Source organism: Haloplanus aerogenes (assembly GCF_003856835.1).
In the GTDB taxonomy this organism is placed as follows: Archaea; Halobacteriota; Halobacteria; order Halobacteriales; family Haloferacaceae; genus Haloplanus; species Haloplanus aerogenes.
Window position 1 is genome coordinate 1056022 of the sequence record NZ_CP034145.1, and the last position, 57671, is coordinate 1113692.

The following is a 57671-nucleotide window of genomic DNA, read 5'->3' on the forward strand; positions in this document are numbered from 1 at the left end:
TCGAGGCGCAGTATCTGGACGATGTCGAGATCACGGCCGACGAGAGCGCGACCGGACAGGGGCCGACCGGGCAGGCGATACGGACCCGCGCCCCCGTCGTCGTCGAGAACATCTCGGACGACGCGGACTACGATCCGTGGCGCGACGACGCGCTCGACCGGGGGTATCGCGCCAGTGCCGCCATCCCGCTGATCGACGAGGACCGACTGTACGGCGTCCTGAACGTCTACGCGAACCGAACGGGTACCTTCGACGACCGGGAGCGGGACGTGCTGGCAGAACTCGGTACCGACATCGCCCACGCCATCGGCCGCGTCGATCGTCTCGTCCGCGAGAAGCGCTACGAACGCATCGTCGAGAACCTCCCCATGGGCGTGTATCGGGTCGCCGCCGACGGCGACATCGTCGACGCCAACGCCGCTCTCGCCGACATCTACGGCGCCGACTCCGCCGACGCCCTGCGCGATCACACGGCCCGCGAGTTCTACCTCGACGAGGCCGATCGAACTGTGCTTCGCGAGCGACTGGAGTCCGACGGCCTCGTCCAGGACGTGGAACTTCAACAGCGGACGCTCGATGGCAATCGGATCTGGGTGTCGATCACTGCGATCCGCACGGAGACGGACGACGGCATGTACTTCGACGGCATCCTTCAGGATATCACCGCCCGGAAACGGCGCGAGCGACAGCGCCGGCAGTTCCAGAGTGCGGTCGAACACGCCGGCCACGTCGTGTTGATCACCGACACGGACGGCACGATCACCTACGTCAACGACGCCTTCGAGGAGGTCACTGGCTACGCGGCGAGCGAGGCGATCGGCCGGCGGCCGTCGATGCTCCAGTCCGGACAGCACGGTGATCCGTTCTATCGCAACCTGTGGGAGACGATTTCGTCCGGCGAGGTCTGGGAAGGAGAGATCGTCAACCAACGCAAGGACGGTGAGCAGTACATCATCGATCAGACCATCGCGCCGATCACCGACGACGAGGGTGAGATCACGGGCTTCGTCGCGATCAATCGAAACGTCACGGAGCGCAAGGAGCGCGAACTGAACCTCGCCTTCCTCAAGCAGGCGATCGATCAGGCTGGTATCGGCATCGGCACCTACGCCGCCGACGGCTACGCCACGTACGTCAACGAACGTCTCGCGGAACTGTTCGGCACCGACCGCGACGACCTCCGAACACGGCACATGGCCGACCTCGATCCAGACCTCGACCGCGGACGCTTCTCGAGGTACTGGGCGTCGTTCGACGCCGGCGAGCGCCGGATCTACGATACGCGCATCGAACGCGTCGACTCCGGCGAGGTGATACCCGCGGAAATCGTCACTTCGCGCGTCGAGATCGACGGCGAGCCCTATCAGGTGAACACCGTCCGCGACGCGACCAACCGCAAGCGTCAGAAACGGGAACTCGAACGGTACCGGAGCGCGGTCGAACACGCCGGCCACAGCGTCCTCATCACCGACACCGACGGCATAATCGAGTATGTCAACGACGCCTTCGAAGCGATGAGCGGCTACTCCGCTGCCGAGGCGATCGGCCGGACACCGGCGATGCTCCGCTCCGGCGAACACGACGACGCGTTCTACCGCAACCTGTGGGAGACGATTCTCGCCGGCGACGTCTGGCAGGGCGAAGTGATCAACGAGCGCAAGGACGGCACGCGGTACGTCGTCGATCAGACCATCGCACCGATCACCGACGAGGGGTCGATCACGGGCTTCGTCGCGATCAATCGCGACGTGAGCGCGCTCAAAGAGTACGAACGGGAGCTAGAGGCCCAGAACGACCGACTCAAGCAGTACGGGCAGACGGTTGCCCACGACCTGCGGAACCCGCTTGCCCTCCTCGACGCCGAACTCAAGCAGTTCGAGGCGCGTCTCGATCCCGAAGACGAGACGGTCGGCACCGAGTCAGTCCGTCGATTCTGTACCGACATCGGCACGACCGTCGACCGGATGCAGGCGTTGATCGACGATTTGCTGGCGATGGCCGAACACGGACAGCGCGTGCTCGCGGCCGAACCGACCTCGATCGAAGCGGTCGCAACCGACGCGTGGGAACAGATCGACGCGCCGGCCGCGACGCTCAGCGTCGAGGACATCGAGATCGACGCCGATCCCGACCGCCTGCGGGAGTTGCTCGCCAACCTGTTTCGCAACAGCGTGGAGCACGGCTCCACGGGCAGCCGGACAGAGGCCGGCGATGCAGTCGAACACGCTGGCGACGACGTCCACGTTCGGGTACAGCCGCTCGATTTCACGGCAGGCTTCGCCGTCGAGGACGACGGTCCCGGAATTCCGGAAGACGAACGCGAGGACGTGTTCGAACACGGCTTCACGACCGCCGAGGAAGGGACCGGCTTCGGCCTCGCCATCGTCGAACAGATCGCCGAGGCACACGGCTGGTCCGTGTCGGTGACGGACGGCCGTGACGGCGGGGCACGGTTCGAGTTCCGGGTGGACGAGAACGTGTGACGGGTAGTGCCGGTCAGCGGTCGTCCGGCGACACGAGGAGCCGCGTGATCGTTTCTCGCGTCGCCTCGAACGGTTGTGACACGGGAGTTCGACGCGAACGGTCGTCGTCGGGTCGGCTACCGGGCGTCGTACTCTCGGCGCGAACGTTTATTCGCGCGCCGACGCATCAGTCGGCTATGGTCGTTACGCCCGTCCGTGGTGGAGGCTGAACGTGGCCGGAGTCCTGTTCTGGGCGCTCGTCGTGCTGGCGACGCTCACCAGTTTCGGCACGGCGTGGGCGCTCGGTGCCAACAGCAACTCGCCACCCTTCGCGCCGGCGATCGGTGCCAACGCCATCTCGACGATGCGGGCCGCCTTCCTCATCGGTATCCTCGCCGCGCTCGGTGCCCTGACACAGGGTGGGTCCATCTCCGAGACGGTCGGCTCCGGCCTCGTCGGCGGCGTCCAGATCACGTCGCTGGCGGCGACGGCCGGCCTCCTGACCGCCACCGGCTTCATGGCTCTCGGCGTCTACACCGGCTACCCCATCCCCGCCGCTTTCGCGACGACGGGCGCGATGGTCGGCGTCGGCCTCTCGCTCGGCGGCGATCCGGTGGTCGACACCTACCGCCGCATCGCCACCTTCTGGGCGCTCGTCCCGCCAGTCTCGGGCGGGCTGGCCTACCTCACCGCGACGATCCTCCGCCGCGACGACATCCCCGAGACCGTCGGCGTCCCGATACTGGCGGCCGTCGTCGGCGGCATCGTCGCCAACGTGCAACTGGCGATCATCCCCTCGCCACCCGACGCCACGCAGAGTTCCGTCGCTGGCTTCGTCGCTCGACGGGTCGGTGCGCCGACCGTCGGCACGGTCGATCCCGTGGTCGTCCTCGTGACCATCGTCGCCGCGGCGGTGAGTTTCCAGTTCATCCGCCGGCGGACGCAGGAATCGGTCGACGACGGCATCCGAACCTTCCTCGTCGTCCTCGGGAGCGTCGTCGCCTTCTCCAGCGGCGGCAGTCAGGTTGGCCTCGCCACTGGCCCCCTCGAAAACCTCTACGGCACCGAACTCGGCCTGCCGGGCATCGTCCTCCTGGCCCTCGGCGCGACCGGCATCCTCGCTGGCGCGTGGATGGGTGCGCCGCGACTCCTGCAAGCGACCTCCCGCGAGTACGCCCAACTGGGGATCAGACGCTCCATCGCCGCGCTCGTCCCCGGCTTCATCATCGCGCAACTCGCCATCGCGCTCGGCATCCCCATCTCCTTCAACAACATCATCATCTCCGGCGTCATCGGCGGCGGCCTCGCCGGTGGCTCCGCGGGCGTCTCCCGCCGGAAAATCGGGGTGACGCTCGTCTTCTGGGTCATCACGCTCGTCAGTTCCATCGCCGTCGGCTTCGGCCTCTACCGGGTCTTCGCAGCCGTCCTCGGCTAAGAGTGATTATCGTGACTGTCCAGAGATTCTCGCTGGACCGTCACGGCGAGAATCGCTGATGACTTTCCCTCAACGGACGACCGTCACCGTCACGGGCGCCTCGCCGACCACTGTCGTCGCCACCGTCCCGAGCAACCGCCGCGCGACGGCGTTGCGCTCGCCACCGTGGCCGCCCATCACGATCCGGTCGATCGCGTGGTCGTCGACGTATTCGAGGATCGTGTCGGCCGGATCGCCCGTTCGGACGGCGGTGTCGACCGTGCGGTCGGCGTCGGCGGCCCGCGTGCGCGCTCGATCGACGAGCCGTTCAGCCCGGTCGTGGGCACTCTCGCGGCGGTCCTCGCCGGCATCGAGGACGCCGCCCTCGCTCATCCCCGAATCGAGCGGAGTCACGACGTTCAGAACCGTAATGTGGCAGTCGAAGAGGGCGAGCGCCTCCGCGAGCGCCTCGTCCGCGAGCGGGGAGCCGTCGAGGGGGACGAGGACGTGAGATGGGGGCATGGGTTGGCTTGGAGGGTGGCGCACATAGTGGCGGCGGTCGGTGAACAGTAGTCGAACGGCGTCCACTCCCGACTCATCGAACGACCGACTGGGGGGAGGAATTGATACGATGGCGCCACAGGTGAGCGTATGGACAGCGCGACTCTCGGCAGACTCGCCGAGCAGTATCCCTGGTCCAGCTGGGTCGTGTGGGACGATTCGTTCCCCGACGACGACTGCGTCGAGGAGTGCCCGGAGCGGTTGTTCGAGTTCGTCCAGAACCACGCCGAGATGCTGACGGGAGAGACCGTATTCGTGGGCTTGAACCGCTCCGACGACCTTCCGGCCCCCTTTTCGAACTTCCACGCACCGACCCGGACGCACTACGATTACCGGCTCAAGGAGTTCGTACAGGATGGTGGGCTGCGTCGACTCCACGGCGCGTACATGACCGATCTCGTTGACGAAGTCGATGCCGACAGTCACAACGTCGACGCGACGGACGAAGACGTCGCAGTGCTGCTGGAGCAGTTACAGTTACTCGGCGCCGACGAATATCATCTCATCTGCTTCGGGAACGACCCGTTCGATGCGCTGGTCGAGTATTTCGACGTCGACGTGTCCGCACACCCGCCCGAACTCAGGTGTGCGACGGTCGCTCTCGACGGGCTGATGCTCCACCTGTATCGGGTCTGGTTCTACGGCCTCTACGGCGCCAATCAGGACAAGGTGGCCGTGCTGGAACGGCAACTACAGACGCTGAACGAGCAGGTCGTCTGAGTGCGGCGACTGGACGCCTCGTCGAGCGTCAGGTCGACGTTCGGACGATGGCGAGCATCGGCGGGTGGTCCGCCGACTCCGCAATCGAGCCGTCTCTCGCGGAGCCGACGGAGGGGAGGCAATGCGACCGTAGATTCAATCACTGCGGTCCCCCGCCGTAGACGAAATATAAAGTGTACCGGTTCAGTCTACCAACGTATGATCCTCGTATCTGACGGCGGTGGTTCTCCACTCCCGTCGCTGTCTCGCCAGCTCTCGCCGGGAGACGTGAATATGGATCTAACTATGTGTGGGCTGCTCGTCGAGCGAGCCGAGGAACTCGCTCGACTCTACGCCGAGCATGGAAACTGGAACGATGTCCAGGACATATGGTTCGACGAACGCCTATCGAACCGGAGTACGAGAGGAAGTTCGCAAAAGATCTACCGTGTCCTGACGTCGCGGTTCAAAAACGCTCCCACCGCGCTCCCGAATCCGAGCATTCTGCCGGCGATATTCGACGAGTGCCAGACGACTCGCGACAAAGCGCAGATCCTCTACCTCTACCTCGTTTCGGACGATTCGCTCGTTCGGTACGTCGTCCACGAATACGTCGCTCGTGTCGCGCAAGGGAAGCAGGAACCGCTCGACTTCTCGAACGAGACGCTCATCCAGATCCTCGATCGGCTCGAGTACTCTAACGGGGGTGGTTTCGACTATGCGGAGTCGACCACCGAACGGTGGTGTGAGGGATTCCGATCGGTGATGCGTGAAATCGGTGTCCTCGACGGGCAGCAGACGATCGTTGGCGACCCCCCGTCGATAGGCGATGTCCCGCTACTCGTCTCGATGGGCTACTCATACGGAGTCGACGGCGACGAGTGGCTCACTGAGCCACGCGGGCTGTTCTATCTCTTCCAACCGGAGGATCGCTGGGAGGAGTTCTTCGACCGGGTCGCTAGCACTGATGCGTGGGAGTACCTCGAGCTTCATGGCGAGCTCGACCTCCGTCCCACAGACGGGCCGTACTCGTGGGTACAAGATGGAGGTGCTGTCTGATGGTCGACAGAGACTGGTTCGACGATCTCTCCGACGACTTCGAGGAGTCCGTTCGTATCGATCGAAACGAGCGCGATCACCGTGAACGGGCGATTCAGTCGTACCATATGACAGCCGACTCTCGGCGGTTCATCCAGGATTTTGTCGACCGGATGCTCGACCGAGCAGACGATATGCGGACTGGCTCTAACTACTGGCTATACGGCTACTACGGGAGTGGGAAGAGCCACCTGCTGACGGTCCTCGACGGGCTACTAGATACAGATTGGCTTGAGGGAAAGCAGGATACGGTCTGGTCCGACCTAGCTGGGGATACTCGTGACGAGACGTTGGACCAGTTGCGTGACCACTGGCGGGAGATCCACGAGGAATACTACGTCATCCCGATCTCGGTCAATCTGCTAAAGTACCAAGGGCAGAAGCAACGGAGCTTCAGCGAGATCGTCCTCAGACACGCACATCGGGATCCCGACCTGACCGGCGTCAGCGATGACATCTCGAGAGGGTTGTCTTCACAGCTCGATGTCGCCTACTTTGAGAAATGGTTCCGTACGACCGAGGCATGGCCCGAACGTCAGGACCGTGCCGAAGCAGTGCTCGAGGGGACGACAGGCTCGTCCCGTGGATACGATTGGGAGACGGATGGGCTTTGGAAGGATATCCAGCAGTACGGCGCACTGGCAGATGTCGTTCTCCCTCGGCTCTTCGAGGACGTCAATGGGACGATCGATGGCTATGCTGACTTGAAGCCGTCGGCTATCGACGCCGAGGAGACGGTGAGTAGGCTCGAAAAGCTCCGGGCTGAGAGAGAAAAGGAGCATAACCAACCAGTGAAACTCGTATTGCTGCTCGACGAAGTGAGCCTATTCATTGGGACTGACTACGGACGTTTGACTGAACTCCAGTCCCTCGCCGAAAAGGTCGACGAGATTGCGGACGATGATATCCAGTTGGTTGTAACCGCCCAAGCAAACATCGAAGACACGCAACCGGGGTTTGCCGCACACGGGGCAGACTTCTCCATTCTCAAGGACCGCTTCCCACACCGATACCAGCTTCCGAGCAAACACGTCGGTGATATCGCAAAGCGCCGTCTCTTCGAGAAATCCGAATCCGGGGAGAGGGCAGTTCGTGATATACTCGAGGAGGCGTCGGTGAAACCGGCCGAATCACTAGTCTACAACGACATCAAACAGAACACGAAACCGCCACTCGACAGCATCGACGAAGCGACACTCGTCGAGTTCTACCCGTTCTTACCCTATCACGCACCGATCTTCCTCGAGATTTTGTTCAACCTCCGGCAGGAGGCGAGTGACCCGGCGAAGTCTATCTTCTCTGGAACCGCTCGTGCGATACTCGCACTGATGCACAACCTTCTGCAGTCGTGGATCGAGGAAGACGAACCGGATCACGTCATCTCTCTCGTCGATCTCTACGAGCAGATCGAGCCGGAACTCCGAGAGATACTCACGCAGGATATGCGGGTCATCGAGGGCACTCGGAGTGGGGGGGACGACGACGAGGTTCTTGTAGAGAACGAGGCTGTCGACGAACTCGATGCGAGCCGCGGAATCGCTGATGAGGTTCGAGACGGTGAGTTGGAACCGTTCGATCTCAAGGTGGCGAAGGCCGTGTTACTGCTGCAGCACGTCCACGACATCGTTCCACTCGACGAGGGGAACATCGCTGTCTCCGTGATGTCGGACCTCAATGGACGTTCCTGGATCAGTACGCAAAACCGAGTCGAGGAGTCGCTCGACCGACTCCAGAAGTTCATCCGGCCAAACGAAGACGAGAGCGGTGCGCGTTACCGGTTCGCCACCCAGGAAGAGCGTCTCATCTACGACGAGGCGGAAGACAACGAGCGCAACCCCGACTGGGATGCCGTACTGGACACGCTGGACGAGCATCTCTGGGGCCGCATCACCCAGGATCTCTCGCTCCCGGATTCGGTACCATACGGTGATTCCGGCGAGGAATACCCCGTCACGTATGGGTTCGGTATCGACGGAACCGAGTTCGAGACGACTGTCGATGCGGAGGGAGGGCTCGACGTATCTATCGAGATTCGAGGAGTTCGCCCAGATGCAACCGCGGACAATGGTGATGGAGAGACGCTGTACTGGTCGATCGATACTGATGGGCTGGACGATCTTCGAAAACACCTGGTGCGGTGGTGGGCGCTCCGGGACGCGATCTCGACCCACACGACGCCACCTGCCGTCGAACGAGACCTCTCCCGACGAGCCAGCACCGTTCGGAGCAAGCTCGTAAGCGCGATGGGGGGTGGCTCGTACACGGTGAAGGACCGAACGGACATCGGCGGACTCTCGAAAGCGGTACAGACCGCCGTCGATCTCGGTTATCCCGACGACTTCCACCCGATGATGCTGCAGGTGACAGACGACCGCCTGCAGGAGTTAGCAGAACTCTCGCCCGACGACCCACTCCCGGCGTGGGCGCACACGATACAGGTGCCGTCGTCGGACCCGTCTGCCAGTCAGGGCAAGAAGACGATCCAGAGCAACGTGATGGCGCTGACGGGCAGGCAGCTGAAAGATCGCGACGACGGGCTCAACCTGAACACGGTACTTGACGGAATCGTCTCGAAGAAGCCGTTCTACGACGAGACGCGACCGGCGCTCTGTGCGATCATCTGGGGGTTCTGCCGAGAAGGACGCCTGGTTCCCGTCGACGAAGACGGGAACACGCTTGAGAATGAAGCCGTCCTCGACCAGGACACCCTCTCGACGACGAGGCTCAAGCTACTCCCACGCGAGCCGATCGGGAACCTCCTCGAAGATGGTGGCTTCAAAGAAACGACGGAAACGGTAGCAGACGGACTCATCAACCTCCAGGAAGCGAACCAACGGTTACGGTCGTCACTCACCGGGTTGCGAGAGGACGTTCAGTTGGTCGTCGCTACCGACGTTCACTCAGATGCCGTCTCCGGGTTACTCGACTCGTTTATCGAAGCCCTGTCCGACCGTATCGACGCCACGTCCGACCGATTAACCGTGGTTCGGTCACAGGGCGATGGACTCGGAGCGGCAATCGAGCAGACAAACGAAGCGCAGGAGTGGTTCGACGAAGTTAGGGACGTCTGGAATCGGCGACTCGAGTCACTCTACCGGTTCGATGCACAGCTTACCGCGGCGGATGCTCGATTCGAATGGATCGACGAGGATGTACAGTCGTCCGCCGCCTCTCAGCGCGAAGCTCTCGAGTCCTTCCAGGGTGACTGGTGGACGACTGACGGCTGGAAAGCACTCGTAGGAACGACGACGACCGGACTCGACGAGGGGATTCAGGAGCTGTGGGATATCTACGTCGCTGCACAGGGCATTCCCGACCTCGTCGGACGTGTCGCAGAGCATCCGTGGGTGATTCCCGCCACAGAATTGCCCGCAGGAGTGCAGAGAGCGTTCGAGCGGACGTACATCACGCCGTACCGAGAGCTTCGACAGTGGTACGAAACGATCGACGAGGCGATGTCGTCGCTCTCGGCAGATGACGAGGACACCCTCGTTTCAGCGGCGGACAACTTCGCTGGTGCGGAACCACTTGCTGAGGCAATAGATCACGACGTGGAAGAACTCGACTCTCGACTCGACCGACTTACCGAAATCGTTGATGACCGGACGCCTGACGACGTCGACCAGATCGGTATGCTCCCTGACGACCGTCAGACGATACAGAAACGACTCGAACGGCTCGTCGAAGAACGAGACTTGGACATCGAAACTACGGACTCGGGGGTGATCGTCCGATGACGACCTCCCCGTATCGAGCGTTCAAAGAGAAACTCTGCACGTTCGCAAAAGGTCAGGCGGGTATCCGTAATCCGTTCGTTATTGCGGCTGTCGACCCCGCGATCGAACATCGAACTGCGAACCGACTCGATGCATGGGCGATCGGGACTGACGAGTTCCCAATCATCGATGAGGGCGTCTCCGTCCAACCGATCTGGCTCGACGAGCTGCTCCCACAGACCAAAGTGTACAATCTGTGCGTCGCGCTCGGAAGCGAGACGAGCCCGGAACGAATCGAGGGGACGATGCAGGACCGCCTCGCCGAAGAACTCGTTCAGGAGATGAGGCAGAACGAGATCGACGGGGAACAGCTGGAGCAGCAAAGCCACGTCGTCTTGCTCCTCAATCTTGGTAGCCTCTACCCGTTTACACGTGCTTCCGAGCTCCTCGACGAACTCGATCGTTGGAACGTCAGATCGACCATCGGTATTCCGTTCCCGGGAGACGTCGTCGGTGGGAAGCTGAGCTTCTTCGGCGGCGATTCACGACACTACTATCCAGCGCACCAGATCGACGGGCAGATTCGGGAGGTGCATCTCCAACAATGAGTCTCAAAGGGCTATTCCGCAGCGATCCAACCCGCCAACTCGAGGAGGTCCAGAAGGTCAACGCTCGCGAGCGAGCGGAGACCGACGTTGCAGAGTTCCACGAAACGGAGAGTGCCAAGCGTGTACTCACCGAACTCGGAGACATCATCGAAACGCATCCCGGAGAGGCTGCTCGGTTCCTCTACCTCCACGCGACGTTCGGATCGGGGAAGACTCACCTGCTGAAACTGATCGGCCTCGTCGCCGACAGTGAGTCCGAGTTCGCGCATCTGGGGGACACGTTGGCGGAGCAGTGGCCCGGATTCGACAACCTGGCGCACTCGATCGACGCGTCACACGTCGACCGGCTCAAGCCGGTGTTCCTGAACCTCCTCGATCGCGACGCCTCGAAGGAGCCGCCGCTCCCGTTCCTCATCTTCGAGGCAATCGGTCGCGAGCTCGGCTATCCGACCGACCCGAACTGGCTGTTGGAGTGGGCCTGGACCGTCGATATGGAGTACGACGGAGTCTGGGAGACCATCACGTCGGGCGAGCGGGGCCAAGAGTTCGACGACGTGCTCGAAGAGCGTGCATCCCTGCGAAAGTGGCTCTACGAGACGCTCCCATCGATGTCGGAGACGACGGGAACGGACCTCGACAGTCGGGACGGCGTGAAAGCGTCCATCGAACGAGCGGAGGACGAAGTGGAGCCCGAGTCGTTCGACCCAGCGGAACTGGTCGACCGAGTCGAGACGATTACTGACTCACTGAACGAGGACGGACCACACAGCGAGCTCTTACTGGGCCTCGACGAGGTGGCGCTGTTCGTCGGCGACAGTCGGCATCGCTATCGTGAGTTCGAGGAGACGATGGAAGCGCTCCAGCACGGGCCGAATCCGGTCGTCGTCACGACTGGACAGTACTCGCTGCCTGCGACACGGGAAAGTCTCATCGGCGAACCCCTCGAAGACCACTGGACACATCAGCAGGTGCCGCTCGAAGGTGCTGATACGGAGATCATCGTCCGAAAGCGGTGGCTGCAGAAAGACGGGGCTGGCACCGAACGTGTCTCGTCGCTCATCTCATCGATGCCAGATCTCTCGCTGGAGACGTATGCACCAGTCGGGAGTGCCGATCCCGACGCGGTCGAGTCCTATCCCTTCCGCGAGTACGACCTGACCCTGCTGCGAAAGGTGATGCAGGAGCTGATCACACAGGGCCGGGCCACGGATCGCGATTACATTCAGGGTCGTGCACTCCTGGTGCTGGTGCGATCGCTGTTCACCAAGTTCGGCTGGGCGGATGCCGAGGAGGGCGAGCTGGTCACGTGGGACGAGCTGTTCGACCTCCTCGTCGAGGAGACGACCTACGTCCCACTGTGGGTCCAGGAGATGCTCGAGAACACGCTGATTCCGACGTTCGATGGGAACGAAGGCGCGTGGGAAGTTCGTGTGTCGAAGGCACTGTACCTCCTGAACCAGACGCCCGCTGTCCCAGCGACGCCGGAGAATCTGGGGCGACTGATGCTCGCTGACGTCGACGCGTCGGTCGATAGCGCAGTCGAGGAGACACAGTCTGCGCTGAACACGCTCGTCGACAAGCGCAAGGTGCTCACGGAGACCAACGACAAGGGCGACGAGGTGTACACGCTAGTCTCCGAGGAACAGGAGAGTGTCCTCAGCCGAGCGCAGACGAAGGCCGAGCAGATCTCGCCACACCAGCTCTCCGCCTGGCTCGAGACCCGACTTCGAGAGACCGACGACTTCTTCCGGAGTGACGGCACGCTTCACGACGCCGATATCGGGGACGAGCGCCTCGTCCCGCTTCGGTACGAGTACTCTATCCTCGATCCGGTCGACCGAGCACCAAAGACCGAGTACGACGCGGTTCGAGTTCGTGTCCTTGCAGACGACCCAGAGACCGTTACGGAGCAGGTCGAGACCTGGCAGGACGTGAACGACGGCCGAGACGGTGGTGAACACATCCTCATCTCGATCGACGTCCCGGAATCGACGCTGGACCGAATTCGGAACGTCATCGGGATGAGTCAGGTGCTCGAGGAGGAAACGGAGAGTCACGAGGAACTAGAGCGCGAGCACCGGACGGACAAGCGACGGCTGGAATCGTCCGTCAGCGACCTGCTGGAGAACGCGTCAGTCTACACGGTTCACGACTACGAGGGAGAACGACCTACCGTCCTCGGCGAGGTCGTCGAAGCGCAGGTACAGGCGGTCTTCGGTTCGACCCGAAAAGTGCTCTCGCGCCCGCTCGTCGAGGTCGACGACGCGAAGGAGCTGGCGCAATTCTTCCGGGGCAGCGGTAGCTGGCCGCTCGCCGACGCCGACGCCGTGATGCTGGGTGTGGATACCTCGACCGCATCGATCGCGGATACCGGCTGGTGTCGGGCGTTCATCGACGAGTACGAGTCGAAGACCGCTGTGGACGTCGAGACGTTGCTCCAGCAGACACGGACGGCGAACGGCGACTACCGGGGGACGCCACAGGAGTCGATTGCGGCGTTGCTCATCACACTGGCCACCTCGAACGAGACGGTCGCACTCAAGCAGGACACGGACTACGTGACCGATCCTGCGGCGATCGGTCGGCAGGTCCGGACGAAGGGTGGGCTCACCTCGCTCCAGGTGCGGTTTGGCGTCGACACGGTCGATCCCAAAGCGATTCGCAACGTGGTGTCGACGGTCCTCGGTGACGACCCCGAGGGCAACGACCCCGACGCGTGGGTGGCCGAACTCGGATCGTGGGTCGCCGACAACAGTATGCTCGTCAGGCGGACGTTCAAGGGTGTTTCACGGGAGTTCGACGTGTCTCTGGATGCCCTCGAAAGTGTGCTGTCACCAGCGTACAGTGGTGACGATATCACCACGGCAGAGCTGGTCACGGACGGCGTTCAGTCGGAGGCGGAGACGTTCGCGGATGCACGCGAACTCTTCGCCGCAGGAGACGGCGGGGAAACACTCTGGGACCAGTTCACCGCCGAGACCGAACTGCTGGAGGAGTGGTATCCCGGCGCGACGATCACCAGCCGAATGCAGACGACTGCGGAGAGCGGCTCTGTTCCGACGAAGACGACCGTGGCCTCGCGACTCGCGGATGCAACCGGTCATCGGGTCGACGAACTCTCGACGCAGTACCGTCGGGTGACTGGCGAGTCCGCCGACTCGACAGACCCGGACGAGATCTGTACGGAGCTGACCGAGTGGCTTCGCGAGAACGAGTCGACGGTCGACACGCTGCTCGACGATGCCACGGCTACGTTCGGTGGTGTGTCCTTCGAGGAGCTGGAGTCGGTTTTCGAAGTCGCATGGACCGATCGGCTGATCGGAGAGCCCGAACTCGTCGACCCGGTGGTCACACAGCAGGCCACGGCGTACGAGCAGGCCCGAGAGATACTTCGGGGCGACCCGAGCCCGTGGGCGCAGTTAGAAGCCAGAGCGGAGACGCTCCGTGCCGACCATCCAGAATCGCCGACGACGAAGGCCATCGACTCGACGCTGGGTGCAGCACGGCCGGTCTCACTCGAGGAAGTTCGACGACTCCTCGCCATGCCGGTTATCGGTGGGGACGACATCTGGACGGAACTCCAACGTGTCGCCGAAGAGCTCCGGCAGGAGCTTCCGAACGCCGACGTCACTGACGACGTGACGGGGGTAGTCGACGCGGACGACCGGCCGACCGACGAACGAGCGACGGAACTTCTGGACGAGTCCGAGAAACTGCTGGCCCGAATCCGCGAGGTCAGAGCGGCACTGGACGACGTCGACGACGGCGATATCGTATTGATCGAAGAGTAGCTATCAGGAGACGAAACCCGTCGGCAACATTAAAGACGCTCCTGTCAGTCGGTGTTAGCATACTGGATTACGTTCGATGGCAGGCGATTCACTCTCTCGACGGAAGGCACAACTGGACAAGGCCGAACGTGAACATCTCGAAGATGTCGTCGAAGCTCTCCGCGAGCGCGTCGAGGACAACGTCCGATATCAACTGACACAGAAGGGACTGGACGACGAGCCGGAGAATCCGGACGAGTTGGACGACGATATCCAGCACCTCGTCGAGGCGATCGACCTCGAAGCCGTCGACGGTCACACGTGGGACGAGGCGGTCGAGCAGTACGTCACGGGTGTCGGGTACACCATCGTCAACCGTCTCGCCGCGCTGCGCTGTATGGAGGTGCGTGACTTCGTCGACGAGGAGGTCACCGTCTTCAAAGAGAACGGCCTGACGCCTGCCGCCGAGACGCTCGTCCACGAGAAGTTCTTGCTGGAGGACGAGGCGATTCTGGAAGCGTACCACAACGCCTGTGAGAGACTGGCCGACGAGATCGAGATCCTGTTCGACCCAGAGTCGGCGTACAGCCAACTCGATCCCGACGACGACACGTTCGAAGCACTCTGTCGGATGCTCGACGAGGTGCCTGACGAAGTATGGCGTGCAGACGACGTGCTGGGGTGGGTCTACGAGTACTACAACACCAAACTACTCGACGACCTTCGACGGAAGGGTGACAGAGTTGGCCTCGATCCCGAGGACGTTCCACCGGCGAACCAGTTCTACACGCCGCACTGGGTCGTGCGGATGCTCACCGACAACTCGCTCGGGAAGCTCTACCTCGAACACACCGGCGAGTTGCAGGACGTCGTCGAAGCGCAGGAAGCGTTCTCCCCGGACGAGCGCAAGAACCGACCACTCTCTCCCGACGAGTCACCCGATATCGCCGATTTCTGCACCTATCTCGTTCCCTCCGAGGAGGAGGGCGAACCGACCGACTTCGACCACCCCGACGAACTGCGCGTCATCGACCCCGCCTGTGGGAGTGGCCACTTCCTGCTGTATGCCTTCGACGTGCTGGAGCGCATCTGGCGGGCCGAGACGGACCGCCCCGAGGCGGAGATTCCGCGGCAGATTCTCCAGCACAATCTCTACGGCGTCGACCTGGATATGCGGGCCTGCCAGCTCGCGGCCTTCAATCTGTATCTGAAGGGCCGGACCCGAGCCGAGGCGGAGGGTGCGGACGGGTTCGACATGCCCGAGGTCGGCATCGTCTGTGCGGACGCGAAGGTGGCCGAGATCGACGGCGTCGAGGCAGTGTTCGACGAGGTGGCTGGCGACGATCCGCAGGTCGAGAACGCGCTCCGGCGGATTCTCGACGCGTTCGAGGAGGTTCACGGTCTCGGGAGTCTGCTCGACGTGCGCGGGACGCTCGGTGATCTGTTCGAGGACGACAGCGATGTCGGGGGCACGCAACTCACGCTGGGCGACGACCCGCGGGAGAGCCACACGCTGGGGCAGGTGCTGCACAGTCTGCGCGAGGCCGTGGACGAACACCGGGAGTCGGATTCGTTTCTGGCGCAGGATCTGCGGAGCTTCGTGCGATTGCTGGATATTCTGGCCCAGGACTACGACGTGGCGTTGATGAATCCGCCGTATGGCTCAAATCTCAGAATGCCTGAACAGGTTCAAGAATACACAAAATCCAAATTTGACTACCCGTCGGAATTTTATATCAATTTTTTTGAAGTCTGTGATCAGGTTGCCAAACCTAGTGGTCGAATCGGAATGCTCGTTCCTCGATCGTTCATGTTCAAGTCGAGTTTCAGGCAATTCCGAGAGGACTTCATAGGGGAATACGGAGAATTCGACTTCCTAGCGGAGTTCGGAATTGGAATACTAGATAATGCAACGGTACGAACCGTTGGAACGGTCGTAAGATCGTCCGAGAAGGGCGCTAGTAAAGGTCGATTCATCCGACTACACGATATCGATGCCGGTAAGAAGGAAGGTATCTATTCGAAAGTCCTTAGTGAAGAGACAGACGGTGTGAAGCGGTTCTACGAAGTGCATCTGGCCGAGTTCAAGCGAATCCCCGGATCTCCACTAAGCTACTACATCCCTCATGAGATCCGTCAGTATCATCAGTCAGATGTGAAGATAGATTCATCTCATGGAGAACTTGATGCTGATTCGCTCGCTTATGCAAGGCAGGGATTGACTACTGCGAATGATGACCGATTTCTTCGCGATCACTGGGAAGTGACTGATTCTTTGTTCCACCCGATTGCGACAGGAGGATCTAACGCTTGGATTCTTCCGAGTGTGACAGAGAAGGTCGCTTGGGGCGAGAAAGGAGAGCAAATAAAACGGTCTCCCGGTTCATTCCGAACCCGAAACGAGGATCATTACGGAAAGCCGGGACTCACTTGGACATACATAAAGTCCACTGGACGTAGATTCGGATACTTCCCTAAGAACGGAGTATATAGTAATACCGGGTTCATGCTGGTCCCGAGAGAGAATAAGTCTCTGTGGAAGATTTTGGCAGTTCTTAATTCAGACTTCTATCATGAGATTTTCCTATCTCTCAGTACTGAACGAAACTGGGACGCGGGAATCGTAGGGAGCGCACCATGGATTGACGCTACATACTCCATCGACTTGCTTGAGGAACTGGTACAAGAACAGTATGAGTGCGTAGTATCTCTCCGAAGCAGGGACCCAAAGAGTCCTTACTACATGAGCCCCAGCCTCATTTCTGGTGAGTGTGATTCCAGTTTCTACTACGATCACGATCATATCAATCTCCTCCCTGATTGGGTAGATGTCCGCTTAGATTCGGGAATTAAAACAGCATCTATTGCAACGACTGCTCGACAAGAAGAAGTTAGAAAGAGAAAACTACAGCAGCGGTTGGAAGAAATATCTGAAAGAATAGACAGCCTTCTGTACGATGAGCTGGATATATCCGAAAATGTTCAGGAGCAAATACGTCAAGAGATCTTCCTCCGAACTGCCGAAAACCCTGACGACCGGAAGGTACCTGATCCCGAATCGGTTCCCAAAGTTCCAGACAATATCGGTGAGCAAGTCAGAGACCTCGTTCATCATTTCGCGATGGAAGCTGTCCGCAAGGAGGCCGACGGCATCATCCCTCTCCACAGCACCAACAGCCAACTCGATATGCTCAACCGCATCATTGCGCAGTTCGAGAATGTCTACGGCGAGTACGCCGAGGACCGCCTCGTCGAGGTCGACGAAATCCTCGGCGCCCAGTCCGCCGCCGAGGAGGCCTACCCCAACCTCCGGTCGTTCGTCGAGAACGACCTGTTCGACTACCACGTGAGCCGGATGGAGAACACACCGATCCTCTGGAAGCTCACCACAGAGCGCCTCGTCTCCGACTCGGCGGGCGAGGGCTTCGCCTGCTTCGTCGACTACCACAGCCTCGATTCGGGGCTCCTGGACCGACTCGCCAATCAGTACCTCGAACCGCGGAAGGCCGAACTTCGGGAACGCCGGTCGGCGGCGAACCGCCGCCGGAGCGACGAATCCCTCTCGACGAGTGAGCAGGCCGAAGCCGCCGAGCAGTACGAGCGCTGTGCGAGCGGACTCAACCAGATCAGCGTCTTCGAGGACGTGCTTCAGGACCTGGGTCGCACCGACGCGCGCGACTTCGACGACGAGGATCGACAACTCGTCGAGGAACTCGCTCCGAAGGTCGCCACCTTCCGCGAGGAGACCCGCGAGCGCGTGGAGACGCTGGCGGAACTGCGGGAGCGCAACAGCGAGGAGTGGTTTCAGGACACCTTCTCGGACAACTTCTGGAACGCCGTCGACGAGTGGCGCGAGGAGTGGCTCGACGCCCTCGACGAACTCGAACGCGCGTGCGAGGCGTACGCCAAGCCCGCCGACGAGTCCGTCGAAGCACATCTGGCCGATCTGTTCGACTACTTCAACTGGCGGCTCAAGGGGTCCGACCACTACTCCAGCACCGGTATCCTGTTCATGACCTACTACTTCGAGCGCGAAGGGGCCGACCTCCTCGACGACGACGGGCAACCGTTCGAGACGCTGACCGACGACGAACGCCTGCTTGCCTCGCTCGCGACCGGTCTCGACGACCCCTCGATTGTCGACGCGGAGTTCCTCGAAGCGATGGCCGACGACGAGCGCGTCGAGCAAGTCGACGATCTCCCGCCACTGGAGGAGTTCAAGGCGTTGGCTGCGGAGATCGACGACCGCTGCCAGACCATCGACGAGCGCATTCCCTCGGATTGGACTGACCGCGCCCTCTCCGAGATAACGACCGAAGGGTACCAGCCGAACCACAAGCACGGTGTCGAAATCAATATCACACCGCTCGCACGGGCAGAAATCGTCCCGAAGACGGTGGAAGACGACGTTCTCTGATCATGCCAGCAACCAAGACTCTCCCACAGTGCGCCCACGACGCCATCGAGAGCGCAATCGACGACGCGGCCGACGAGGACCCCGTCATCCTCTGGTGGGACGACGGCGGCTTCCTCCGAGACATCGTCGAAGGCGCGAGTACCGAACTCGGCTGTGCGTTCCGTGCGGCCGAGCAGACCCCGTTAGAACTCCGTGGGGACGCCCCACGCGACCGAACCGTCTGGTACGTCTCCCAGCCCAGCAGCGACGACGTGGACTGGTTCAAGGACGTCGAACACACCGGTGGGGTGGTCGAGCAGCATATCGGCAAGCTCGCTGCACGCTGCTTCGAGAACGACCCACTCCAGGCGGCGACGATCCGCACCGCCTACGAGGACGCCGAGGACCGTGAAAAGGTCGCCCAGACGCTCTACGAGGAACTCGACGGCGAGGGTGGACTCCCATCGCTCCAGGGCCTCCAGACGAAGATCGTCCTCGATGGTCACGACGATCCCGTGCAGTTCGTCCTCGAACACGGCACGCGGAACCTCCCGGAGGGTGACGATCTGCTACAGATCCGTGACCTGCTGGTCGACGAGGGCGTCATGGCCGTCGAGGGCGAGTCCGACGCTCGCACCATCGTCGAACACACACGCCGCTGGGCGGTCGCCGAGTGGCTCGTCGACGAAGGACTCGACACGTCCCTGCTCCCGCAGGCGTACCAGCCCGACCCGAACGCTGGATTCGGAATCTCCAGACCCGAACTCCGGTCGGTGTTGAGCAAGACCGAACGGAAAGCGGCGCTGGCGAACGTCTATCTCGACCCGAATCAGCGCTTCTGGCACGACGTCCTCCGCACCTACGAGGATCCGTGGGAACTCGTCGACTGCCCCGTCGACGCGTCGCTCGAACACCGGCTCTGGGACGAGTGGACCCAGTCGTTCGACGGCGGCGACTACGAGACGTGCGTCACCAACGCGAAGCAGCGTCACGAACGGCTCGAATCGACGTACGGTGACGTCCCGTGGACGCACGTCTGGGAGCAGGCGATCGACGTGGCGACGCTCGCGAACGAGCTCCAGACCTGGGAAGAGCGCGGCGACACGAACGACGTCGTCGACCTCTACGGCGACGTCGACGACGGGACCTGGCAGATCGACAACGCGGTGTTCAACCTCGTCGTCTCGGGCGCCCCCGAGAAGCAACTCCCCGAAGAGCATCCAGCGACGGTCACGCTCGATGACCTCCGGACCTCGCTGGTGGAGTCGAAGTACCTCGAGTATCTCACCGATCTCGGCGACCTCGTCGTCGACCAGATCGACGCCGGATCGCCGTTCGTCGGCGAGAACCACGCCCACCAGTTCTTCGCCGAGGAGCAGGAACACCTCCAGAGCGGCCAGAGCGTCGCGCTGTTCATCGTCGACGCGTTGCGGTTCGACCTCGCACACGAACTCGCGGAGTCAATCCGGCGCGAGATTCCTCGGCTCGAAGTCGAGGAGAGCACCTGGGTGGGCACGCTCCCGTCCGACACCGAGTTCGGGAAGGCTGCGCTCACGCCCGGCAGCAAGTTCAGCTTCAACATCGACTTCGAGGACGGAGAGTTGATCCCCGAACGCAATGGAAAGAAGATCACCAACTACCGTCGGCAGACGCTCCTCGAGAACGACGGCTGGAGCTACATTATGAAAGACGAAGACGACGAGGTGGGCTGGAGCAACACCCGCGTCGCCTACTACTGGAACGATATCGACGAGACCGGCGAGAAGGAGCTGACGAATTTCGAGGAGCTGTTCAGCGACCGGATCGACGCCATCTCTCGCATCATCTGTGAGAAGCTGCGGAAGGGCGAGTGGGACCGTGCGTACATCCTCTCCGACCACGGCTTCGTCTCGCTCCCGAGGCACGTCGACATCGACGACCTCCACCCGCCGGACGGAGCGCAGAAAGTGACCCGTCGATGGGTCGCAGGGAAGGATCTCGACGACGATGCACCAGGGGTCTTACTCGACGAGGACACCCATCTGGGTTACCTCGACGACGATGCCAGGGTCAGTATCCTCGCCGATCCGATCCAGCGATTCCGCAATCAGGGCCTTCCTGACGCACGGTTCTACCACGGTGGCGTCCTCCCGCAGGAGTTCGTGCTGAACTTCGTCACGATCACGCAGGAGTAACCACCTATGAACGACCTCGCCCCCGGAGCCACGATTCTCCTCAACGACAACCCCGCCGAGGTCATCAAGACGTACTCCGTCGGCAACCTCGAGTACCTGCGGGCCTACGTCGAGGACGTCGGCGTCAAGACCGTCTGTATCGACGACGTGGAGATAGAGCGGAAGCAGGACCAACTCGGTGCGCTCGAACCGACGACAGCAACCCAGCTGCATCCTGACCACGAGTCCGTCTCTGCAGAGTGGTTCGATCTCCGGTCACAGGCACTCCAGCTCCAGATCGCCCACGAGCAGGGACAACTGCTCTCCATCTCGAATTCACTGGTCCGCCTCGAACCGTACCAACTCGCCTGCGTCAACTGGGTGATGCAGAAGCTCCGACAGCGAGCGCTCATCGCCGACGACGTCGGGCTGGGCAAAACCATCGAGGCAGGGCTCGTTCTCAAAGAACTCACCGCACGCAACCGAGCCGATCGCGTCCTGTTCGTCGTGCCCGCACACCTCCAGAAGAAGTGGATTCGCGACATGGACCGCTTCTTCGACATCGACCTCACTCCCGCTGATCGGCAATGGGTGGAGGGCGAACGCCGCCGTCTCGGCGAGGAAGCCAACATCTGGGATCAGGACCACCAGCAGCTGGTCACGAGCATGGCGTTCCTTCGACAGGAAGAGTTCCGCGAGGAACTCGACGACGCGTTCTGGGACGTTGTGGTCGTCGACGAGGCACACAAGGCGGCCAAGCGTGGCGAGTCTCCGAGCAAGACGTCGAAGATGGTCGAGCGCGTCGCCGACAACTCCGACTCGCTCCTCCTGCTGAGTGCGACGCCACACGACGGCAAGGGCGAGGCGTTCCGCTCGCTCGTCGAGTACATCGACCCCTTCCTCGTCGCCGAGGATCAGGACCTCTCGAAGGAGGCGGTCGACCGGGTGATGATGCGCCGTGGGAAACAGACCATCTACGACGACGACGGCGAGCGGATCTTCCCGAATCGGGAGGTCGGGACCATCCCGGTCGAGATGACCCACGAAGAGCGCCAGTTCTACCGTGCGGTCACGGACTACGTCAAGCACGTCTACAACCGCTCTGAACAGCTCAACGAGCCTGCCGTGGGCTTCGCGATGGCGCTGATGCAGAAGCGTCTCGTCAGCAGTATCGGAGCGATCAAGGCGACGCTCAGCCGCCGACTCGCGAATCTCGTCGATCAACAGTCTTCGTCGACGTCTCTCTCCGAGGAGGCCTCGGCCTATCTCGAGGGAGAGGACCTCGACGAGCAGGATCAGCAGAAGGCCGAGGAAGAGCTCGCAGGGCTCACGATCACCGAGAGCGACGCCCAACTCGAAGAGGAGATCGAGACGCTCAGGGACCTCGTCTCGCTCGCAGAGGGCATCCCTGTCGATTCGAAGGCCCAGAAGGTCCGACGGTACATCCAGCAATTGCTCGAAGAACAGCCCAACGAAAAGGTGCTGCTGTTCACGGAGTACCGCGATACGCTCGACTACATCCTCGAACTCGTGAAGGACGAGCCGTGGGCCGACGAGATCCTCGTCATCCACGGCGGGGTCGACAAGGAAGACCGCGCTCGCATCGAGGACGAGTTCAACCACGGGCAGTCCCGTCTGCTCTTCGCGACCGACGCAGCCAGCGAGGGGATCGACCTCCAGCACAGCTGCCACATCATGGTCAACTACGAACTGCCGTGGAACCCGAACCGCCTCGAACAGCGCATCGGTCGCCTCCACCGCTACGGCCAGGAGAAGGAGGTCAAAGTGTGGAACTTCTCGTTCGAGGACACCCGCGAGAGCGAGGTGTTCGAGCTGCTCCAGGAGAAGGTCGAGACCATCCGCGGCCAACTGGGGAACACTGCCGACGTGCTGGGGATGCTCGACGACATCAACGTCGATTCGCTCATCATGGAGTCCATCCGGAACGACGAGCCAGCGAGTGCAACCAAGGAGGAACTCGAAGAGCTAATCGACGAGCGACAGCAGACGCTCGCGGAGTGGTACGAACGGAGTCTCATCGACACCAGCACGTTCGACGAGGAGAGCCGCCGGAAGATTCAGGAGGTGATGGATCAGTCCGCGGACGTCTATGGGAGTGAAGCCGACATCCGGCAGTTCTTCGAGCTGGGTATCTCCGCGCTCGGTGGGGACGTCGAAAAGGTCGGAAACAACCTCTTCCGCGCTGAGTTGCCCGAGTCGCTTCGACGCTCGCGGGACGGTGAGCTATACGGACCGTTCACCTTCAACCGCGAGTTCGCGATGGACCACGACGGTATCGAGTATATCTCCCCCGATGCAGACCTAGTCCAAGAACTGATGCAGCGGGTACTCGATAGCGAGCAGGGTGCGGTGGGTCTCAAGCTGCTCCCGTTCGTCGACGAGCCGGGAATCACCTACAACTACCGCATCAGATTCGAGGACGGGACAGGGGAAGTCATTCGAGAGGAGATACTCCCCGTATTCGTCGATGCGGCGCATCGTGACCCTCAGCAGCGCCTCGGCCAACGAATCATCGAGGGAGACACGATCAAAGGCTCTCCGGATGGGGACCGTGTACGTACGCTCCTCGAACACCGGGGCGAGATGCGTTCGTCAGCCGACCGATACGTGAGTCAGCGTGTCGAATCACGACGCGACAAACTCCGAGAGCGTCGTAGAGAGGAGACGCAACAAGAACTCGACGATCTCGAGACCTACGCGGAAGCCGAACGCGAACGGATCGAGACGTTCATCGCGGATTACGAGCGGAAAGCAGATGCAGGGTCCGACATGGATATCGCGATCCGGCGACAGCGGGATCGGCTCTCGAAGCTGGAGGAGCGGATCAAGAAACGTCGACGGGAACTACAGCGAAAAGCGCAGGTCATCTCGTTGGCACCCGAAGTCGAGAACATCTGTCTCACGATCCCAATCTAAAAGATCGAGCGAGTATTTGCGTCGTTATCGACTGTTCCGCTCGCGGTATCGTCTCACCGACACCCCCTCCACTCGTGTGGCGCGGTGTCGACGTAGACCGTCACACCTCCCACCACCAGCGATGGAGGCGCGGTGCACCCGTCGGACCAGTAAACAGCGTGTCGTCGACAGGGCCCGCGCTCTCCCGAATCGCTGGCGGCCCAGATTGGGCTGATTCACGTGGGACTATACGAGATTCGTGAGTAGTCCCGGGCGGATTCGAACCGCGGTCGTTCCGCGTTGCTCCACTCCCTGCTTCGAATCCGCGAGGACTATCCGCTCCTCACGTTCGTTCGTCGCAGGATAGTCCCGGGCGGATTCGAACCGCCGTCCTGGGCTCCAAAGGCCCAGATGATTGGCCGCTACACCACGGGACTTCACTCCCGTTTCGGCGGCCGTCCCGTATAAATCCAGCCGTCTTAATCGGCCGGCTTCTCGCACTCCACTTCGAGTTCCCGACAGGCGTCGGTTTCGGCGTCGAAGCAGTCCGGGCAGTTCGGATTCCGGTTGATGATCGTGTCGAGGCGTTCGGCCACCGTGTCGTCGATGACGGCTTCCAGTTCCCGCGCCTCGCCCCGGAAGTCCTCCACGTCGAGGACGTTCGCGAGGAAGCGCTCGATGATGCAGTACGTCTGGAGCGCATCGCGGGCACGGCGGATGCCCTCGTCGGTGAGGCGGACCCCCTTGTACTTCTCGTGGTCCGCGAGGTCGCGGGCCTCGAGTTTGCCGATCATCTCGTTGGCGCTCGCCGGGCTCACGTCGAGCATGTCCGCGAGCGCGCCAGTCGACGCCGGGCCGTCCTCCATCTCCTGAATCAGATAAATCGCTTTGAGGTACTGGTCTGCCGTGTTCATTCCCGTGTCTCCATAACCTTCGTCACTTCTTCGACGCCCTCGGCTTCCTCCTCGCGGATCGACCGCAACTCGTCGAGCAGTCGCTCACGGTCGATCGAGAACCGCGCGTCGCTGGCCTCGATGGCCGACACGAGGTCGTCGTAGAACTTGTACGCCGTCTCCTCGTTGCAGAGCTGATCGTAGAGCACGCCGTCGAAGTCCTCGGGTTTCGTCTTCGCGTACTGCGCTTCGACGAGCGTCTCGATGTCCTCGAACGGGATCGACTCCGCGTCGAGGTCGGCGATCAGCGCCTCCAGTCGCTCCCGGTGGGTGGCCGACTCCTCCGCGGCGTCGGCCAACAGTGCTTCGATCTCCGGATCGAGGTCACTGGCATCGAGCGACTGGTAGTGATGGTGGGCCCGCGCCTCGACGACCTCCTCCAGCACGATACCGATCTGGAGGAGTCGCGCGAGCTGGTGGTCGGAGCCGACCCGATGGCTGACGCTCATGGTGACGGGCACCTCCGGTCGATGCGTGTGGCCGGGACGAGCATACGCGTAATCGGGGTGAGGGGAACTTAAGGCGTTCCCTCGGCGGGTTACTCCCGCAACCGGGCCGAAATCCGCGCTTCGAGATCCTCGCGCAGTTCGTCGACCTCGATCTCTTCGAGGACGGGCACGAAGAAGCCCTCCACGAGCATGTTCCGGGCGTCCTGCTCGGGGATCGTCCGCGAGGTGAGGTAGAACAGATCCTCGCGGTCGACCTGGCCGACCGTCGCGGAGTGGGAGGCCTCGGTGTCGTGGTTGTTGATGATGAGCTTCGGCGAGGCGTCGGCCTCGCTGTCGTCGCTCAGCATGAGCGTGTTCTCGCGCTGGTAGGAACTGGTGTCCCACGCCTCGCGACCCACGTCCTGCACGCCCTCGTAGACGGAGCGTGCCGTGTCGTCGAGGACGCCACGAGTGACGAGGTCGGCCGTCGTGTGCTCGGCTTGGTGCCAGACCCGCGCGTTCACGTCGAAGTGCTGGTCGTTGTGGCCGAAGAAGGCGCCGACGATCTGCGTCTCGGAGCTGTCGCCGTTGAGCTCCGTCTCGATGTCAGAGCGGGTGAGCCGCGAACCGATGTTGCCCTCGATCCAGTTGACCGTCGAGTAAACACTGGCGTCACCGCGCTTCATCGTCACGTTGTACGTGTCCTCGTCCAGCGTCTGGAGCGCGCCGTACTGGACGTAGCTGTCCTCGCCGGCGTCGACTTCGACGAGGTTGCTGTAGTAGCGCTCGCCCTCGACCTCGGTCTCACCCGAGTCGATCCGTTCGAGGATCGTCACCGACGACGAGTCCTCGGTGACGACGAGCGTGTGACTGAACAGGGAGCGGGAGTTCATCTCGGTCCGGATCTTCACGTCCTCGGCGTCGACGCCCTCGGGGACGTAGATGAACGTGCCCGTCGTGAACAGCGCCACCGACAGGGCGGTGAGGTAGTTCATCTCGGGATCGATGACGGAGCCGAATTTGGCCTCCATCAGTTTGGGGTGCTCGTCCACCGCTTCGGTGAACGAGAGCATCTCGACGCCCTCGTCCGTGACGCGCTCGGTCACGTCTTCCTGATTCAGCGGATCGGCCAGCTCGTCGAAATCGAGCTGGTCGAGGTTCGTCCACCGGCGCCCCGGCGTCTGGATGACGTCGGGCATCGCCAGATCGTCCATCGCCTTGAGTGCCTTGAGCCGCGTCTCGCGGAGCCAGTCCGGCTCGTCGCGGCGGTTGGCGATCTCGTGGACGGTCGCTTCCGAAATGTCGGCTGGTACCTGCGTGCTCATGATTATCCGAGACTCCCCTCCATCTCGAGTTCGACGAGACGGTTGAGTTCGACCGCGTACTCGATGGGCAGTTCCTCCGTGATCGGCTCGATGAAGCCGGAGACGATCATCTGCTTGGCGTCGTCGTCGTCGAGGCCACGGCTCTGGAGGTAGAACACGTCCTCGTCGCCGATTTTACCCACCGTTGCCTCGTGAGCCACGTCGACCGTCGACTCGTTGATCTCCATGTACGGCATCGTGTCCGACGTGGACTCGTTGTCGAACATCAGCGCGTCACACTCGACAGAGGTCGAGGAGTTGGCCGCGCCGTCAGCGATGTGGACGAGGCCGCGGTAGTTGGTGCGGCCGCCGTCTTTCGAGATACTCTTGGACTCGATGGTCGACTTCGTGTTCGGGGCGTTGTGGTAGACCTTCGCCCCGGTGTCGATGTTCTGCCCCTCGCCCGCGAAGGCGATGGTGATGTGGTTGTCGGAGGCGCCGCGACCCTTGAGGATCGAGGCCGGGTAGAGCATCGTCGCCTTCGATCCCATGGAGCCGGAAATCCACTCCATGCGCCCGTCGGCCTCGACGAGCGCCCGCTTCGTGTTCAGGTTGTAGGTGTTTTTCGACCAGTTCTGCACGGTGGAGTACTGGACGTGGGCACCTTCGCCGACGAACACCTCGACGCCGCCGGAGTGGAGGTTGAACGCGGAGTATTTGGGCGCACTGCAGCCCTCGATGTAGTGGACTTCGGAGTTCTCCTCGGCGATGATGAGCGTGTGCTCGAACTGGCCCATCCCCTCGGAGTTCATGCGGAAGTACGCCTGCACGGGCATCTCGACGACGGTGTCCTCGGGGACGTAGACGAAGGACCCGCCGGACCAGATGGCGCCGTGGAGCGCCGCGAACTTGTTGTCGCTCGGCGGCACGCACTTCGTCATGAAGTGCTCGCGGACCAGGTCCTCGTGTTCCCGGACCGCCTCGTCCATGTTACAGAAGATGACGCCTTTCTCCTCCCACTGCTCCTGCATGTTCTGGTAGACGACTTCGGACTCGTACTGGGCGCCGACGCCCGAGAGGGCGTTCTTCTCGGCTTCCGGAATCCCCAGTTTGTCGAAGGTGTCCTTGATGTCGTCGGGCAGGTCCGTCCAGTCGTCGACGCTCTCCCGTGTCTCCACGTCGGGTCGGATGTACGGGATGATTTCGTTGACGTCGACCTCGGAGAGGTCGGGCTGGCCGGGCCAGTCCGTCGGCATCGGCATCTTCTGGAACTGTTCGAGCGCGCGGAGGCGTCGCTTCAGCATCCACTCGGGTTCGCCCTTGTCTTCCGAGATGACGCGAATCGTCTCCTCGGTGAGGCCCTTCTCGGCCTGGAAGGAGGACCGTTCCTCCTTCTTGAACTCGAAGCGGGCTTCGGTGTCGGTCTCTTTGAGGTGATCTTGATCTGAGCTCATGAGTTGGTGTTGTGGCTGCAGCCGTATTACGCTGTCTCGTAGACCTGCTCGCGGACCCAGTCGTAGCCCTCGTCCTCGAGCTTCTTCGCCAGGTCGGCACCGCCGCTCTGTGCGATTTCGCCGTCGATCATGACGTGAACGTGGTCCGGCTCGACGTAGTCGAGGATGCGCTGGTAGTGTGTGATCTGGAGGACGCCCGTACCCTGCTCGTCGCGGAGGGCGTTGATCCCCTCGGAGACGTCTTGCAGGCGGTCGATGTCCAGCCCGGAGTCGATCTCGTCGAGCACCGCGATGGCGGGCTCGAGGATGGCGGCCTGAAGGACTTCGTTCTGCTTTTTCTCGCCGCCGGAGAAGCCGGCGTTGAGGTAGCGCTGGGCGAACTTCTCGTCCATGTCCAGCAGTTCCATCTTCTCTTTCAGCAGCTGCTGGAACTCGGCGACGCCGATCTCGCCGTCGTCGACGTTACCTTCCATCGGGGAAGTGTCGTAGCCGGAGTCCTCCTCCTCTTCGGCTTCGGCTTCGTCCTCGTCCTCGAACAGTTCCTCTCGTTCCTCCGCCTTGGCGTTGAGCGCCTGCCGGAGGAAGTTCGTCATGGTGACACCCTCGATCTCCGCCGGATACTGGAACCCGAGGAAGATACCGAGCGCCGCGCGCTCGTTGGGTTCGAGATCGAGCAGATCCCACTCGCGTTTCTCCGGGGGTACGTCCTCGTCGATGTCCGCCACGTCCTCGTCGTCGAGGACGAGCGTGATCTCCCCGTCGGTGACCTCGTAGGCCGGATGGCCGGCGATCACCTTCGCGGTCGTGGACTTACCGGAGCCGTTCGGTCCCATCAGGGCGTGAATCTCGCCCGACTTGACCTCCAGGTCGACGCCGCGAAGGATGGTTTCGCCGCCCTCTTCTGCGACTTTCGCGTGAAGATTATTAATCTGTAGTGTTGCCATAACCCTACCGTGAAGCTGGGGTGTAAGACGCATAATGCTTACGCATTCTCCCCCTTCGAGTTCTCTGTTCGGGAACTATTATTTCTGGAAGGAGAAATCGAGTTTCAGAACTGACCGAGTCCGGTCTGGCGCTGGCCGCTTTTCACTTCGTCCCACGAGAGGCCAAGCGCCTCGATGATCCGCTCGATGGGGCCTTTGAGTGTCTTCTCCAGCATCTTGTCCCAGTCGATCTCGAACGCGTCCGGCACCTGATCCGCGTACTCGAAACAGATCACGTCCGGGTCGCGCTTGAACGCGGCGTAGAGGGAATCGGCCTGTGGATCGAACCCTTCCTCGTCTTCCAGCCGCCGGAAGAACTCGGGATGGACCTTCTTCAGATACAGTCGCTTGGGCTTGCTCCCGCGCTGGAAGTTGGTACCGAGGAGATGGTTGGCGTACTTCGCCCCCCGGACCTGCGCCGTGTCCGTGTCGTACGCGCCGAGGCGCTTACCGATGCCGCCCGGAATCCCGACGTCGTCGAGGTCGACGTTCCCCGCCTCGAAGTCCTCGATCACGTCGTGGACGTACTCCTCGATGTCGTCCACGTCGTCGCCGGTGACGATCATCTCGATCACCTGACGCTGGACTTCCTTCGTGATCGGCGCGATGTCCGAACGCTTGTACTCGAAGCCTGTGATGTCGATGTCGTCGACGTGTTTGCCCTCCTTCCAGACGATGTGGCCCGCGTAGCGCTTCTTCTTGCCCGCCTGGAAGAACCGACGGTAGAGCTTCTCGAACTCGATCTGGAAGCGGTGGTGGTGGGCGTTGAGTTCTTCGAGGGCGAACTCGTCGTAGGAGTCGTTGATGTGTTCCTCGATGTCCAAGGACTGTTCGATGGCGTCCTCGGTGTCGATGTCTGGTCCGAGTTCGAGCATCACCGAGTCGGTGTTGTGAAGGACGATACCACCGACTGCGTCGACAAAGTTCTGGTTCTTCGCGACGCTGAGGTCGTACACGTAGCCGTCGTGTGACGTTTCATTGACCACCGGGTCGCGTCCGGATCGATAGAAGTCACACGTCCGGATAGTGTAGCTTCCTTTGCTGTCTCGATATTTGAGCGAGTGTTTCCGGTCTCGCTGCGTGAGCAGCATGGACAACCCGGCGGAGAGTTCTCGACTCGTCGTCTCGTAGTCGAAGTTCCGTTCAGCGTACTCTTCGGAATATCGCGGGAACTCGCGAGAGCCGTCACCCTCGACGAGAATCTCGACGAAGCTCGCCTGTAGCTCGTCGGGCAAGTGGAAGACGAACCACGGAATGCGTTTTCCACGTGAGATCTGCCCAGCGAACTCTCGGAAGAACACTGCCGAGAGTTCGTTCATCATCTGGAGTTTCAGCGTCCGATCGTCGTAATTAATCTCGGTGTCACCGTCTCTGATCGTACGCTCGTCGTTACTGTCGGAGGCAGTGATGCTGACCGTCGCGTCCTCGAAGAGTCGTTCGTAGTCCGATTTGAGTCCGGCGAGCCAGTCACGGCGTGATTCGGCAATGCTCGCGCCGAACTTTCCGGAAGCCGTTTCGGCAGTGGACGCACTCCCTTCGGTCACGTATGCTGCGAGCAGCCGAACGAGTGCTGCTCCGTCCTCGGAATCGAAGTCGATGTGGCGCTGTACTTTGATCGTCGAATCCAGCGCGCCGTGGTGTTCGTGTCCGAACCAGACGTACTCATCGTTTGCGTGGACTCGCTTCACTTTCCGTTCGGCGTTCTCACTGCCGACGCTTCGTCCATCCTCGTATTCACGAGTGTAACCCTGCAACACCTCGTACACGTCGATAGAGTCGATGGTGTCGAGCGACGGAACACCGGGGATACGGAGCGGTTCGTCCAACGCCTCCGGCGAAGCTTCGACGAACTCCCCGTCGTCCTCAACGATGAAGGAATGGTCGCGTGTCGTCGTCGATTCCCCGAACTTGTGCTGGACGTTGACGACAGGCTTGTCCGTCTTGTGACGAATTACCTGAGTGATGGGTTGCCACTCTGGCTCGCCATCGGCGTTCAACGAGAGAGCGTCCCAACCGTCGAGTTGGCGTCTGTCTTTCCCCGCGGACGTAGATGCGGCGGAGCCGCCGTCAGTGGTGATCAACACCACCGATCCCGCGCTCGACTTCGCGTATTCGAAGAGCGCTTCGATGGAAGCGATCCGCATCCGCCCATCGGGGTCACGAGCGACGACAGGCCGGTCGCCAGTGACGCTATCGCCGTAGACGACTTCGTGGCCAATCTCGTCAGCCGCCGACTCCGTATACTCGATCACATCACGCCCCGTCGCCGTGACGGCCGCCCCCATCTCCCGGTCGTAGAGGCGGAAGCGGTCCCATCCCAGTACACCATAAAGCGATTGCCCGACGAACTGGAATTTTCCGTTGCGGCCCGCGAGGAGCGTGTTGTTGTCGTCGACGGTGACGCAGTACGCGCCGTCGTTGGCGGTGCTTCGGCCGCCGGAGCGGTGCATCCGGAAACTGTTCTTGGCGTCTTCGGTGCAGTAGATGCGCCACGAGCCACTATCCTGATTGTAGCTGGCCGTCAGGCCGAGGTGGGCACAGAGCCGGAGTACGTCGTCACGCAATCGGTCGCTCGACGTGGAGTAGCGCCAACTGTTCACCTGCCGGTCGCCGTTGCCCGCGATCAGCGTGTCGAGGAAGCGCTCCTTCTGGGCGCGGCTGGCCTCGAAGACGAGTTCGGGAATCCGTTTCTCGAAGCTGTTCTCGCCACAGATATCTTCGAGCCAGCGTCCGAGCAGTTGCGAGGTGAACTGATAGCATCGGTCGTCGACGTAGTAGTCGACGCCCAGTCGATCCAGCAAGTCACCGATGGCGGCGTGGTCGTCGCCCTCGCCGCCGTCGGCAATCGCTTCCTGTGCGAGTTGGATCGTCGTGGCCGAGCCACGGAACTTCTCGCCGTACTGCTCGTCTTCGGACGTGTACACCGACCCTTCGGTGATGTACCACGCCAGTAGATCGAGGAAGTCGTCGCCATCGTAGAAGCGCGGAATCCACTTCCGGCCCCGTTCGGCGTGGACGTAGAACTCGGAGCAGTGGTCGTCGAGGTACTCGCGATGCTCCTCGAACTCGGCGGCCGAGAAGACGTAGCCCGTCTCGCCGATATCGTTTTTCACCACCTTATCCGGGTAGTAGCCGACTTCGGCGGCCAGCGTGTGCCCGTGGACGTCGTTGTTTGCCCACACCTCGTACTCGCCGTCGAGGAGGTCCGTCAGATCGACCGCCTCCAGTCGCTCACCGTCAGGCCCGTCCCAGCCGTGCGGCAGTTCGTAGTGTGACGACTCGTTCAGGTCTCCGGCCTCGACGAACTCGAACTCGTCCCACGACTCGCCGTTCGTGTCGTCCTTCCGGACGAGCATCCGGTGGTTCGGCGTGACGCTGAAGTCGACCTTGCTCGTCTCGATGTCGACGAGTTCGCCCCGGTAGTCCGGATACGCGTGCGTCTCGGTCACCGGCTTGACCTCCATCCGCAGCGTCTCGGGGTCGAGCGAGTACACCTCGTCGCCGACAGCGAGGTCACGGATGTTCCGGACGCCGTCCGGCGTGAGCACGTCGGTATCCGGCGTGAAGCAGTTCATGATGACCTTCACCGCCTGCTGTTCCCGGTCGTACTGCTCGTAACCCTCACTCCCCGGGTCGTGGTCGTTTCGCTCCGCCTTCTTCTCCTCCCGTTCCTCCAGCAACTCGTCGACCATCTCCCGGATGACGCCGTCCGGTTCCTTCCGGAAGTGGGTGCCGTTGGGGGCGTGATACGTGTCGCCGTCGTAGTCGGTGGGGTCGACTTTCGTCTCCGGCGACGCGTTGATCGTCACCATGCACATGGGGTAGAGGGACTGGCCGACCCACTGATAGTTGCCGTTGCGGCCGGCCAAGATGACGTGGTTGTCCGCAGCCGTCACACAGTACACGTCGCCATCGTGCTCCTCGACCGTCGCGTTCGTCGACTTCTTGAACGAGCCACGCTTCCCTGCCGACACGTACCACGTGCCGTCGGACTGCTTCGACACGGTCGGCTTGTGACCACAGCGGATGGCGATGTCCACGAAGCCGTCCTTGAGGTCGTCACTTTTCGTCCAGAACTTGCCCAGCCCGGACTCGGTACGGCTCCCGTCGCCGCGGATCATCGTGTCGAGGAGAATTTCCAGGAGCTCGCCATCGAGGCCGAACACCCAGTCGGGGAGGCGCTTGTCGGCGTAGCCGTCGCCACAGTTGTCGACGAGCCACGTCCGGAGATATCGGTTCGAGATATTGACGCCGCGGTCGTCCGCGTTGTAGTTGATACCCATTCGGTCGAGCAGGCTCCGGATGGCCTCCCGCTCTTTCTCTCCGTCCTGATGGATCGTGATCCGGTTCCCGGCGCGGTCGACACTTCCCTCGGTGACGAACCAGCCGAGGAAGGCCAGCCAGTCGGTCATCTCGAAAGATAGCGGCGTCTCACGGTGCTGGGTTCCGTACTTGAGGAACACCTCGTCCGCGTACTCGTCGATAACGGCGCGGTGGGTTCGATACACCTCGACCGGGATCAGATACTTGCCTACGGCTCGCTGGAGACCCATCGCGGCCGACGATCCGTGGACGAGGTCTAACGCATCCGTGACCGCGTCTGGCATCGACGCTTGGAACGACCGGAGATCGTCGTCGAAGTAGACGACGACGTTCCCGTCATCCACCTCGTCGATCAGGTCGAACGTCTCTGGCGACCGACCGGACATCGGCTGGTGTTGCGGAAACGCGAACCGCTCGTACTCCGGGATGGACCGGTACTCGTCGAACTGGAAATCCGCGGGCGTCTGATCGTCCCATCCCCGCTCTTTCGAGTAGAGGAGCCGGTGATTCTCCGTGATCTTCAGGTCGTGCGTGTTGCCCGAGAGGTGGTGAAGTTCACCGAACCGGTTCTCGTACTGATGAGTCTCCTCGACTGGCTTGATCTCGCACTCGAACGTGTCCGGATTCAGCGTATAGACCGGATCGCCCACCTCCAACTCGGTTATATTCTTCTCGCCTTCCGGCGTCACCACGTCCGTATCTCCGCTGAAACACTTCAGGTCGAGGACGCTCACGTTCTCTTTGATTCCCGTGATCGGATCGAACACCGCCCCACCCTCGTAGTCCTCGGCGTCGGCACGGCCCTTCGAAGGGAGCGCGAACTCCCCGTGGACCTTGTGGAGGACGTACACGTCGACGGCGTCGCCGGGCGTCGGGGCGTCCTCTAACTTACAGCCGACGAACGTCCGCACCTCGTCCCAGAAGGAGATGATGTCGCGCTTGCGGTCGAGTTCGACACAGAGTTCCACGTCGCGGAGATTGTACTCCAGCAGGCGTTCGGGGTCCTGCTCCCACAGGTCGCCGATGTCGCCGGTGTAGCGTTCCTTCCCCGCGCCGAGTTCCTGTTCGCCGACCGCGTCGAGGCGGTAGGACTCCAGTTCCGTGAACTGCGTGCGCTTGTACGCGTAGAGCAGATCGAAGACGACCCGGCCCTTGATCGTCGGGCCGCCCCAGTCGCTCCGCCACACCTCGCCGACGCGCGAGAGACGGTCGGGGTTCAGGTTCCGGTCCACGTCCGGACGCTTCCCGAGGACTTCGAGACGGTCGATGAAGTACGGCGCGTCGAAGTCCTCGAAGTTCCACCCCGTGAGTACGTCGGGGTCGGTCCGCTCGATGTACGTCAGGAAGGCGTCGAGCATCGCGGCCTCGGAGTCGAACGCACGCACGTCCGCGTCCACCTCGTCGAGACCCTCGTAGTCGTCGAGGCCGTCGGGCGTCGTCCCGTCACCCTCGGGCGCCTCGTACAGCCACACGACGTACTCGTCGCGGCGGGAGTCGTGACTGGTGAGACAGATGATGGGCTCCTCGCCCTCCTCGGGGAAGCCCGAGCGGTCGTCGACCTCGATGTCGAAGGTGTTGACGCGGAGGTCGGTCGGCACCTCGACGGCTTCAATCTCGCTGTGAGGGATCTGAATCGACCCGCTCTCCAGTCGCCGCACGGGGACGCGCACGCCGCTGCCGATGTCCTTGTCGATCAGCAGGCGGTTGGGAAAGAGGATGTCCGCCTCGAAGTGGTCGAACTCGTCGCGAATCTGTCCCACGTCGCGGGGCGTCTGCGTGCAAATCTTCGTTAGCTCTTCACCACGGATGCTCTCGTAGCCCGGTTCCGTTCGCGTGATCACGTCGCGGTCGAGGTCGTCGTCGTCGAGACTCGCCGTCGGCGCGTAGAAGTACGGCTCGAAACCCAGTACGCGGACGTGTTCGGCCGTGCCGTCGGGCGTCCGGCCGAAGAGGTGAACGACGGGGTACTCGTCGCTTCCCTGCCCTTCGACGGTGTAGTCGACCTGCGTGACCGCGAGGTCGACGGTGCCGTCGGGGTCGGGGAACTTCAGTTCCGCCGCGTCGATCACCTCGCTGACGGACTGTGCGGCGTCGCCCGCGACGGCGACCGCCTCAGCGTCGGGTCTCTCGGAGTCTTCCGTATCCCAAGACCCGGTGAGTTCGGTCTGAGTCATGCCGCTCCCTTCGGCACTCCCCGGTAAAAACCCAGCCACTCGACCCGCCGACCGACTCGGCGTGACTCGCACCGTGTCTCCGAAACACTGTCACGACAACAAGACATATACCATGTCATTTCATACCACAGGGCGTGACGATGTCCGACCACGTCGATGCAGGCCGGTGGGACAGTGCGGACGCTCGGCGTCCGGATCACGACGGTATCGACACCGTCGAAGCGTACGAAGTCGAAGACGGGACCGTACTCTATGACGCGGAGAACCCGCTCGCGTGGGTGGAATCCTCGGCTGCGGTGCCGATTCGCGAACTCGCGTAAGCTGCCAACCGAACCCTTTTCTCGCTTCGTTCGCTCTCCCCGAGCGTGTTCGACCCGTGGCCGGACGAACCCGAGGAGCCGAACCCGGAGTCGCGCTGGGACGATCCCGAGCGTGACCTGCCACGTGATCTGACGCCCGATATCGACGAGGAAGACGTCGATCCCGAGATTCTGGAGACGTTCTGGCGGAGCGTCGTCCTCGCCAACATCGCCCTCTTCGGTCTCTCACTCGGTCCGATGCTCGTTTACTTCCGCGGCCAGTGGCTGTGGGGCGGCGCCGCCATCGCCCTCGGCGCCGTCGCTGGCCTCCGGGTGTACCACCACTACCGCGCGTTTCAGGACCGGCACGTGGACGGCGAAGACGACGACGCGACCGACACCGCCGAACGGAACGCCTGATACTGTCAGCCGTACGCCGACACAGCCACAGCCGACAGTTTAACCCCTCCGCACACCTCCCCTCGACCATGCGAACCGTTCGGGACGACGAGGGCGAACGCTACCTGCTCGTGAAGCGGTCGGCGGAGTCGAGTCTCGTCCGCGACCCCGACACTGGGAGCGAACAGTACCTGGCGAACGCCGACCTCACCGTCGACGACGAGGCGGCGGCGCTGTCGACGGCCGCCGGCGCCGTGCCCGCGTCGGTCCGGCGGGTCCTCACCGCGACGCCCAACGACCGAGCCCTCGGCCTCCTCGTGGAACTCGTGGATCGTGGCCCCGTCGGCGTGCGGACGCTCCTCGACGCCTACGACCTCTGCGAGAGCGACCTCCACGGCCTGCTGGCGGAGTTCCGGGCGGCCGGCCTGATCGACGAGACGCGCGTGGCCGGCGAGCGTGGGTACGAGGCGACCGAGACGACGCAGGACGCCATCGCACGCCTGCGGTCGGCGTAACTAGTCGGATTCGCCGGCGCCGGCCCCCGCGTCGGCCGCCGCCTCGATCCCCGTGACGGCCGACGGCTCCGACCGCGACACCGTCGAGCGATTCGTCCGCGGGTTCTTCTCGACGCGCACGAGGTCGTCCGCTGCGCCGACGAGTTCCTCGTCGTGGCTGACGATGACGATCTGTGCCACGCCCAGATCACGCATCTCTGCGACCAGATCGACCAGCCGGGAGACGTGGCCCGAATCGAGGAAGACGGTGGGCTCGTCGAGGATGAGCGGCGGCATCGGTGCCGATCCGTCGATCCCCTCGGCCAGCAGGCGGTAGATCGCACACCGCAGGCTGAGGTTGAACAGGGCGCGCTCGCCGCCCGAGAGTTGCGTCGGATCGAGTTCGCTCCCGTCTTTCTGGACGACCGAGAGTTCGTAGTCGCCGTCGAGACGGAGGTGGGCGTAGGCGTCGTTGCCGTAGACGAGGTCGAACGTCTCGTTCAGGAGGCGTTCGAGCGTCTCGACGTTGCGCTGGCGGAGTTCCGCGCGCAGGTCGCCGTACATCGCCTCGAGGCGTTCGGCCTCCTCGTGGAGGGAGTCGAGCGCGTCGACCCGCTCCGCGAGGTCGTCACGCTCTGCCCGCAGTGACTCCAGCGATTCGATTTCGCTCCGAACGCCGCCGATCTTCGTCTGCACCTCGTCGCGCTTCTCGGCGAGCGCGTCGAGTTCCGCGTCGACGTTCTCCAGATACTCCTCGGCGTCTGTCTTCCGCTCGCGGGCCGTCTCGATGGCGTCCTCGTCGACGGCGTCGCGGAGGTCGTCCCGGCGCTCGCGCTTCTCCGCCAGCCGTTCCCGGCGCTCGTCGTTCGTCTCCGCGATGCTCGCGGCCTGTTCGCGGCGGCGCTCGATCTCGTCTTCGAGGTCGGCGATCCGGTCGAGGCGCTCCGCGACCGCGTCGACGCGCTCCCGCGTCTCGGCGAGCGCCTCTAGGTCGGCGGTCAGCTCCTCGACCCGTGCCTCGGCTTCCTCGGCTTCCTCCCGTTTTGCAGCCGCCACCTCGCGCGTCTCGCTCGCCTGCTCGCGCAGGTCGTCGGCCTCCGACGCCCGCTCATCGGCTTCATCGCGTTTCTCCGCGGCCGTCTCGCGTTTCGCCGTCACGCGCTCTTCTAGCCGATTCCGCTCGCTCTCGATGTCGGCCAGCCGGTCCTCCACCTCGACCAGCGCGTCGAGCGTTTCGATCCGGTCGTCGAGATCCGCGACCGTCTCGCGGGCGTCGGTCAGGTCGGCCTCCAGTTCCGACACTCGCTCGCGGTGGTCCTCGGGGTCGGCGTGGGGTGCGTCGTCGACCGGCTGACCGCACTCGGGACATTTGCCGGCCGCCAGCAACTCCTCCGCCTCGGCGACGCGCTCCCGTGCTGACTCCAGTTTGGCCTCCAGTTCCGCGGCGCGCTCGCCGGCCTCGCCCCGGCGGTCACGCAGGTCAGCCAGCCGATCCGCGGCCTCGCCGCGGTCGACGGGGGCGTCGTCGAAGCGAGCGGCCAGATCGGCGGCTTCCTCGGCCAACTCGGCGAGGGCTTCCTCGTGTTCCTCGGCCACCGCTTCGGCCTCGTCGGCCTCGGCCCGGAGTTCCTCGGCCCGCGAGTCCCTTCGGTCGGCGCGGTTGGCGAGGTCGTCGGCCTTCTCGGCGAGGTTGGTCGCTTGGTTGCGGAGGCCCGTCGCGGACGCGTTCGACTCGGTTCGCTCCTCGCGGAGCCGTTCCTCGCGCTCGTCCAGTTCGGCACGGCGGGCCTCGACGGCCGCCTCGGTCGCCGCGTCCAGTCCCGCCGCGTCGAGGCGGTCCTCGACCTCCGTCTCTAACTCCGCGATCCGGTCGCGCGCCTCGCCGATCCGCTCCTGTAACGCCTCGCGCTCGGATTCGGCCTCCCGGATCGCCGCCTCCAGCTCCTCGATGTCCGCTTCGATCGAGTCGAGGTCGGCGCGTTTCTCCTCGTACTCCTCCAGCACCGACTCGGCCTCGTCTTTCGTCCGTTCGGCCTTCTCGCGCTGGTCCTCGTAGTGGTCGATCTTCGCGTCGATGTCGGCGAGCGTCGATTCGAGGTCGTCGAGCGCGCCGTAGAGATTTCGCTCCTCTTTCGCCTCGATCTGTGACTCTACCTTCCGGAGTTCGCCCCGCTTCTCGGTGCGCACGTCCTCGACGCCGAGTCGCGCCTCGCCTGCCCGGTCGCGGTACTCCTCCAGTCGACCCAACTGGAGGAGGTCGTCGATCACGTCCTGTCGCTGGGACGGCGAGGCGTTGATCAACTGGTTCACCTCGCCCTGCCGGACGTACGCACAGTTGACGAACGCCTCCGCGTCCATCCGGAGCAGGTCGACGACGAACGCCCGCACGTCGCGTGCGCCCTCGACCGTCGCGTCCGGCCCCTCCAGCGTGCAGTCGGCGGTCGTCGTCCGCTCGCCCGACGCGCGGAGACGGCGGTGGACGTGGTACGACGCGTCCGCGTGGGTGAAGTGGAGGTCGATCTCGGCTTCCTCGGTGCCGTTCGTGATCACGTCGTCGAGGGTGCCCTCCAGCGCCTTCGAACCGTAGAGCGCGAAGAAACACGCCTCCAGCAGCGACGACTTCCCGCTCCCGTTGAGGCCGTGGATGACGGTCACGCCGTCACGCAGATCGAGGTCGGCGTCCGCGTACGGGCGAAAGTTCCGCAGGCGGATGCGGTCGAACTTCACAGGTAGTCCTCCATGGAGACCTGTTCGTCGGCGTCCGTGTCCGCCTCCACGTCCGTCTCGGGCTCCGTGTCCGTGGCCCGCCCGTCGTCGACGGACTGCTTGTCGGCGTCGTCGCTATCCTCGGCGTCGCCGCCGTCCACCGTCGACAGACCGTCGAGCGCGTCGTCGGCCACCGCGTCGCCGACGGCCGACGCGACCCGCTCGCGGACGTTCGAATCGGCCACCGCGTCGTCGCGGACCGTCTCGTCCAGCCGGCGGCCGAGCGAGGAGAGATCCATCTCGCGGACGCGCTCGCGGACGGCCGCGTCGGGATCGGCGAAATCGACAGCAGGAACGTCGTCGACCGTGTCGCCGCCGACCGCGCGGTGGTCGGTGACGCGGGCGAGGAGGGCGCCCGCCTCGACGGCCGCGTCCTCGATCGCCGCAGGCGTGACGGGGTCGCCGTCGCCGGTGATCGTCACCACCGCGACGGCGTCCGAGAGGTCGTGTTCGCGCACGCGCTCGCGGACCCGTTCGACACCCTCGCCCTCGGCCAGCTCCACGTCGACGAAGGCGAAGGGGCGGGTGTCGAGCGACCGGCGTCGGATGTCGACCGTGGCGTCGCCGCTCGCATCGGGGCCGAACTCGACGAGGTTGTAGCCGCGCGCGTCGCGTTCGTCCGCGCTCGCGCGTTCGGTCGATCCGCAGTAGGTTACCCACGTGCCCTCGACCTGCGCCGTGTCGGGGACGTGGTTGTCGCCGAGCAACACCGCATCGAAGTCGACGCTAGCGGCGTCGAGCAGTTCTTCGGTGTCCCAGTCGGCGTGGGCGAAGGGAGTGAAGAGCCCGTGAGCGACGAGCGCGGTCGCACCTACGTCGTCGGGCGGCGAGGCGAAGTCGTAGTCGAGGTCGTCGCGCCGGGAACGGGGCACGTGATCCAGCCCGTAGAAGGCCGTGTCGCCGACGACCGTCGGTTCGGCGCCGAGTCGGGTCGCCAGCCCGAGGTTCTCGAAGAGGTCGAGCCACTGGCTCCCCCGCGTCGCCTCGTGGTTGCCGACGATGGCGAGGAAGGGCACGTCGGCGGCGTCGAGACGGCGGAGGGCGGAGAGAACGCCCAGCAGGTCGGGGAGGTCGGGGCGACGGTCGTGAAAGAGGTCGCCGGCGTGGACGAGTGCGTCGACAGCGTCGTCGGACTCCGTCCGACTGCCCGTCGAGCGTTGCTCGACGGCGTCGTCGACGACGGCCTCGAACGCGTCGAGGAAGTCCTGCCGGCGTTCCGGCGAGTGGTACTGCCGATACCCGACGTGGGTGTCGCCGGTGTGTATCACCCGTGTCATCGTGCCGAGCCTTGATTGTCACCACTCAAAACCGTTCCGCGACCGGAGTGAAATAGGGAGTATCGGAAGTCATCACAGATGCTCGCCGGGACGGTTCGGCGAGCATCTATGGACAGTTACGATACCCCTAAAAGTGGTCAACCGCGGCCCGTCGGCACCGCTCGATGGTCGCGAGGGCGTCACGCCCCCGACGAGCGGCCGCCCGGTCGCCGCGGCGGTCGGCGCGTTCGATTGCCCGGCGGAGACGCGAAAGCCCACCGCCGTCGACGAAGGTGGCGGCGTCGCGCACGTCGTCGAGGGCCCTCGTCGCCTCGTCGATGGCGTCGTAGTCGGCCGGGGAAGCGGCGGGCTGTTCGTCGGTGGCGAGGGCGCGGAGCGCCGCGCGAACGTCGGCGTCGGTCACGGGACGGGGTGGCCGCCCGCCCGGCCTTAAATCTTCAGCGAGTAGAGGCGCTTGCGCGCGTCGGAGAAGGAGAAGCGGGATTCGACCACGTCTTCGTCTTCAAGCCGCGTCAGCGCGTACCGGACCGTCCGCGGCGGCAGGAGCGTCTCCTCGGCCAACTGGCTCTGGCTCAGCGTCTCGTTGTAGTCGAGAACCTTCGCGACGAGTTTCGCACTCGGCGGAAGGTCGCGCACGTCGGCCCACCGATCCGATCCCGCGTCACGGGGAACTGCCTCGGTCGTACTCATCCTACCTCACCGTCGGGCATACAGGATAATAATATTTGTTATCGAGCTTGATGCACACTGGTTATCGTCGTGTGGCACGTGGTCACGGCGAACACCGTGTCTACCCGAAGTCTCTTATGAATCAGCGCCTTAAACCGGGTAATGACCGACACTGTGGACGATGTCGACCTCCCGTACGACGAGGAGGCGGCGTCGCAGCAGGAAAAAATCGAGGCCCTCCGCGAGCGGCTCGATGTCTTGGAGGGACAGAACGAGGAGATGCGCGACAAGCTGCTGGACGCGAACGCTGAAAACAACAAGTACCAGCAGAAGCTCGAACGACTGACTCACGAGAACAAGAAGCTCAAGCAGTCGCCCCTGTTCGTCGCGACGGTGCAGGAAGTGAACGACGAGGGCGTCATCATCAAACAGCACGGCAACAACCAGGAGGCGCTGACCGAAGTCACCGACGAGATGCGGTCGGAACTCGAACCCGACTCCCGCGTCGCGGTGAACAACTCCCTCTCTATCGTCAAGCGCCTCGACAAGGAGACGGACGTGCGGGCCCGCGTGATGCAGGTCGACCACAGTCCCGACGTGAGCTACGAGGACATCGGCGGCCTCGAACAACAGATGCAGGAGGTGCGCGAGACGGTCGAGATGCCGCTCGACCGCCCCGAGATGTTCGAACAGGTCGGTATCGAACCGCCGTCGGGCGTCCTCCTCCACGGCCCGCCGGGGACCGGGAAGACGATGCTCGCGAAGGCCGTCGCCAACCAGACCGACGCCACCTTCATCAAGATGGCCGGCTCCGAACTCGTCCACAAGTTCATCGGGGAGGGCGCGAAACTCGTCCGCGACCTCTTCGAGGTGGCCCGCGAGAACGAGCCCGCCGTCCTCTTCATCGACGAAATCGACGCCATCGCGTCGAAGCGGACGGATTCGAAGACCTCCGGCGACGCCGAGGTCCAGCGGACGATGATGCAACTCCTCTCCGAGATGGACGGCTTCGAGGAGCGCGGCGACATCCGCATCATCGCGGCGACCAACCGCTTCGACATGCTCGATCCCGCGATCCTCCGCCCGGGCCGGTTCGACCGCCTCATCGAGGTGCCCAAGCCCGACGAGGCAGGGCGTGAGATCATCTTCAAGATCCACACCCGCGACATGAACGTCAACGACGACGTGGACTTCGAGGAACTGGCCGACATGGCCGACGACGCCTCCGGCGCCGACATCAAGGCCATCTGCACCGAGGCCGGGATGTTCGCCATCCGCGACGACCGCACCGAGATCTACATGGACGACTTCGTCTCGGCGTGGGAGAAGATCCGCGCCGAATCGACCGACGACACTGCATCCCGCGCGTTCGCGTAGGCGAGCGCTTTTTTAGACGCCGAAGAGGACGTACGGTCCGATAAAGAGCAGGACGAACAGCGCGAGCAGCGCCACGAGATACGCGATACCGGTGGCGGCGGCGGTGCGCCAGGCGGGATGTGAGACGGACACGCTGGATGGAAAGCACGACGCCCATATAATGGTATCCAAACGCGCCGCGACCGACGCGTGACGCGACGTTTTTGCCGCGGCGGCCGATACTATCGGTATGAGCATTCGCAGCGACGTGGCGCCGAGTACGCTCCCGGTCGAGTTGCTGGAGGAGGGCGTGCAGGTCGAGTATCTGGACGGGCGGACGACGCTGTATCGGGGCGTCCCCCAGAAAGCCGAGGAGACGCTCACCACCGCGCCGGGCAAGGAGGTCCACGTCCTCGTGACCAACCCCGAGGGGACCGAAGGCGTGATGATGTACGTCAACGACCGCAAGACCCACGACGACATTCTGGAGTCGACCGGCGTGGGGCGAATCGTTCTCGACGGTGGCGAGGCCGAGGAGATTTTCCCGGGCGTCACCGTCGCCACGCCGGACGGGATGCGGTGTCGGATTCAGGCCGACCTCGATGTCGCACGCGGCCGCGTGTTCGTCTTCGTCGAAGACGACTGGGGCGAACAGTCCTACGAACTGGTCGAGAAGTAGCTACTGCAGATACGACGGATCGGCGCTGTCGTCGTCGCAGTTGTCCTCGTGTTGTTTGGCGTCCTCTTTGGAATCGAAGAGCATTCCACAGATCTCACACTCGTACCACGTCATGCCGTCCCGCTCGGTCGTGGTCACCATGCGTGTACGTGGACGAGCGGGGGCTAAAACCGTTGCCCCGATGACGAGTTATCCGTTCTGCTCGAACGGATCGACGAGTTCGATCGTCTCGGCGCGGTCGGGACCGACGCCGACGGCGTAGATGGGGGCGCCAACCTCGTCGCTCAGGTAGTCGAGATACGTGCGCGCGGCGTCGGGCAGGGCGTCGTACCCCTCGTCGGCGACGCCCGCCCAGTCGACTTCCGGCCACGGTTCGAACTCCTTCAGGATCGGCTCGCAGTCCGCCCAGCGCTCGGTCGTCGCGGGCATCGTCTCCAGACGCTCGCCGTCGAGGTCGTAGGCGTCGCCGACCTTCACCTCGTCCAGTCCCGCGAGCACGTCGAGGTGGTTGACGGCGATGCCGGTGAAGCCGCTCGCCCGGGCCGCGTGGCGGAGCATCGGTACGTCGAGCCATCCGATCCGCCGGGGGCGGCCGGTGACGGTCCCGAACTCGCCGCCCTTCTCGCGGATGTAGTCGGCCAGATCCTCGTCCTCGCCGTCGAGTTCGGTCGGAAGCGGGCCGGTGCCGACACGGGAGAGGTAGGCCTTCACGATGCCGACCACCTCACCCTGTCCGATCACCGTCGGGCCGACGCCCGTCCCCGTCGACGCGCCGCCGGCGGTGGGGTTGGAGGAGGTGACGTAGGGGTAGATGCCGTGGTCGATGTCGATGGAGGTACCCTGCGCCCCCTCGAACAGCAGGTTCGCGCCGTCGTCGAGTTCGTTTCCGAGGAAGTCGCCCGCGTTGACGGTCATGCCTTCCTCGTCGAGCCGGCGACCGACGGCCGCGAACTCCTCGTGGAGGGCGTCGATGTCGAACTCCTCACCGGTCTCCATGCCGAACACGTCTTCGACCACCGCGCGCTTCTGCGGGACGACGTACTCCAGTCGGTCCCGGAGCACGTCGGGGTCGAGCAGGTCGCCGACACGAATCCCGCGGCGGCCGACCTTGTCCTCGTAGGTCGGGCCGATACCGCGGCCCGTCGTGCCGGCTTCCAGATCGTCGTCGCTCTTGGCTTCCTCCTCGATGCCGTCGAGGACGCGGTGGTACGGCATGATCACGTGCGCGCGTCGTGCGACGCGCACGTCGGGGTCGAGTCCCCGCTCGCGGAGCGTGTCGAGTTCGTCGAACAGCGTTCGCGGGTTGACCACACAGCCGTTGCCGAGTATGCCCACCTTGTCGCGGATGGCGCCACTCGGCACCAAGGAGAGCTTGTACTCCTCGCCGCCCTCGACGACGGTGTGGCCGGCGTTGTCCCCGCCCTGGTACCGGACCACGATGTCGGCGTTCCCACCCCACAGGTCGACGAGGGCCCCTTTGCCCTCGTCGCCGAGCTGGGATCCGACGATGGTGACAGTCATATCCGACCGGGGATTTCATCCCACTCGCTAAACCGATTACGATACGTTCACGACGATCGCGACTGCACACGACCGGCAAGAGCATCGATAGACTGCGGCGTCGACGGGAGCACACACTGCCGATTCCGCCGCGACCCGAAGCGTTAACTACTCTCACTCCGGACCAGTAAGTGATCGTTTTCGGCCGCCGGGCCTCACAGCAACTTTTAAAACCTGCAACGACAAGTTAACAAGTGTCATGATAGACAGGCTCGAGAAAGAAGTCGATATGCTCGAACGTCATCTTCAGGTGCTGAAGATGGTCATCGGGAACGAACCCATCGGCATCGTGAAGATGTCCAACGAGACGGGATACCCGCATCACAAGGTCCGCTACTCGCTTCGCGTCCTCGAGGAGGAGAACCTCATCGAACCGTCGAGTCAAGGGGCCATCACCACCGAAGACACGGCCGACTTCGTCGACGAACTCGACGACAAAATCGACGCCATCGTCGAGAAACTCGACTCGATGAAGATCGAAGAGACGGCCGAAATCCAGAGCTAGAGATCCGGGACGGTCAAGGAGAAGTCCCCGTCTCGTGCCTCGACCAGACAGAGATGGAACCCGGACTTACGTGAGAGTTTCACGTAGCTCTTCCGCGAACTCCGACTGAACAGGCCGCCCCGGGTGGCGTCGACTGCGACTTCCATCGCGTCGGCGTCGAAGAAACTCGTCGTCACGACGAACGCGGCGGCAAAGGAGGGCACCGCCTCACTCACCGACTGCGCCCCGTCGAGCAGCGATCGGATCGTCTCCGCGTGGGTCGGATCGCGCGAGTTATCGAACGACGCTGCGAACAGCGGATTCCCCATCTTGTCTCGAAACACCACATCGAACGTCACCGTGGTCGCCTCCGTCTCGCCCTGACCGTCTTCGACGGTCACGTCGATCTCGCCATCGAGGTCGATCCGGTCGACCTCCTCGATGGCGTCGTACAGTTTCGACAGGTCCGCGCGGGTGTCGGTCCGCCGGATATCGTATGTCACCGAGGTCAACAGCCACAGCGCGAACTGGTGTTCCGTCGTGTCCCGGAGGAACGACTCGAACGGCCGGCCGTCGACCTGTACCCCCTCGCTCTCGAATCCGGTGTGGTAGTCGAGACGGAGGTTCTTGCGGAGGTCCTCCTCCGAGATGCGTCCCTCGGCGGCGCGTTCGAGCGTGCCGTCCGCCTTGTTCTCGTAGCGGACGAACAGGTTCGTCCCCGCGAGTGCCTCGTCGGTATCGAGCGTCGATGTGGGCGTGGCGTCCGCGTCGGCTTCGAGCCGTTCGATCTCGTCTTCCAGCGTCTCGACCCGCTCGCGGAGGCGGTCGACCTCCTCGCGGTAGTCGTCGCGTTCGGCCGCGATCCGGTCGCGCTCTGCCTCTAGCTCCGCTTTCGCGGTCCGAACGTCGTCGAGTTCCTGCCGGAGGCGGTCGAGTTCGTCGCTGTCGATGTCGGTCGCCGTCTCCGTCTCCGTCTCCGAGTCGCCAGCGGTCTCGGCGGCCGGCGACGTGTCGTCGGTGTCGGCATCCTCGGTAGCGACATCGTCGCTGTCGGCTTCCGGTTCGGTCGACGCGCCATCGGACGACTCGTCCTCGTCGGTCGCGTCGACCGTCACGTCCGTATCGCTCGACGACGACGGCTGCTCGGTGGCTCCCGTCATGTCCAGTTCGCTGAACTCGGCGTCCGGCGTCGCCGTGTCCGACCCGTCGCCGGCCGCCTCGACGCCGTCGTTCGCGGCGTCCGATTTCGGGGTCGATGTCTCCTCCGAAGTCGACGTGTCGTCGGTCTCGGTTCCGGCGTCGGATGCGACAGCGACGGCGGTGTCGCTGTCGTCCGGTTCGGGCGCCGAGTCCGGCCGTTCCGGCAACTCCACCACCTCGATATCGGCGTCGACGACGGAGTAGATGCCCACCTCGTCGGCGGCGCGTTCGAACGCCTCGTCGCCGGAGAGCAGGCGGCGGTTGTTCCCCACGAACGCCACGGGGAGCGACCGGCCACCGTAGTAGACGACGTAGTAGTCGCCCGAGAGCACGTTCTCGGAGAGTTCGACGTAGCCGACGAAGTTGCCCGACGAGAGGGTGTCGTCGATCTCGGCGAGCGGGGTGTCGTTCGAGTAGTACTGCCCCCGCACCTCGCCCCCGCGGGCCTGCATGGCGTAGAGGAGCGGCAGCGACAGGTCGGGTGCCGTGTGAGCGGTCAGCGAGGCGTCCTCGAAGTCGTCGATGTCGCCGTCGAAGATCCCGACGAAGCGACCGTTGAGGACGAACGCCCACGCCGTCCCGTCGGTGACGGCGCCCGAAAACGACTCGTCGGCCAGCTCGTACAGCCCACTGACGCCATCCGAGACGGGGCGGGTTCCCCACTCGGTCACCGCGTCGAGAATCTCGCCGTCCATTTGTGTAGGATTGGACGAAAGCGAGCCAAATACTTTCCGGCGGCTACTCCTCGAATTGGATCGAGATCCGCCGACGCTCCCCGTCGACGTACTTGTACCGTTCGTCGGGAGCCTCGTCCTCGGCCTGCTGGTGGGAGCCGTCACAGAACGGGTAGGACTCGCTCAGCCCGCACAGACAGATCGCCACGTCGCCTTTCTCGTCGTCGATGTCCTCGGGGGTGATGATCTTCGGCCCGGTCGCAGTGTGTGTGACCTCGCGTGCCATACCGTCCGGTCGACGGCCGATCCCTTACGTGCTGGGAAACGGAGGGTTGCCTAGTGCTTGTGCGTGAAGAGCAGCGGGCTCCCTTCGTGGACGGTGACGCAGATGTCGAGCGGTTCGATCTGTTCGAGGCTGGTCTCCTGATTTTTACACGCCACGAGGTCGTCGAACGGCTTCTCACACACTGGGCACGCGACCGAGACGGTGTTCTGGTAGAGTTTGATCTCGTCGTTTTCCTCACGGGGCGTAAGCGACGACACGAGTTGCTCGAAGTCCTCCATACGCACGACTGTCGCGTGAGACCACATAAATTTACGGCGGCAGGGGCTGCCGGATCGACCGTCTGCTCGTACGGTCGGCTGTACGTCGATAGGGAGGTTCGCCACCCGAGGTGGCGAAATCGTGAAACAGGAACAGCCGACGGCGTCAGGCGCCGAGTTGCGCCCCGGCGTACAGCACCACGACGAGGAAGATCCAGACGGCGTCGACGAAGTGCCAGTACATCGAGACGGTGCTCACGGAGACGTGCCGCTCGGCGGAGTACTGTCCCGCGAGCGCACGGATCGTGACGATGGCGAGGAGCGCACCGCCGAGCGAGACGTGGAGGCCGTGGAGACCGGTCAGACCGTAGAAGGCCGAGCCGAACAGCCCCGAGGTGACCGTGAATTCGGAGTGAACGATGAACTCGTAGTACTCGTACACCTGCCCGCCGATGAACACCACGCCGAGGACGAGCGTGGCCAGCAGACCGAGGACGAACTTCCGGCGGTCGTTGTTCCGGATGGCGACGTGTGCCCAGTGGAGCGTCACACTCGACGCCACCAGGATCGCGGTGTTGATGAGGACGAGCGAGCCCAGCAGGTGCGGGAGTTCACCCGGCGGCCACGTGCCCGCGCGGATGAAGAAGTAGTACGTGAAGCCCGCACCGAAGGTGGCGAGTTCGGAGCCGAGGAAGGCGATCATCCCCCAGCGGAGCGCCTTCGCGCTCGTCTCGTTGCTGCCGCGCGACCAGAACTCGGAGACGAACGCGTGGTACAGCCAGCCGTACAGGCCGAGGAGGAACGTGCCGACGCTCGCCGCTCCGAGCATGGGGGCGAACATCGGGCTGATCGTCGAATCCGGCCCGCCTGCGACGATGTACAGGGCGGCCGCGAGATAGAGGCCACCTGCGCCCAGTGCCGTGATGAACGGCCACCAACTCGCCTCGCCGAACCCTCGCGGCCAGTCTTCGACGGCCGGAAGGTGATGTCCGTGATCGTCACCGTGATCCGTACTCATACCCCCCCGTTGCGATTCAACTACCAAAAATCCTCCCAACTGTCGCGGCGAGTCGGTTCCGGAAGCTACTCTACGGGGACTCCCCAACGGCGGCACGAACACGATGGTCTCGGTATCGCCGCGCCCTCGTCACGTGGGCCGGACCGTTCTCACGCTCTCCCTCGCGCTCGCGACGTGGGTCGGCATCGCCGCCGCGCACACCGGCGGGCTCAGCGGTGCGACGCGGGACCCCCTCGCGATTCCGACGTGGCTGTTCTTGCTCACCGGCGGCGGCGTCGTCGGCGTCTCCTTCCTCCTCGCCAGTTTCGTCACCGACCGCCGCCTCGTCGCCGCCGTTCACGACTGGGGGCGTCACCTCCCAGCCCCCGGTCGCACCCTCCGCATCCTCGCCCGCGTCGGCGCGGTGACCCTCCTCGCCGTCACCGTCGCTGTCGGCTACCTCGGCCCCGCGACGGGCGTCCGAAACGTCGCCGTCCTCGTCGTCTGGGTGGCCTGGTGGGGCGGCTACGTCGCCTCGACGTACCTGTTCGGGAACACGTGGCCGACGCTCAGCCCCTTCCGCGCCGTCGCCGAACCCCTCCCGTCGCTCGACTACCCCTATCCCGACCGCCTCGGCGCGTGGCCGAGCGTCGCCGGCCTCCTCCTGCTCGTCTGGATCGAAGTCGTCACGCCACTCGCGGACGACCCGCGACTGCTCGCCACCGTGCTCGTGGCCTACACCGTCGTCACGCTCGCCGGCGCCGTCGCCGTCGGCGTCGACGACTGGTTCGACAACGTCGATCCCCTCGCCCGCGCGTTCCAACTGTACGGCCGCCTCGCCCCTGTCGGCGTCGACGACGGTCGTCTCCGCCTGCGCCTGCCGGGCGGCGCCCTCCCGGACACCGCCCTTCGCGGGCGTGACGACGTGGCCTTCGTCGTCACGCTGCTCTTCGTCACCACGTACGACGGCTTCGTCGCCACCGGGCCGTCGGCGAGCGGCGTCCGCGCCGTCGCCGACATCGGCGTCCCGCCGCTCGTCGTCTACCTCGGTGCCTACCTCGGCGGCGCCGCGCTGTTCTATCTTGCCTACCGCGCCGCGTCGCGCGTCGGCCGCCGCCGAGCGGAGACGTACCTCACGACCGACTACCTCGCCCGCCGGTTCGCCCCCGCGCTCCTCCCCATCGCTGCCGGCTACCACCTCGCGCACAACCTCGGCTCGGTGCTCGTCCTCTCACCCACGCTGGCGGCCGTCGGTGCCGCGCCGCTGTCGCCGCCGGCGTCGCCGCCCCAACTCGCCGGGCTGCCGTCGTGGTTCGGCGGCCTCGAACTCGCCTTCGTCCTCCTCGGCCACCTGCTCGCCGTCTGGGTGGCCCACGCCACCGCCTACGACTGCTTTCCCTCCCGCTTGCAGGCCGTGCGGAGCCAGTACGGCGTCACCGCCGTCATGGTCGGCTACACCATGCTCAGCCTCTGGATCGTCGCGGAACCGTACGTCGCACCACCCTTTATCGCGTCATGACAGACTCCAGCCCCACACCCGACCCGACCGCCGACGCGCACGTGCCGCCGGACGCGACTGCGCACGTCTGTGATCGGTGTGGCCGGCCGTTCGTCCACGAGACGCAACTGGCGCTCCACCGCGGACTCGATCACGCGGCCGACCTCACTGCCGAGGAACGCGAGGCCTACGAAGACGCCCACGACAAGGAAGTGGCCGACCTCCGGCGCTTCAGACTGCTGGCGCTCGCGGCGCTCGTGATCCTCTACTTCGGCTTTCTGATGACGTACGCGGTAGTGACCTAGAAGGGTGACCGCCGGGACATGGTCCGTCTCAGTCCGCGGAGCCGCTCGCTCGATGGAAGGGCTGGCCGGCGATATCCTCCCGGAGGTCGGCCAGCGAGTCGGACGAGGTGCCCGTCATCTCGGTGACGACGGCGAACACCTCCTGTCTCGAGATTTTGACGCCGGTGTCGGAGAGGGCGTCCTCGGGGCGCGCGAGCAGTTCGCGGAGCGTCCCGACCGCGAGCAGGAAGGGGATGGCCCACGCCGCGACGGTGTTGCCGTCGGTCGTCGGCACCGTCTCCAGATACGTCTGGGCGTCGTCGAGAAAGGACCGGGCGTGGCGGGCGGTGCGCCGGACGACGTTCGCCGCCCCCGACTCGTGTTCGGGGTCGACCACCGCGTCCTGCGGGACGCCCTCGGCGGCCAGCCACTCCGCCGGCAGGTAGACGTTGTCCTCCTCGGTGTAGTCGTCGTAGACGTCCTTGGCGACGTTGACGAGCTGGAGCAAGAGGCCGAACTCCTCGGCGGTGTCGTAGAGGCGGGCGCGGCGGCCCTCGCTGAGGTCGCCACGCGCCAGCAGGTTGGTGACCAGGTTGCCGACGGTGCCGGCGGCGTAGTAACAGTACTCCTCCAGTTCCTCGCGGGACTGGATGCGGAGCCCCCCCTCGTCGGCGTAGCGCTCGACGAACATCGCCATCCCCTGCACGAGTTCGCGGGCGGGCGGTGTGACCGCCTCGCGCACGTCCTCGGGGAGCGCCCGGAAGGTTCGGACGATCCGTGGGGTGCTGGCGACGACCTCCCAGTCCTCGGTCCGGTCCTCGGGGGCGGGAAGCCACTCGTCGACCGCCGCCCGGAAGTCCTCGGTGTCGGTGTCGTCGTCGGGATCGAGCATTCGGTCGTACTTGCGGAGGAGGCGGGCCTGTTCCGTCGGCGGGATGTGGTCCGCGTCCTCGACGGTATCGGGCACGCGACAGAGGAGGTAGCCGATACAGATGTACGACGCCATCGGTTCGTCGAGCACGTCGACGGTCAACGCAAACGTTCGGGAGACACCCTGCACCGCCTCGTGACACCATTCGAGGTCGGCCCGGTCACCGGGAGGTCTAGCTGCGTGTCGAGACATTCGGAGCGGTTGCGGGTTACGACCGAGGGGTTAAAAAGTCTCGTGGGCGATTCTGGCGGGAATCGGCGTCGGAAAGCCACAAATCGTATGACCCCCGCCGACAGTCGGATTCGTATGCTGTCTCGGCTTCGTAGGCTCCTGTCGACGACTCAACGGCTCGTTACGCTGGCCGTCGTCGCCGTGATCGTCACGGCGGCTATCGCCTTTTTCTTCCTCAGTCAACCCACCGTCGCCGGTATCGACAACCGGTTCGGCGACGTGAACGAGACGACGACCGAAATCGAGAGCGATCTGCAGGTGCGGAATCCGAACCCCATCGGCGCCAACCTCGGCGGTCTCACCGTCGACTACGCTATCGACATGAACGGCATCCGGATGGCAACGGGCACCAAGGAGGGCGTCTCCATCGAACAGGGACGGTCGACCGTCCCGATGACGACTACGCTCGCGAACGAGCGCATTCCGACGTGGTGGGTGAGTCACATCCGCAACGGCGAGCGGACGACGCTGGCAGTCAACGCCGACGTCCACTCCTCGACGCTCGGCGCCTCCTTCGGCGCGCCGAAAGTGAGTCGAGACATCGAGACGGACATCATCTCCGCGTTCAACTCCACCGAGGACCGCCCCGTCGGGTCGTCCCCGACCGGCGGCCCGGTTCTCGTCATCCGCGAGACGAGCGCTCAGTGGGGGAACGTGAGCGCCTCGGAGACGAACATCGACATGCGGTTCGTCGTCCACAATCCCAACTCCTACGCGGTGCCGGTCTCGGAACTCAGTTACCGGGCGACGATGAACGGCATCGAGATGGGGAACGGCACCACGGAGGACAAGGGCGTGATCCCACCGGGCGGCACCCGGACCATCGAAGCCACCACGACCCTGAACAACCAGCACATCGACGAGTGGTGGGTGAGTCACCTGCAGAACGACCAGGTGACCGACCTCCGGATCGACTTCGCGGCGCGGGTCGAACTCCCGACGGGAACGATGGAGATTCCGCTCGACGCACTGACCTACTCCCGGACTATCGAGACGGATATCTTCGACAACAAGGCGGACGACGGATCGAGCGGTGCGGGAAGCGAGAGCGGAACCACGACCCCGACGGGGACGCCCACCCCGACGCCGAGCGACGACGGCCTCCTCGACGGCGAATCGACACTGACGGAAACGCCCAGTGACGACGGTGGGACGGCGACGCCCACCCCGACGCCGAGCGACGACGGCCTCCTCGACGGCAACGGGACCGCGACGGCGACGCCGAGCGACGAGGACACTGCGACACCGACGACCACACCCACCGACGACGATGGGACGGCGACGCCGACACCGACGACCACTGACGACGGCGGCCTCCTCGCTATCGGGATGCGGGGCGGGATGGTGCCGGTCGAACCGATACGATAGCTGGAAAAACGAGATCGAGGCCGTTACTCGATCGTGACGTGTTCCGACTCCTCGTTGAGCGCGAGGTTCGCCGCGATTTCGGCGTTGCGCATGGCGTACTGCGCGGTCTGCTGGAGGCTGACCAGCACTTCACGCGTGCGGAGGAGTTCGACTTTCGGCATGTCCGGGAGGCTCCGAATCAGTTCCATCTCGCGGTCGGTGATCTCCTCGTACATCCGCCCGACGGCGATGGCCTTGTCGTAGTCGCGTTCGACGACGGCCTCGACGGCGGTGGCCGTAATCTCGTCGACCTGATCGGTGAACTCGCGGATGCGCCGCATCGTCGACCCGTCGACGTCGAGGGTGTTGTCCTTCGCGTCGAGGGCGATGTTCCCGATGTCCTCGGCGTTGTCGGCGGTCAGTTCGAGATTCTTCGCGACCGAGCGGTAGCCGATGAGCGGGAACCCGGATTCGAGGCCGACGGCCCGCGCGAGGTTCGGGTTCTGGTAGGCCATGAAGATGAGGCGAAGCAGGAGGACGAAGATCTTGTTCGCCTGTCGCTCGCGGTTCAGCGCGCGTTCGGCCAGATCGGGGTTGCCGTGGGCGATGGCCTTGATCGACTCGCCACGCATCGTACTCCCCGTGTTTTCGAGGCGTTCGAGGAGGTTGTCGAGCGTGAAGTCCTCGGGGTCGACCGAACACCGAATGGCGATGCGCTCTGGCGTCTCCTCGATCACGCCCAGCCCCATCAACTGCGTCTCCGCCCGGTAGACGGCGTTGATGTGTTCGCTGTCGAGCGCTCCCTCCGACTTCTGGATGTGAATCACGCGCCGCCCGAGGACGTACTGGGCGACGATGGCGCGTTCGAGCGCCCGGGAATCGAGATTGTCGGCGTGGATGGTCGCCGTCGACCCCTCCGTACTCGCGGACTCCGGGAGGACGGTCAGCGTCCCCTTGCCGCCCATCCGAAGCGACACCTCGTCCCCCTTCTCGACGTTGTGCTCCTTGGTCCACTCGGCTGGAAGCGTCATCGCCAGCGTCGAAGGACCCAGCCGTTGCACTTTACGTGTTTCCATACCACAGGTATCTATCCCAGAGACCTTAATCTTCACTACTCACCATTATACCTCATGAAAGATATTGATGTGAGGCGGTTTTACTCGATTTCCATCAGTCGCGACTCGAAGCGGCCGACGCGCACGCGCGTCCAGCCCCGCAGGTCGGCGTCGAGATTCGGATCGTCGGTGTCGACCCGGAGCGTGCCGATGTCGTCGAGTTTCGCCCGCGACGCCACCACCTCGATATCACACTGCCGGATCACGGCCGGCGAGAGCTGGGGGTTCCCTCGGCCGAAGATGAACCCCTGCCCGCCGATGGGCGAGACGACGATCACGTTGCGGTCGCCGAGGGCGTCGAGAATCTCGGCTTCGCTCGCGTCACGGGCGAGCACCTCGCCGTCGCGCCACACGTCGACGCCGAGCGGCGAGCCCTCGAACCCCAGCGCTTCCTTGATCGCCCCGACCGTACTCCCCGGGCCGAGGACGTAGGTCACGCCGGGGTCGACCTCCTCGGCGAACCCCTCGGCCACCGCCTCGACGTTCCCGCTTCCCGTCTGCTTCGACGACTGCAAGTCCTCGCCGACGGGGACCCGCGCGACCGCCCGGAGTTCGGGATTCACCGATCCCTCGCGGTACTCGTCCTCGTCGATATCCATCACCTCCCGCAGTTCGGTCCGTTCGAACGAGGCGAGTACGTCCGCGACGTCCTCCGGCGAGACGGCGAAGACCGAGGAGTACACTTTCACGCCGCCGGGAATCCCCAGCATCGGGGTGTCGGTGCCTTCCAGCACTTCGGCCACGTCCGCGGCCGTGCCGTCGCCGCCGACGAACGAGACCACGTCGACGCCGGCGTCGAGGAAGGCGTCGACGGCCGCGCGGGTGTCCTCGGCCGTCGTCTCCTCCCCTGCCGGTTCGCCGAGCACTTCGGGATCGAACCCCGCCTCTCGGGCGAGGTCCGCGCCCATCGGCGCCCCCCACGTCACCAGCGTCACGTCCGGCACCCGCTCGGCGATGGCGTCGAGGGCGCGGCGGGCGCGGTCGGGTGATCGCGGCGTAGCGCCGCGGGCGCGTGCCTCCTCGACCTTGCCGTCGGTGCCTTTCAGGCCGACGCGTCCGCCCATGCCCGCGATGGGGTTGACCACGAACCCGAGTCGCATGGTCGACCCTACGGGGGCGGGGTGAAAAGCACCGCGGCTGCGGTCACGACGGGCAGAATTAAGCGAGTGCCGCGATTACTCCCGGCTATGCTCCCGCTTCAGACCGGGGAACCGCTCCCCATCGCGGCGACCGGTGCGGTCGTGTTGCTCGTCAGCCTCCTCGTCACCGTCCTCTGGCTCCTGTATCTCGGCCGTTAATCGACCCGCTCCCGAAGCCACGCGGCCGCCGCGGCTGCCGTCTCCGCGTCCGCCGCGATCACTTTCAACCGCACGTCCTCGCCCGGATAGCTCCCGATAGTCACCTCGAACTCCTCGCGGACGGCCGCGATCCGGTCGATCAGCGCGCTCTCGGGTTCGCTCGTCCGCACCTCCTCGACGTGGGTCGGGTCGCCCTCGAACTCCTCGATCACCGTCTCGAACATCGCCTTCATCTCGTCGGGAACGCCGGGGAGGACGTAGACGCCGTCGACGACCGCGCCCGGCGCGACGCCCTCCGGGTTGGAGAGCATCCGCGCCCCCGCCGGAAGGTGGGTCGTCCCCTCCGTGAGGTCGGAAGCCGAGTAGTCGCCGTGGTCCGCGATCCACGCTTCCGCGTCCTCGTTGGGGACGACCTCGCGTCCGAACGCGGCCGCGACGCCGTCCATCGTCACGTCGTCGTGGGTCGGTCCCACGCCCCCGGTGACGATCACCGCGTCGTACTCCGCGCGGTACTCGTTGACCACGCGGGCGATGTCGGCGATCCGGTCGGGGACGGTCGTGACCCGTTCGACCGACACGCCGCGCTCGTCGAGGCGGTCACACAACCACGTCGCGTTCGTGTTGACCGTATCCCCGGACAGCAGTTCGTCGCCGACGGTGACGACCGCGATTCGCATGGGTCGGGGTAGGCGGGCGGAACTGAAAAGGGTCGTGACCGACGGCGACGACGGCTACCCCATCCCCGGCGGCGGGTCGTCGCTGAACTCGTCGTCCTCCGTGTCCACGTCGAGGCCGAGTTCCTCGCGTTGCTCGCGGAGTTCGTCGATCCGGCGCTTGTAGTAGAAGACGCCGCCGACGCCCACCACCGCCAGCACCGCCGCCGCCCCGCCGAAGATCAGCAGGTCACGCTGGAGGTAGAACTGCACCGAGACGGCGTCCGTCTCGACGCTGTCCCAGCGGATGATCCGCTGGTCACCGTCCTCGACTACGTCGTAGCCGCCGGGGTGGACCTTCCCGAACGGGAACACCGAGACCCGACGGTTCGGTGGCAACACGACCGCGTACGAGCCGTTGACGAACGTCGGGAGGCTGAACCGCTTGGGCGTACTGGAGGAGGTAAAGGCGAGTTTGCCGCCCTCGGCACCGGACGGGAGCGTGACCGACACGCGCGAACGCGAGCGGTCGATGGCGCCGCCGCGTGCCCGGAGTTCCGTCCCCGTGATGACCGTCCCGTTGGGGTAGCGGTAGCGGACGGACGAGACGGGAATGGAGTTGCGTCCGCCGAAGCCGTCACGACGGAACAGCTCGATGGAGGACCGGTTGAGCCGGTAGACTGCTTGGAAGCGGGCGTTCTCCGTGATCGTGATGTGGGCGTTCACGTCGCTGTCCCAGACGTACGGCGACGGGGGCGCCTCGTCGAGCCGGTCGTCCGAGATGGGCTGGGAGCCGAAAAATCCCATACAGCCGGACGTGACGACGAGGACGAGGAGCGCGAGGGGAAGTGCGTACCGGCGATTCATCGCTCAGGGAATGACACATTTGAGCTCCGCGGGCAAGTACTCCCCGACGCTGGCGAGCAAGCCCGGCGGATCGGTTCCCTCCGTACAGACGACGCTCTGTTCGAGCAAGCCGAGGCGTTCGACGGTGACGATGTCGCGGGCGTGGCCCGCCCGGTTGATGGTCGCCCGCACTTCACCCCGCGTCGCGCTGTTGACGTTCAGCCGACCGTTGTCGCTGCGCGTCCACTCGAAGAGCCGGTCGCGTTCCGCGTCGGCCAGTCGTGGCGGGTCGCCGGCGACGAACCGAAGCGGGATGTGCTGGACGAGGCCGAACCGGTCGCGGATCTGCGACGGTGACCCCGGACCGAGGCCGAGCTGGTCGGCCGGAATCCGCACTCGCTCGCCGGCATCGAGGACGAACCCGTCCTCGTCCCACGATTCGAGCGTGCCGACGTAGACATCGCCGTCCTCGAAGCCCGTGCCGATCTCTCCCCACTCCTCGCGGAGGACGTTGCGGGCGGCCACCTCGTCCTCGCCGGTGATCGTCACCGAAACGAAGTCGTCGTGGCGGACGCCGACCTCCCAGTCCACGTCGAGGTCACCGATGGCGTTGTCGACGAGTGCGTCCATTCCGTCGAGTGCGCGTTCCCGGGCCGACC

The 57671-nt window shown here is 64.0% G+C and carries 42 protein-coding genes and 1 tRNA gene (2 of these 43 only partly in view); 19 read left to right on the forward strand and 24 right to left on the reverse strand.

What is annotated here, in order from left to right:
- Positions 1-2483: the 3' portion of a PAS domain S-box protein gene (locus tag DU502_RS05425; protein ID WP_121920992.1), read on the forward strand. Its footprint begins 598 nt before the window's first position; only the last 2483 of its 3081 coding nucleotides appear in the window; the start codon falls outside the window, past its left edge; the stop codon is at positions 2481-2483.
- A gap of 211 nt (positions 2484-2694) precedes the next feature.
- A complete protein-coding gene (locus DU502_RS05430; RefSeq protein ID WP_121920991.1) occupies positions 2695-3897 on the forward strand; it encodes an inorganic phosphate transporter in 1203 nt (400 codons plus the stop codon).
- A gap of 69 nt (positions 3898-3966) precedes the next feature.
- On the opposite strand, the gene DU502_RS05435 is transcribed toward DU502_RS05430, so the two are convergent.
- The gene (locus DU502_RS05435; protein ID WP_121920990.1) at positions 3967-4398 is read right to left on the reverse strand and encodes a universal stress protein; all 432 of its coding nucleotides are present in this window, start codon (positions 4396-4398) and stop codon (positions 3967-3969) included.
- Positions 4399-4527: 129 nt separating this feature from the next.
- Here DU502_RS05435 and DU502_RS18160 point away from each other — a divergent pair, with 129 nt between their 5' ends.
- The 8 genes from DU502_RS18160 (at position 4528) to DU502_RS05475 (ending at position 23814) form a co-directional block, all read left to right on the forward strand.
- Positions 4528-5157 (forward strand): hypothetical protein, encoded by a 630-nt coding sequence (locus DU502_RS18160; RefSeq protein ID WP_166033638.1) that lies wholly within the window; start codon positions 4528-4530, stop codon positions 5155-5157.
- A 273-nt stretch (positions 5158-5430) separates the two neighbouring features.
- The gene (locus DU502_RS05445; RefSeq protein WP_394339053.1) at positions 5431-6195 is read left to right on the forward strand and encodes a BrxA family protein; all 765 of its coding nucleotides are present in this window, start codon (positions 5431-5433) and stop codon (positions 6193-6195) included.
- Positions 6195-9971, forward strand: coding sequence for a hypothetical protein (locus DU502_RS05450; RefSeq protein WP_121920987.1), 3777 nt, complete (start codon positions 6195-6197; stop codon positions 9969-9971). Before DU502_RS05445 ends, DU502_RS05450 begins: the two co-directional genes overlap by 1 nt.
- Positions 9968-10558 carry a BREX protein BrxB domain-containing protein gene (locus DU502_RS05455; RefSeq protein WP_121920986.1) on the forward strand — a complete coding sequence of 197 codons (591 nt, stop codon included), beginning with the start codon at positions 9968-9970 and terminating at the stop codon, positions 10556-10558. Before DU502_RS05450 ends, DU502_RS05455 begins: the two co-directional genes overlap by 4 nt.
- Positions 10555-14349, forward strand: coding sequence for a hypothetical protein (locus DU502_RS05460; RefSeq protein WP_121920985.1), 3795 nt, complete (start codon positions 10555-10557; stop codon positions 14347-14349). Before DU502_RS05455 ends, DU502_RS05460 begins: the two co-directional genes overlap by 4 nt.
- A 76-nt stretch (positions 14350-14425) precedes the next feature.
- The gene (pglX, locus tag DU502_RS05465; RefSeq protein WP_121920984.1) at positions 14426-18745 is read left to right on the forward strand and encodes a BREX-5 system adenine-specific DNA-methyltransferase PglX; all 4320 of its coding nucleotides are present in this window, start codon (positions 14426-14428) and stop codon (positions 18743-18745) included.
- A gap of 2 nt (positions 18746-18747) precedes the next feature.
- The gene (gene pglZ / locus DU502_RS05470; RefSeq protein WP_121920983.1) at positions 18748-20898 is read left to right on the forward strand and encodes a BREX-5 system phosphatase PglZ; all 2151 of its coding nucleotides are present in this window, start codon (positions 18748-18750) and stop codon (positions 20896-20898) included.
- A gap of 6 nt (positions 20899-20904) precedes the next feature.
- Positions 20905-23814, forward strand: coding sequence for a helicase-related protein (locus DU502_RS05475; protein WP_121920982.1), 2910 nt, complete (start codon positions 20905-20907; stop codon positions 23812-23814).
- Positions 23815-24157: 343 nt separating this feature from the next.
- On the opposite strand, the gene DU502_RS05480 is transcribed toward DU502_RS05475, so the two are convergent.
- From DU502_RS05480 to DU502_RS05510, 7 genes are all read right to left on the reverse strand, one after another.
- Positions 24158-24230, reverse strand: a tRNA-Gln gene (locus tag DU502_RS05480).
- Positions 24231-24272: 42 nt separating this feature from the next.
- A complete protein-coding gene (locus tag DU502_RS05485; RefSeq protein ID WP_121920981.1) occupies positions 24273-24707 on the reverse strand; it encodes a metal-dependent transcriptional regulator in 435 nt (144 codons plus the stop codon).
- The gene (locus DU502_RS05490) at positions 24704-25195 is read right to left on the reverse strand and encodes a ferritin-like domain-containing protein (RefSeq protein ID WP_121921028.1); all 492 of its coding nucleotides are present in this window, start codon (positions 25193-25195) and stop codon (positions 24704-24706) included. Before DU502_RS05490 ends, DU502_RS05485 begins: the two co-directional genes overlap by 4 nt.
- A gap of 89 nt (positions 25196-25284) precedes the next feature.
- Complete coding sequence (gene sufD, locus DU502_RS05495; protein ID WP_121920980.1) at positions 25285-26499, reverse strand: Fe-S cluster assembly protein SufD; 1215 nt, start codon at positions 26497-26499, stop codon at positions 25285-25287.
- Positions 26500-26501: 2 nt separating this feature from the next.
- A complete protein-coding gene (gene sufB / locus DU502_RS05500) occupies positions 26502-27932 on the reverse strand; it encodes a Fe-S cluster assembly protein SufB (RefSeq protein WP_121920979.1) in 1431 nt (476 codons plus the stop codon).
- A gap of 26 nt (positions 27933-27958) precedes the next feature.
- Entirely contained in the window at positions 27959-28876 is a 918-nt protein-coding gene (locus tag DU502_RS05505; protein ID WP_121920978.1) for an ABC transporter ATP-binding protein, read from the reverse strand.
- Between the two features lie 104 nt (positions 28877-28980).
- On the reverse strand, positions 28981-35412 hold the full coding sequence (locus tag DU502_RS05510; protein ID WP_121920977.1) for a DNA polymerase domain-containing protein: 6432 nt from the start codon (positions 35410-35412) through the stop codon (positions 28981-28983).
- 140 nt (positions 35413-35552) lie between these two features.
- Here DU502_RS05510 and DU502_RS05515 point away from each other — a divergent pair, with 140 nt between their 5' ends.
- From DU502_RS05515 to DU502_RS05525, 3 genes are all read left to right on the forward strand, one after another.
- Positions 35553-35732: a DUF7331 family protein gene (locus tag DU502_RS05515; RefSeq protein WP_121920976.1), complete on the forward strand. Its 180-nt coding sequence runs from the start codon at positions 35553-35555 to the stop codon at positions 35730-35732.
- A 45-nt stretch (positions 35733-35777) separates the two neighbouring features.
- Positions 35778-36131 carry a DUF7322 domain-containing protein gene (locus DU502_RS05520; protein WP_121920975.1) on the forward strand — a complete coding sequence of 118 codons (354 nt, stop codon included), beginning with the start codon at positions 35778-35780 and terminating at the stop codon, positions 36129-36131.
- A 68-nt stretch (positions 36132-36199) separates the two neighbouring features.
- On the forward strand, positions 36200-36625 hold the full coding sequence (locus tag DU502_RS05525) for a DUF7346 family protein (protein WP_121920974.1): 426 nt from the start codon (positions 36200-36202) through the stop codon (positions 36623-36625).
- Here DU502_RS05525 and rad50 read toward each other — a convergent pair whose 3' ends face one another.
- From rad50 to DU502_RS05545, 4 genes are all read right to left on the reverse strand, one after another.
- Positions 36626-39331, reverse strand: coding sequence for a DNA double-strand break repair ATPase Rad50 (gene rad50, locus DU502_RS05530; RefSeq protein ID WP_121920973.1), 2706 nt, complete (start codon positions 39329-39331; stop codon positions 36626-36628). It abuts the gene before it with no gap.
- Positions 39328-40647, reverse strand: coding sequence for a DNA double-strand break repair protein Mre11 (mre11, locus tag DU502_RS05535; protein ID WP_199722727.1), 1320 nt, complete (start codon positions 40645-40647; stop codon positions 39328-39330). The genes rad50 and mre11 overlap by 4 nt, the downstream gene beginning before the upstream one ends.
- 127 nt (positions 40648-40774) lie before the next feature.
- Positions 40775-41050 carry a hypothetical protein gene (locus tag DU502_RS05540; protein WP_121920972.1) on the reverse strand — a complete coding sequence of 92 codons (276 nt, stop codon included), beginning with the start codon at positions 41048-41050 and terminating at the stop codon, positions 40775-40777.
- 26 nt (positions 41051-41076) lie between these two features.
- The gene (locus tag DU502_RS05545; RefSeq protein ID WP_121920971.1) at positions 41077-41337 is read right to left on the reverse strand and encodes a MarR family transcriptional regulator; all 261 of its coding nucleotides are present in this window, start codon (positions 41335-41337) and stop codon (positions 41077-41079) included.
- Between the two features lie 141 nt (positions 41338-41478).
- Between DU502_RS05545 and pan1 the strand changes: the two genes are divergently transcribed.
- Both pan1 and DU502_RS05555 read left to right on the forward strand, forming a co-directional pair.
- On the forward strand, positions 41479-42693 hold the full coding sequence (pan1, locus tag DU502_RS05550; protein ID WP_121920970.1) for a proteasome-activating nucleotidase Pan1: 1215 nt from the start codon (positions 41479-41481) through the stop codon (positions 42691-42693).
- A gap of 229 nt (positions 42694-42922) precedes the next feature.
- Positions 42923-43351, forward strand: coding sequence for a DUF5796 family protein (locus tag DU502_RS05555; RefSeq protein ID WP_121920968.1), 429 nt, complete (start codon positions 42923-42925; stop codon positions 43349-43351).
- Here the strand turns inward: DU502_RS05555 and DU502_RS18165 are convergent, their stop codons facing one another.
- Positions 43352-43492 (reverse strand): DUF7128 family protein, encoded by a 141-nt coding sequence (locus tag DU502_RS18165; RefSeq protein WP_166033640.1) that lies wholly within the window; start codon positions 43490-43492, stop codon positions 43352-43354.
- A gap of 48 nt (positions 43493-43540) precedes the next feature.
- A complete protein-coding gene (locus tag DU502_RS05560; protein ID WP_121920967.1) occupies positions 43541-44872 on the reverse strand; it encodes an adenylosuccinate synthase in 1332 nt (443 codons plus the stop codon).
- A gap of 238 nt (positions 44873-45110) precedes the next feature.
- Here DU502_RS05560 and DU502_RS05565 point away from each other — a divergent pair, with 238 nt between their 5' ends.
- Positions 45111-45416, forward strand: a complete 306-nt coding sequence (locus DU502_RS05565; RefSeq protein ID WP_121920966.1) for a hypothetical protein — start codon at positions 45111-45113, stop codon at positions 45414-45416.
- Here DU502_RS05565 and DU502_RS05570 read toward each other — a convergent pair.
- The 4 genes from DU502_RS05570 to DU502_RS05585 form a co-directional block, all read right to left on the reverse strand.
- Positions 45413-47290: a DUF7527 domain-containing protein gene (locus tag DU502_RS05570; RefSeq protein WP_121920965.1), complete on the reverse strand. Its 1878-nt coding sequence runs from the start codon at positions 47288-47290 to the stop codon at positions 45413-45415. The two genes, DU502_RS05565 and DU502_RS05570, sit on opposite strands and share 4 nt — an antisense overlap.
- Positions 47291-47333: 43 nt before the next feature.
- The gene (locus tag DU502_RS05575) at positions 47334-47555 is read right to left on the reverse strand and encodes a CDGSH iron-sulfur domain-containing protein (protein ID WP_121920964.1); all 222 of its coding nucleotides are present in this window, start codon (positions 47553-47555) and stop codon (positions 47334-47336) included.
- Between the two features lie 50 nt (positions 47556-47605).
- Positions 47606-47839, reverse strand: a complete 234-nt coding sequence (locus DU502_RS05580; protein ID WP_199722726.1) for a DUF7385 family protein — start codon at positions 47837-47839, stop codon at positions 47606-47608.
- Positions 47840-47978: 139 nt separating this feature from the next.
- On the reverse strand, positions 47979-48830 hold the full coding sequence (locus DU502_RS05585) for a cytochrome c oxidase subunit 3 (protein WP_121920962.1): 852 nt from the start codon (positions 48828-48830) through the stop codon (positions 47979-47981).
- Positions 48831-48933: 103 nt separating this feature from the next.
- On the opposite strand from DU502_RS05585, the gene DU502_RS05590 reads away from it, so the two are divergent.
- Together DU502_RS05590 and DU502_RS05595 are read left to right on the forward strand one after the other, a co-directional pair.
- The gene (locus DU502_RS05590; protein WP_199722725.1) at positions 48934-50328 is read left to right on the forward strand and encodes a hypothetical protein; all 1395 of its coding nucleotides are present in this window, start codon (positions 48934-48936) and stop codon (positions 50326-50328) included.
- Positions 50325-50612, forward strand: coding sequence for a DNA-binding protein (locus DU502_RS05595; RefSeq protein WP_199722724.1), 288 nt, complete (start codon positions 50325-50327; stop codon positions 50610-50612). The genes DU502_RS05590 and DU502_RS05595 overlap by 4 nt, the downstream gene beginning before the upstream one ends.
- A gap of 28 nt (positions 50613-50640) precedes the next feature.
- On the opposite strand, the gene DU502_RS05600 is transcribed toward DU502_RS05595, so the two are convergent.
- Complete coding sequence (locus tag DU502_RS05600; protein WP_121920960.1) at positions 50641-51714, reverse strand: phytoene/squalene synthase family protein; 1074 nt, start codon at positions 51712-51714, stop codon at positions 50641-50643.
- 114 nt (positions 51715-51828) lie between these two features.
- On the opposite strand from DU502_RS05600, the gene DU502_RS05605 reads away from it, so the two are divergent.
- On the forward strand, positions 51829-53121 hold the full coding sequence (locus tag DU502_RS05605; RefSeq protein ID WP_121921025.1) for an LEA type 2 family protein: 1293 nt from the start codon (positions 51829-51831) through the stop codon (positions 53119-53121).
- A 23-nt stretch (positions 53122-53144) separates the two neighbouring features.
- On the opposite strand, the gene DU502_RS05610 is transcribed toward DU502_RS05605, so the two are convergent.
- The 5 genes from DU502_RS05610 to DU502_RS05630 form a co-directional block, all read right to left on the reverse strand.
- Positions 53145-54176: a phosphate signaling complex PhoU family protein gene (locus DU502_RS05610; protein WP_121920959.1), complete on the reverse strand. Its 1032-nt coding sequence runs from the start codon at positions 54174-54176 to the stop codon at positions 53145-53147.
- 80 nt (positions 54177-54256) lie between these two features.
- Positions 54257-55315 (reverse strand): ATP-NAD kinase family protein, encoded by a 1059-nt coding sequence (locus DU502_RS05615; protein ID WP_121920958.1) that lies wholly within the window; start codon positions 55313-55315, stop codon positions 54257-54259.
- Positions 55316-55509: 194 nt separating this feature from the next.
- Entirely contained in the window at positions 55510-56190 is a 681-nt protein-coding gene (locus DU502_RS05620; RefSeq protein ID WP_121920957.1) for a competence/damage-inducible protein A, read from the reverse strand.
- 54 nt (positions 56191-56244) lie between these two features.
- Positions 56245-57033 carry a DUF5803 family protein gene (locus DU502_RS05625; protein WP_121920956.1) on the reverse strand — a complete coding sequence of 263 codons (789 nt, stop codon included), beginning with the start codon at positions 57031-57033 and terminating at the stop codon, positions 56245-56247.
- A gap of 3 nt (positions 57034-57036) precedes the next feature.
- Positions 57037-57671, reverse strand: partial view of a DUF2110 family protein gene (locus DU502_RS05630; RefSeq protein ID WP_121920955.1) — the 3' portion only. It continues 34 nt past the right edge of the window; only the last 635 of its 669 coding nucleotides appear in the window; its start codon lies off the right edge, out of view; it ends in the stop codon at positions 57037-57039.

What these genes read in the sequence shown, in the direction of transcription:
- DU502_RS05485 (WP_121920981.1), bottom strand. Translation starts at nt 24,707, where the DNA reads ATGAACACGGCAGACCAGTACCTCAAAGCGATTTATCTGATTCAGGAG.
- pglX (WP_121920984.1), top strand. Translation starts at nt 14,426, where the DNA reads ATGGCAGGCGATTCACTCTCTCGACGGAAGGCACAACTGGACAAGGCC.
- DU502_RS18160 (WP_166033638.1), top strand. Translation starts at nt 4,528, where the DNA reads ATGGACAGCGCGACTCTCGGCAGACTCGCCGAGCAGTATCCCTGGTCC.
- DU502_RS05600 (WP_121920960.1), bottom strand. Translation starts at nt 51,714, where the DNA reads ATGTCTCGACACGCAGCTAGACCTCCCGGTGACCGGGCCGACCTCGAA.
- DU502_RS05575 (WP_121920964.1), bottom strand. Translation starts at nt 47,555, where the DNA reads ATGGCACGCGAGGTCACACACACTGCGACCGGGCCGAAGATCATCACC.
- DU502_RS05585 (WP_121920962.1), bottom strand. Translation starts at nt 48,830, where the DNA reads ATGAGTACGGATCACGGTGACGATCACGGACATCACCTTCCGGCCGTC.
- DU502_RS05605 (WP_121921025.1), top strand. Translation starts at nt 51,829, where the DNA reads ATGCTGTCTCGGCTTCGTAGGCTCCTGTCGACGACTCAACGGCTCGTT.
- DU502_RS05490 (WP_121921028.1), bottom strand. Translation starts at nt 25,195, where the DNA reads ATGAGCGTCAGCCATCGGGTCGGCTCCGACCACCAGCTCGCGCGACTC.
- pglZ (WP_121920983.1), top strand. Translation starts at nt 18,748, where the DNA reads ATGCCAGCAACCAAGACTCTCCCACAGTGCGCCCACGACGCCATCGAG.
- DU502_RS05560 (WP_121920967.1), bottom strand. Translation starts at nt 44,872, where the DNA reads ATGACTGTCACCATCGTCGGATCCCAGCTCGGCGACGAGGGCAAAGGG.
- DU502_RS05555 (WP_121920968.1), top strand. Translation starts at nt 42,923, where the DNA reads ATGAGCATTCGCAGCGACGTGGCGCCGAGTACGCTCCCGGTCGAGTTG.
- DU502_RS05545 (WP_121920971.1), bottom strand. Translation starts at nt 41,337, where the DNA reads ATGAGTACGACCGAGGCAGTTCCCCGTGACGCGGGATCGGATCGGTGG.
- DU502_RS05475 (WP_121920982.1), top strand. Translation starts at nt 20,905, where the DNA reads ATGAACGACCTCGCCCCCGGAGCCACGATTCTCCTCAACGACAACCCC.
- mre11 (WP_199722727.1), bottom strand. Translation starts at nt 40,647, where the DNA reads ATGACACGGGTGATACACACCGGCGACACCCACGTCGGGTATCGGCAG.
- DU502_RS05570 (WP_121920965.1), bottom strand. Translation starts at nt 47,290, where the DNA reads ATGGACGGCGAGATTCTCGACGCGGTGACCGAGTGGGGAACCCGCCCC.
- DU502_RS18165 (WP_166033640.1), bottom strand. Translation starts at nt 43,492, where the DNA reads ATGGTGACCACGACCGAGCGGGACGGCATGACGTGGTACGAGTGTGAG.
- DU502_RS05515 (WP_121920976.1), top strand. Translation starts at nt 35,553, where the DNA reads ATGTCCGACCACGTCGATGCAGGCCGGTGGGACAGTGCGGACGCTCGG.
- sufD (WP_121920980.1), bottom strand. Translation starts at nt 26,499, where the DNA reads ATGAGCACGCAGGTACCAGCCGACATTTCGGAAGCGACCGTCCACGAG.
- sufB (WP_121920979.1), bottom strand. Translation starts at nt 27,932, where the DNA reads ATGAGCTCAGATCAAGATCACCTCAAAGAGACCGACACCGAAGCCCGC.
- DU502_RS05435 (WP_121920990.1), bottom strand. Translation starts at nt 4,398, where the DNA reads ATGCCCCCATCTCACGTCCTCGTCCCCCTCGACGGCTCCCCGCTCGCG.
- DU502_RS05510 (WP_121920977.1), bottom strand. Translation starts at nt 35,412, where the DNA reads ATGACTCAGACCGAACTCACCGGGTCTTGGGATACGGAAGACTCCGAG.
- DU502_RS05590 (WP_199722725.1), top strand. Translation starts at nt 48,934, where the DNA reads ATGGTCTCGGTATCGCCGCGCCCTCGTCACGTGGGCCGGACCGTTCTC.
- DU502_RS05455 (WP_121920986.1), top strand. Translation starts at nt 9,968, where the DNA reads ATGACGACCTCCCCGTATCGAGCGTTCAAAGAGAAACTCTGCACGTTC.
- DU502_RS05620 (WP_121920957.1), bottom strand. Translation starts at nt 56,190, where the DNA reads ATGCGAATCGCGGTCGTCACCGTCGGCGACGAACTGCTGTCCGGGGAT.
- pan1 (WP_121920970.1), top strand. Translation starts at nt 41,479, where the DNA reads ATGACCGACACTGTGGACGATGTCGACCTCCCGTACGACGAGGAGGCG.
- DU502_RS05615 (WP_121920958.1), bottom strand. Translation starts at nt 55,315, where the DNA reads ATGCGACTCGGGTTCGTGGTCAACCCCATCGCGGGCATGGGCGGACGC.
- DU502_RS05625 (WP_121920956.1), bottom strand. Translation starts at nt 57,033, where the DNA reads ATGAATCGCCGGTACGCACTTCCCCTCGCGCTCCTCGTCCTCGTCGTC.
- DU502_RS05505 (WP_121920978.1), bottom strand. Translation starts at nt 28,876, where the DNA reads ATGGCAACACTACAGATTAATAATCTTCACGCGAAAGTCGCAGAAGAG.
- DU502_RS05565 (WP_121920966.1), top strand. Translation starts at nt 45,111, where the DNA reads ATGATAGACAGGCTCGAGAAAGAAGTCGATATGCTCGAACGTCATCTT.
- DU502_RS05445 (WP_394339053.1), top strand. Translation starts at nt 5,431, where the DNA reads ATGGATCTAACTATGTGTGGGCTGCTCGTCGAGCGAGCCGAGGAACTC.
- DU502_RS05525 (WP_121920974.1), top strand. Translation starts at nt 36,200, where the DNA reads ATGCGAACCGTTCGGGACGACGAGGGCGAACGCTACCTGCTCGTGAAG.
- DU502_RS05595 (WP_199722724.1), top strand. Translation starts at nt 50,325, where the DNA reads ATGACAGACTCCAGCCCCACACCCGACCCGACCGCCGACGCGCACGTG.
- DU502_RS05610 (WP_121920959.1), bottom strand. Translation starts at nt 54,176, where the DNA reads ATGGAAACACGTAAAGTGCAACGGCTGGGTCCTTCGACGCTGGCGATG.
- DU502_RS05460 (WP_121920985.1), top strand. Translation starts at nt 10,555, where the DNA reads ATGAGTCTCAAAGGGCTATTCCGCAGCGATCCAACCCGCCAACTCGAG.
- DU502_RS05450 (WP_121920987.1), top strand. Translation starts at nt 6,195, where the DNA reads ATGGTCGACAGAGACTGGTTCGACGATCTCTCCGACGACTTCGAGGAG.